50 protein-coding genes and 1 tRNA gene (2 of these 51 running past the window's edge) are annotated in these 57,671 nt (G+C 75.0%); 39 read left to right on the top strand and 12 right to left on the bottom strand.

Features of this window, described 5'->3' with window-relative positions:
• Nucleotides 1-360, top strand: the final stretch of a protein-coding gene (locus FN207_RS09960; protein WP_142458351.1) for a hypothetical protein. 366 nt of this gene lie to the left of the window's left edge; 360 of the gene's 726 nt are visible here — the last part of the coding sequence; its start codon lies beyond the left edge, outside the window; it ends in the stop codon at nucleotides 358-360.
• Between the two features lie 26 nt (nucleotides 361-386).
• Here the strand turns inward: FN207_RS09960 and ileS are convergent, their stop codons facing one another.
• Nucleotides 387-3,557 (bottom strand): isoleucine--tRNA ligase, encoded by a 3,171-nt coding sequence (gene ileS, locus FN207_RS09955; RefSeq protein WP_246065945.1) that lies wholly within the window; start codon nucleotides 3,555-3,557, stop codon nucleotides 387-389.
• 96 nt (nucleotides 3,558-3,653) lie between these two features.
• Here ileS and FN207_RS09950 point away from each other — a divergent pair, with 96 nt between their 5' ends.
• Complete coding sequence (locus FN207_RS09950) at nucleotides 3,654-5,165, top strand: potassium/proton antiporter (RefSeq protein WP_142458349.1); 1,512 nt, start codon at nucleotides 3,654-3,656, stop codon at nucleotides 5,163-5,165.
• 137 nt (nucleotides 5,166-5,302) lie between these two features.
• On the opposite strand, the gene mqo is transcribed toward FN207_RS09950, so the two are convergent.
• On the bottom strand, nucleotides 5,303-6,796 hold the full coding sequence (gene mqo / locus FN207_RS09945; RefSeq protein WP_142458348.1) for a malate dehydrogenase (quinone): 1,494 nt from the start codon (nucleotides 6,794-6,796) through the stop codon (nucleotides 5,303-5,305).
• Between the two features lie 124 nt (nucleotides 6,797-6,920).
• Between mqo and lspA the strand changes: the two genes are divergently transcribed.
• The 6 genes from lspA (at nucleotide 6,921) to FN207_RS09915 (ending at nucleotide 14,284) form a co-directional block, all read left to right on the top strand.
• Entirely contained in the window at nucleotides 6,921-7,631 is a 711-nt protein-coding gene (gene lspA / locus FN207_RS09940) for a signal peptidase II (protein WP_246065944.1), read from the top strand.
• Nucleotides 7,632-7,648: 17 nt separating this feature from the next.
• A complete protein-coding gene (locus tag FN207_RS09935) occupies nucleotides 7,649-8,584 on the top strand; it encodes an RluA family pseudouridine synthase (RefSeq protein WP_221888129.1) in 936 nt (311 codons plus the stop codon).
• Nucleotides 8,585-8,599: 15 nt separating this feature from the next.
• A complete protein-coding gene (locus FN207_RS09930) occupies nucleotides 8,600-9,406 on the top strand; it encodes a CPBP family intramembrane glutamic endopeptidase (protein WP_142458347.1) in 807 nt (268 codons plus the stop codon).
• Complete coding sequence (locus FN207_RS09925; RefSeq protein WP_142458346.1) at nucleotides 9,403-9,855, top strand: GNAT family N-acetyltransferase; 453 nt, start codon at nucleotides 9,403-9,405, stop codon at nucleotides 9,853-9,855. The genes FN207_RS09930 and FN207_RS09925 overlap by 4 nt, the downstream gene beginning before the upstream one ends.
• Before the next feature lie 215 nt (nucleotides 9,856-10,070).
• Nucleotides 10,071-13,631 carry a DNA polymerase III subunit alpha gene (gene dnaE, locus FN207_RS09920; protein ID WP_221888128.1) on the top strand — a complete coding sequence of 1,187 codons (3,561 nt, stop codon included), beginning with the start codon at nucleotides 10,071-10,073 and terminating at the stop codon, nucleotides 13,629-13,631.
• Nucleotides 13,632-13,666: 35 nt separating this feature from the next.
• Complete coding sequence (locus FN207_RS09915) at nucleotides 13,667-14,284, top strand: DUF2567 domain-containing protein (protein ID WP_142458345.1); 618 nt, start codon at nucleotides 13,667-13,669, stop codon at nucleotides 14,282-14,284.
• Here the strand turns inward: FN207_RS09915 and FN207_RS09910 are convergent.
• Nucleotides 14,271-15,116 (bottom strand): LON peptidase substrate-binding domain-containing protein, encoded by an 846-nt coding sequence (locus FN207_RS09910; RefSeq protein ID WP_142458344.1) that lies wholly within the window; start codon nucleotides 15,114-15,116, stop codon nucleotides 14,271-14,273. The genes FN207_RS09915 and FN207_RS09910 overlap by 14 nt on opposite strands.
• 109 nt (nucleotides 15,117-15,225) lie before the next feature.
• On the opposite strand from FN207_RS09910, the gene hisD reads away from it, so the two are divergent.
• Genes hisD through hisH form a run of 6 tightly spaced genes read left to right on the top strand, consistent with a single transcriptional unit; the run spans nucleotide 15,226 to nucleotide 19,702 of the window.
• Nucleotides 15,226-16,530, top strand: a complete 1,305-nt coding sequence (gene hisD, locus FN207_RS09905) for a histidinol dehydrogenase (protein ID WP_142458343.1) — start codon at nucleotides 15,226-15,228, stop codon at nucleotides 16,528-16,530.
• Entirely contained in the window at nucleotides 16,527-17,663 is a 1,137-nt protein-coding gene (locus tag FN207_RS09900) for a histidinol-phosphate transaminase (RefSeq protein WP_142458342.1), read from the top strand. Before hisD ends, FN207_RS09900 begins: the two co-directional genes overlap by 4 nt.
• A 4-nt stretch (nucleotides 17,664-17,667) precedes the next feature.
• On the top strand, nucleotides 17,668-18,264 hold the full coding sequence (gene hisB, locus FN207_RS09895) for an imidazoleglycerol-phosphate dehydratase HisB (RefSeq protein ID WP_110907782.1): 597 nt from the start codon (nucleotides 17,668-17,670) through the stop codon (nucleotides 18,262-18,264).
• A 4-nt stretch (nucleotides 18,265-18,268) separates the two neighbouring features.
• Nucleotides 18,269-18,445 carry a hypothetical protein gene (locus FN207_RS26230; RefSeq protein WP_185938272.1) on the top strand — a complete coding sequence of 59 codons (177 nt, stop codon included), beginning with the start codon at nucleotides 18,269-18,271 and terminating at the stop codon, nucleotides 18,443-18,445.
• Nucleotides 18,445-19,017 (top strand): nucleotidyltransferase family protein, encoded by a 573-nt coding sequence (locus FN207_RS09890; RefSeq protein WP_142458341.1) that lies wholly within the window; start codon nucleotides 18,445-18,447, stop codon nucleotides 19,015-19,017. The genes FN207_RS26230 and FN207_RS09890 overlap by 1 nt, the downstream gene beginning before the upstream one ends.
• A gap of 49 nt (nucleotides 19,018-19,066) precedes the next feature.
• Nucleotides 19,067-19,702 carry an imidazole glycerol phosphate synthase subunit HisH gene (gene hisH, locus FN207_RS09885; RefSeq protein WP_142458340.1) on the top strand — a complete coding sequence of 212 codons (636 nt, stop codon included), beginning with the start codon at nucleotides 19,067-19,069 and terminating at the stop codon, nucleotides 19,700-19,702.
• Nucleotides 19,703-19,765: 63 nt separating this feature from the next.
• On the opposite strand, the gene FN207_RS09880 is transcribed toward hisH, so the two are convergent.
• Nucleotides 19,766-20,800 (bottom strand): molybdopterin-dependent oxidoreductase, encoded by a 1,035-nt coding sequence (locus FN207_RS09880; RefSeq protein ID WP_142458339.1) that lies wholly within the window; start codon nucleotides 20,798-20,800, stop codon nucleotides 19,766-19,768.
• A 64-nt stretch (nucleotides 20,801-20,864) separates the two neighbouring features.
• Here FN207_RS09880 and FN207_RS09875 point away from each other — a divergent pair, with 64 nt between their 5' ends.
• Both FN207_RS09875 and FN207_RS09870 read left to right on the top strand, forming a co-directional pair.
• Nucleotides 20,865-23,225 carry a M20/M25/M40 family metallo-hydrolase gene (locus tag FN207_RS09875; protein ID WP_142458338.1) on the top strand — a complete coding sequence of 787 codons (2,361 nt, stop codon included), beginning with the start codon at nucleotides 20,865-20,867 and terminating at the stop codon, nucleotides 23,223-23,225.
• 80 nt (nucleotides 23,226-23,305) lie between these two features.
• Entirely contained in the window at nucleotides 23,306-24,793 is a 1,488-nt protein-coding gene (locus tag FN207_RS09870; protein WP_142458337.1) for an HNH endonuclease signature motif containing protein, read from the top strand.
• A gap of 12 nt (nucleotides 24,794-24,805) precedes the next feature.
• Here FN207_RS09870 and FN207_RS09865 read toward each other — a convergent pair whose 3' ends face one another.
• The gene (locus tag FN207_RS09865) at nucleotides 24,806-25,753 is read right to left on the bottom strand and encodes a helix-turn-helix transcriptional regulator (RefSeq protein ID WP_142458336.1); all 948 of its coding nucleotides are present in this window, start codon (nucleotides 25,751-25,753) and stop codon (nucleotides 24,806-24,808) included.
• 107 nt (nucleotides 25,754-25,860) lie between these two features.
• Between FN207_RS09865 and FN207_RS09860 the strand changes: the two genes are divergently transcribed.
• The gene (locus FN207_RS09860; RefSeq protein WP_142458335.1) at nucleotides 25,861-26,262 is read left to right on the top strand and encodes a VOC family protein; all 402 of its coding nucleotides are present in this window, start codon (nucleotides 25,861-25,863) and stop codon (nucleotides 26,260-26,262) included.
• A 3-nt stretch (nucleotides 26,263-26,265) separates the two neighbouring features.
• Here FN207_RS09860 and FN207_RS09855 read toward each other — a convergent pair whose 3' ends face one another.
• On the bottom strand, nucleotides 26,266-27,021 hold the full coding sequence (locus FN207_RS09855) for an SDR family NAD(P)-dependent oxidoreductase (RefSeq protein ID WP_142458334.1): 756 nt from the start codon (nucleotides 27,019-27,021) through the stop codon (nucleotides 26,266-26,268).
• 24 nt (nucleotides 27,022-27,045) lie between these two features.
• Nucleotides 27,046-27,645, bottom strand: a complete 600-nt coding sequence (locus FN207_RS09850) for a nitroreductase family protein (protein WP_142458333.1) — start codon at nucleotides 27,643-27,645, stop codon at nucleotides 27,046-27,048.
• A gap of 60 nt (nucleotides 27,646-27,705) precedes the next feature.
• Between FN207_RS09850 and priA the strand changes: the two genes are divergently transcribed.
• Genes priA through hisF form a run of 3 tightly spaced genes read left to right on the top strand, consistent with a single transcriptional unit; the run spans nucleotide 27,706 to nucleotide 29,614 of the window.
• On the top strand, nucleotides 27,706-28,440 hold the full coding sequence (gene priA, locus FN207_RS09845; protein WP_142458332.1) for a bifunctional 1-(5-phosphoribosyl)-5-((5-phosphoribosylamino)methylideneamino)imidazole-4-carboxamide isomerase/phosphoribosylanthranilate isomerase PriA: 735 nt from the start codon (nucleotides 27,706-27,708) through the stop codon (nucleotides 28,438-28,440).
• Entirely contained in the window at nucleotides 28,437-28,823 is a 387-nt protein-coding gene (locus FN207_RS09840) for a RidA family protein (RefSeq protein WP_142458331.1), read from the top strand. The genes priA and FN207_RS09840 overlap by 4 nt, the downstream gene beginning before the upstream one ends.
• A complete protein-coding gene (hisF, locus tag FN207_RS09835; protein WP_142458330.1) occupies nucleotides 28,820-29,614 on the top strand; it encodes an imidazole glycerol phosphate synthase subunit HisF in 795 nt (264 codons plus the stop codon). Before FN207_RS09840 ends, hisF begins: the two co-directional genes overlap by 4 nt.
• Nucleotides 29,615-29,676: 62 nt before the next feature.
• Here hisF and FN207_RS09830 read toward each other — a convergent pair whose 3' ends face one another.
• On the bottom strand, nucleotides 29,677-30,312 hold the full coding sequence (locus tag FN207_RS09830) for a TIGR03085 family metal-binding protein (protein WP_142458329.1): 636 nt from the start codon (nucleotides 30,310-30,312) through the stop codon (nucleotides 29,677-29,679).
• 114 nt (nucleotides 30,313-30,426) lie between these two features.
• Here FN207_RS09830 and FN207_RS09825 point away from each other — a divergent pair, with 114 nt between their 5' ends.
• The 17 genes from FN207_RS09825 to FN207_RS09745 all read left to right on the top strand — a co-directional run bounded on the left by FN207_RS09825 (nucleotide 30,427) and on the right by FN207_RS09745 (nucleotide 52,823).
• Nucleotides 30,427-32,202 (top strand): ABC transporter ATP-binding protein, encoded by a 1,776-nt coding sequence (locus FN207_RS09825; protein ID WP_142458328.1) that lies wholly within the window; start codon nucleotides 30,427-30,429, stop codon nucleotides 32,200-32,202.
• Nucleotides 32,199-34,010: an ABC transporter ATP-binding protein gene (locus FN207_RS09820; RefSeq protein ID WP_142458327.1), complete on the top strand. Its 1,812-nt coding sequence runs from the start codon at nucleotides 32,199-32,201 to the stop codon at nucleotides 34,008-34,010. Before FN207_RS09825 ends, FN207_RS09820 begins: the two co-directional genes overlap by 4 nt.
• A gap of 40 nt (nucleotides 34,011-34,050) precedes the next feature.
• Nucleotides 34,051-34,464: a hypothetical protein gene (locus FN207_RS09815; RefSeq protein ID WP_142458326.1), complete on the top strand. Its 414-nt coding sequence runs from the start codon at nucleotides 34,051-34,053 to the stop codon at nucleotides 34,462-34,464.
• 24 nt (nucleotides 34,465-34,488) lie between these two features.
• Nucleotides 34,489-35,022, top strand: a complete 534-nt coding sequence (locus FN207_RS09810; RefSeq protein ID WP_142458325.1) for a hypothetical protein — start codon at nucleotides 34,489-34,491, stop codon at nucleotides 35,020-35,022.
• 10 nt (nucleotides 35,023-35,032) lie between these two features.
• Nucleotides 35,033-36,685: an FAD-binding dehydrogenase gene (locus FN207_RS09805; protein ID WP_142458324.1), complete on the top strand. Its 1,653-nt coding sequence runs from the start codon at nucleotides 35,033-35,035 to the stop codon at nucleotides 36,683-36,685.
• Nucleotides 36,682-37,359: a hypothetical protein gene (locus FN207_RS09800; protein ID WP_142458323.1), complete on the top strand. Its 678-nt coding sequence runs from the start codon at nucleotides 36,682-36,684 to the stop codon at nucleotides 37,357-37,359. The genes FN207_RS09805 and FN207_RS09800 overlap by 4 nt, the downstream gene beginning before the upstream one ends.
• A gap of 56 nt (nucleotides 37,360-37,415) precedes the next feature.
• Nucleotides 37,416-37,790 carry a phosphoribosyl-AMP cyclohydrolase gene (hisI, locus tag FN207_RS09795; protein WP_142458322.1) on the top strand — a complete coding sequence of 125 codons (375 nt, stop codon included), beginning with the start codon at nucleotides 37,416-37,418 and terminating at the stop codon, nucleotides 37,788-37,790.
• On the top strand, nucleotides 37,777-39,312 hold the full coding sequence (locus tag FN207_RS09790; RefSeq protein ID WP_142458321.1) for an anthranilate synthase component I: 1,536 nt from the start codon (nucleotides 37,777-37,779) through the stop codon (nucleotides 39,310-39,312). Before hisI ends, FN207_RS09790 begins: the two co-directional genes overlap by 14 nt.
• The gene (locus FN207_RS09785) at nucleotides 39,309-39,938 is read left to right on the top strand and encodes a Trp biosynthesis-associated membrane protein (protein WP_142458320.1); all 630 of its coding nucleotides are present in this window, start codon (nucleotides 39,309-39,311) and stop codon (nucleotides 39,936-39,938) included. The genes FN207_RS09790 and FN207_RS09785 overlap by 4 nt, the downstream gene beginning before the upstream one ends.
• A 54-nt stretch (nucleotides 39,939-39,992) precedes the next feature.
• Entirely contained in the window at nucleotides 39,993-40,802 is an 810-nt protein-coding gene (gene trpC, locus FN207_RS09780; protein ID WP_142458319.1) for an indole-3-glycerol phosphate synthase TrpC, read from the top strand.
• Between the two features lie 43 nt (nucleotides 40,803-40,845).
• A complete protein-coding gene (trpB, locus tag FN207_RS09775; RefSeq protein WP_142458318.1) occupies nucleotides 40,846-42,222 on the top strand; it encodes a tryptophan synthase subunit beta in 1,377 nt (458 codons plus the stop codon).
• Complete coding sequence (gene trpA, locus FN207_RS09770; RefSeq protein WP_142458317.1) at nucleotides 42,219-43,022, top strand: tryptophan synthase subunit alpha; 804 nt, start codon at nucleotides 42,219-42,221, stop codon at nucleotides 43,020-43,022. Before trpB ends, trpA begins: the two co-directional genes overlap by 4 nt.
• Nucleotides 43,019-43,981: a prolipoprotein diacylglyceryl transferase gene (gene lgt / locus FN207_RS09765; RefSeq protein ID WP_142458316.1), complete on the top strand. Its 963-nt coding sequence runs from the start codon at nucleotides 43,019-43,021 to the stop codon at nucleotides 43,979-43,981. Before trpA ends, lgt begins: the two co-directional genes overlap by 4 nt.
• Before the next feature lie 321 nt (nucleotides 43,982-44,302).
• A complete protein-coding gene (gene gltB, locus FN207_RS09760) occupies nucleotides 44,303-48,952 on the top strand; it encodes a glutamate synthase large subunit (protein ID WP_281282136.1) in 4,650 nt (1,549 codons plus the stop codon).
• Nucleotides 48,945-50,432 carry a glutamate synthase subunit beta gene (locus FN207_RS09755; protein WP_142458315.1) on the top strand — a complete coding sequence of 496 codons (1,488 nt, stop codon included), beginning with the start codon at nucleotides 48,945-48,947 and terminating at the stop codon, nucleotides 50,430-50,432. The genes gltB and FN207_RS09755 overlap by 8 nt, the downstream gene beginning before the upstream one ends.
• 103 nt (nucleotides 50,433-50,535) lie before the next feature.
• Nucleotides 50,536-51,951: a pyruvate kinase gene (pyk, locus tag FN207_RS09750; protein WP_142458314.1), complete on the top strand. Its 1,416-nt coding sequence runs from the start codon at nucleotides 50,536-50,538 to the stop codon at nucleotides 51,949-51,951.
• Nucleotides 51,948-52,823 (top strand): acyl-CoA thioesterase, encoded by an 876-nt coding sequence (locus tag FN207_RS09745; RefSeq protein WP_246065942.1) that lies wholly within the window; start codon nucleotides 51,948-51,950, stop codon nucleotides 52,821-52,823. Before pyk ends, FN207_RS09745 begins: the two co-directional genes overlap by 4 nt.
• Here FN207_RS09745 and FN207_RS09740 read toward each other — a convergent pair.
• Nucleotides 52,801-54,447, bottom strand: coding sequence for an aminotransferase class V-fold PLP-dependent enzyme (locus FN207_RS09740; protein WP_246065941.1), 1,647 nt, complete (start codon nucleotides 54,445-54,447; stop codon nucleotides 52,801-52,803). The two genes, FN207_RS09745 and FN207_RS09740, sit on opposite strands and share 23 nt — an antisense overlap.
• A 279-nt stretch (nucleotides 54,448-54,726) precedes the next feature.
• A tRNA-Leu gene (locus FN207_RS09735) sits at nucleotides 54,727-54,800 on the bottom strand.
• Between the two features lie 79 nt (nucleotides 54,801-54,879).
• Between FN207_RS09735 and FN207_RS09730 the strand changes: the two genes are divergently transcribed.
• Both FN207_RS09730 and FN207_RS09725 read left to right on the top strand, forming a co-directional pair.
• On the top strand, nucleotides 54,880-55,494 hold the full coding sequence (locus FN207_RS09730) for an ANTAR domain-containing response regulator (protein WP_142458313.1): 615 nt from the start codon (nucleotides 54,880-54,882) through the stop codon (nucleotides 55,492-55,494).
• 150 nt (nucleotides 55,495-55,644) lie between these two features.
• Nucleotides 55,645-56,988, top strand: a complete 1,344-nt coding sequence (locus tag FN207_RS09725; RefSeq protein ID WP_142458312.1) for an ABC transporter substrate-binding protein — start codon at nucleotides 55,645-55,647, stop codon at nucleotides 56,986-56,988.
• 93 nt (nucleotides 56,989-57,081) lie between these two features.
• Here FN207_RS09725 and FN207_RS09720 read toward each other — a convergent pair whose 3' ends face one another.
• Nucleotides 57,082-57,501, bottom strand: a complete 420-nt coding sequence (locus tag FN207_RS09720) for a DUF7712 family protein (RefSeq protein ID WP_142458311.1) — start codon at nucleotides 57,499-57,501, stop codon at nucleotides 57,082-57,084.
• Between the two features lie 74 nt (nucleotides 57,502-57,575).
• Nucleotides 57,576-57,671 carry the end of an ABC transporter ATP-binding protein gene (locus tag FN207_RS09715; protein ID WP_199505191.1) on the bottom strand. It continues 762 nt past the right edge of the window, so 96 of the gene's 858 nt are visible here — the last part of the coding sequence; its start codon lies off the right edge, out of view — the gene reads right to left on this strand; it ends in the stop codon at nucleotides 57,576-57,578.

Raw genomic sequence — 57,671 nt, 5'->3', positions numbered from 1 at the left:
CGCCCGGAGCGCCGAGAGAGCCAGGCGCCCGCGCAGCCGCCGGTCGCCGCCGCCCGGCCGACGACGGCCGCGAGCGGGAACGGCAGCCCGGCGGCCGCGGCCGCGGACCAGGCCGACCCGCCGGAGGAGGACGTCGAGGTCACCGACCTGCTCAAGGTGATGGACCTGACCGACGAGGTGCTCGTGGTCGACGAGCACCCCCGCTACCACCTGGCCGACTGCCCCTGGCTGGCCGGCCGCGAGACGATCCCGCTACCGGTGAAGGAGGCGCGCACCGACGGGTTCACCCCGTGCGGACGCTGCGGCCCCGACCGGTTCCTCGCCGACGCCGAACGCGCCCGCAGGGCCCGCCGGACCTGAGCCGGCCTCCCCGCGGGGAGACCGGCTCAGGCGCGGGCGAGCCAGAAACGCGAGCCGGCCGGCCCCTCGACGCCGGGGCCCTCGCCCGCGCGGCCGGCGTGCACGGCGGTCGCCAGCACCTCGCCGGCCACCTGCTCGCCGGCCCCGGTGAGCGCCTCGGCCATGGTGCCCTCGGCGGTCCACCAGAGCTGGATCCGGTCGCTGACCGCCAGGCCCGCGTTCTTGCGGGCCTCCTGGACCAGGCGCACCGCCTCGCGGACGAGACCCGCGCGCTCCAGCTCCGGCGTCAGCGTGAGGTCCAGCGCGACGGTCAGCCCGCCGGCGCTGGCCACCGTCCAGCCCTCGCGCGGCGTCTCGGTGACCACCAGGTCGCCGTCCTCGAGCGGCACGGCCTGCCCGTCGACGTCGACCGACGCGGTGCCCGCCCGGTAGGCGGCCACCAGCGCGGCCGGGTCGGCCGCGGCGACGGCCTTGGCCACCGCCTGGACCTGCTTGCCCAGCCGGCGCCCGACGGCGCGGAAGTCGACCTTGACGCTGACGTCGACCAGGTCGCCGCCCACCGCCGCGAGCTCGGCCAGCTCGGCCACGTTGAGCTCGTCGGCGACCTCGGCCACCAGGTCGCGGCCCATCGAGGCCCAGCCCGGCGCGGCGACCAGCGCCCGCGCCAGCGGCTGCCGGGTGCGCACCTTCGCCGACGTGCGGGCCGCGCGGCCCAGCTCCACCAGCCGGCGCACCAGGTCGACCTGGGCCACCAGCTGCGGGTCGCGGGCGTCGGCGTCGACGGCCGGCCAGGAGGCCAGGTGCACCGAGTCGGGGGCGTCCTCGCCGAGGCCGGGCCGGACGACGCGGGTCCACACCTCCTCGGTGACGAACGGCGTGAACGGCGCCATGAGCCGGGTCAGGCCGTCGAGCACCTCGTGCAGCGTGCCCAGCGCCGAGGGGTCGCCGTCCCAGAAGCGACGGCGGGAGCGGCGCACGTACCAGTTGGACAGGTCGTCGACGAACTGCGCGAGCAGCCGGCCGGCGCCCTGGGTGTCGAACGCCTCGAGCGCGTCGGTGACGCCCTCGGTGACCGCGGCCAGCTGCGCGAGCGCCCAGCGGTCCAGCAGCGGCCGCTCCGCGCGCGGCGGGACGGGGGACGCTCCGTCGCCACCCGGCCCACCCCAGCCGTTGGTCTCGGCGTAGAGCGTGAGGAAGCTGGCGGTGTTCCAGTAGGTCAGCAGGACCTTGCGGACCACCTCGGACAGCGTCTCGTGGCCCACCCGGCGCGCCGACCACGGCGAACCGCCGGCGAGCATGAACCAGCGGACGGCGTCGGCGCCGTGCCGGTCCATCAGCGGGATCGGCTCGAGGATGTTGCCGAGGTGCTTGCTCATCTTGCGGCCGTCCTCGGCGAGGATGTGGCCGAGGCAGAGCACGTCCTCGTAGGCGTTCCGCCCGAACACGACCGTGCCCACGGCCATGAGCGAGTAGAACCAGCCGCGGGTCTGGTCGATGGCCTCGCAGATGAACTGCGCCGGGTAGGCGGCCTCGAACTGCTCCCTGTTCCGGTGGGGGGCGCCCCACTGGGCGAAGGGCATCGAGCCGGAGTCGTACCAGGCGTCGATCACCTGCGGCACCCGCCGGTAGGTGCCCTCCTCGCCGGGGCGGGTGAAGGTCACCTCGTCGATGAACGGCCGGTGCGGGTCGAGGCCGGTGTGGTCCTCCCCGGTCAGCTCCGACAGCTCGGCCAGCGACCCGACGACCACCATGCGCGAGGGGTCGGCGTCGTTGCGCCAGATCGGCAGCGGCGTGCCCCAGTACCGGTCCCGCGACAGCGCCCAGTCGACGTTGTTGTTCAGCCAGTCGCCGTAGCGGCCCCACTGGATGGTCTCGGGGTGCCAGCGGGTCTTCTCGTTCTCGGCGAGCAGCTGGTCCTTGACCGCGCTGGTGCGGATGTACCAGGACGGCTGCGCGTAGTACATGAGCGGCGTGTGGCAGCGCCAGCAGTGCGGATAGCTGTGCTCGTAGCGCTGCTCGCGCCACAGCACCCCGCGCGCCTGCAGGTCGACGACGAGCTCGTCGTCGGCGGCCTTGAAGAACCGCCCGCCGACCAGCGGGACCTCGGGCAGGAAGTGCCCGGAGGCGTCGATCGGGTTGACGACGGGCAGGCCGTAGGCGCGGCAGACGGCGAGGTCGTCGGCGCCGAAGGCGGGGGACTGGTGCACCAGCCCGGTGCCGTCGTCGGTGGTGACGTAGTCGGCCAGGACGACGTAGTGGGTGTCCTCCCCCTCGGGGAAGTCGACCAGCTCGAACGGGCGGCGGTAGTGCGTGCGCTCCCAGTCGCGGCCGGTGGTGCGGGCCAGCACCTCGACGTCGTCGAGGTCGCCGAAGACCGCACCGAGCAGGGGCTCGGCGACGACGAGGGTGGCCGGGTGGGCGGGGTCCTTGGTGGATCGCGCGACGACGTAGGTCACGTCGGGGTTGACGGCGACGGCGGTGTTGGACGGCAGCGTCCACGGCGTCGTCGTCCAGACCAGCAGGTCGGCCTTCCCGGCCCACTCGCCGTCGGTGACGGGCAGCCGGACGTAGACGGAGGGGTCGGTGATCGACTCGTAGCCCTGGGCGACCTCGTGGTCGGACAGGCCGGTGCCGCAGCGCGGGCAGTAGGGGGCCACGCGGTGGTCCTCGACGAGCAGGCCCTTGTCGAAGACCTGCTTGAGCGACCACCACACGCTCTCGACGTAGGAGGGGTCCATCGTCCAGTAGGCGGTGGACATGTCGACCCAGTAGCCCATGCGGCGGGTGAGGTCGCTGAACGCGTCGACGTGCCGCATGACCGACTCGCGGCAGCGGGCGTTGAACTCGGCGATGCCGTAGCGCTCGATGTCGGGCTTGCCGGCGAAGCCGAGCTCCTGCTCGACGGCGATCTCGACCGGCAGGCCGTGGCAGTCCCAGCCGGCGCGGCGGGGCACGTGCCAGCCCTGCATGGTCTTGAAGCGGGGGAAGACGTCCTTGAAGGCGCGCGCCTCGATGTGGTGGGTGCCCGGGCGGCCGTTGGCGGTGGGCGGGCCCTCGTAGAAGACCCACTGCGGCCGGCCCTGCGAGGCCTCCAGCGACCGCGCGAAGACGTCGGCGTCCTCCCAGCGCCGCAGCACGTCCTGTTCGAGCGCGGGCAGGTCGACCTGGGGCGGCAGCGCACGGAACGGAGAGCTCACGCCTCCATTGTCCCCGAGCCGTCGACCGCCTTCGCGTGCAGGCGCAACGGGCCCGACACGGGCGTACGGGAGACTGATCACCATGGGGCGGCGGCGGTGAACACCACGGTCACCGTGGGACTCGCCGTCGGGGCGCTGGTCGTGCTCGTCGCCGCCCTGGCGCTGCGGCTCGCCGACCGCCTGGGCCTGCCCAGCCTGCTGCTCTACCTCGCCCTCGGAGTGGCGCTGGGGGAGAGCGGCCTGGGCGTCGAGTTCGAGGACGTCGCGCTCACCCAGACCCTGGGGATCGCCGCCCTCGTCGTCATCCTCGCCGAGGGCGGGCTGACGACGCGGTGGGCCGACGTCCGCCGCGCGGTGGGCCCGGCGCTGTCGTTGTCGACGGTCGGCGTCGTGGTCAGCGTGACGACGACGGCGGCGGTCGGCGTCTGGCTGCTGGGCCTGACGTGGCCCTTCGCGCTGCTGCTGGGCGCCGTCGTCAGCTCCACCGACGCCGCCGCGGTGTTCGCCACGCTGCGCCGGCTGCCGCTGCCGCGCCGGATGGTCGCCGCGCTGGAGGTGGAGAGCGGCCTCAACGACGCGCCGGTCATCCTGCTGGTGGCCGCCCTGTCGGAGACCCTCACCGGCGGGGAGTCGGAGGCGTGGTGGGTCACCGCGGTCGTCGTCGTGGCCGAGCTCGCCGGCGGCGCGGTGATCGGGCTGGCGCTCGGCGCGGGCGGCGCCTGGCTGCTGCGCCGCTCGGCGCTGCCGCTGTCGGGCTTCTACCCGCTGGCCACGCTGGCGCTGTGCGTGCTCGCGTACGCCTCGGCGTCGCTGGCGCACACGTCGGGCTTCGTCGCGGTCTACCTGTGCGGGCTGGTGTTGGGCAACGCCTCGCTGCCGCACCGGGCGGTGACGATCGGCTTCGCCGAGGGCATGGCCTCCCTCGCCCAGATCGGGTTGTTCGTGCTCCTGGGCCTGCTCGTCTCGCCGGGCCGGCTGCCCACCGCGATCGGCCCGGCGTTGCTGATCGGCCTGGCGCTGCTGCTGGTGGCGCGGCCGCTGTCGGTGGTGGCCAGCCTGGCCTGGTTCCGGATGCCGTGGCCGCAGCAGGCGTTCGTCTCGTGGGCGGGGCTGCGGGGCGCGGTGCCGATCGTGCTGGCCACCATCCCGCTCACCGCCGGGGTGCCCGACGCCCCGCTGGTGTTCGACACGGTCTTCGTGCTGGTCGTCGTCTTCACCCTCGTGCAGGGCTCGTCGCTGCCGTGGATGGCCCGCCGTCTGGGCATCGCCGCGCCGCTGACCCCGCGGGAGATCGAGGTGGAGTCCGCGCCGCTGGAGGAGCTCGACGCCGAGCTCATGCAGATGCGGGTGCCCGAGGGCTCCCGGCTGCACGGCGTCTACCTGCCCGAGCTGCGGCTGCCCGAGGACGCCGCGGTGGTGCTCATCGTCCGCGACGGGCGCTCGTTCGTGCCCGACGAGACCACCCGGCTGATGCGCGGGGACCAGGCGCTGCTGGTCTCGGCCCGCCGGTCGCGCCGGGAGGCCGAGCGGCGGCTGCGGGCGGTCAGCCGCGCCGGCCGGCTGGCCAGCTGGCGCGGCGAGGAGGGCGCGGCCACCGAGTCCGACTGACCCGCTCGACGACGACTGCGGGGAAGTCGTCGTCCGGGAGGCGCCGCAGGCGACGACTTCCCCGCAGTTGCGCGGGCCTCCGACGCGAGAGGCCCCCTCGCCGGAGCGGAGGGGGCCTCTCGGTGGTGCCGGAGGAGTCAGCCGTTGAGCTCGAGGGTCTGCATCGTCTCCGCGCGGACGGCGGCCAGCAGGGCCGGGTCGCTGGAGAGGTCGCGGCCGTAGGAGGGGATGGCCTCCTCGAGTGCCGACCGGCGGGCGGCGACGCGGTCGGGGAAGGCCTTCTCGATCAGCGTGAGCATCGCCGAGACCGCCGTCGAGGCGCCGGGCGAGGCGCCGAGCAGGCCGGCGATCGAGCGGTCGGAGCCGACGATGAGCTCGGTGCCGAACTGCAGCACGCCCTTGCCGCTCTTCGGGTCCTGCTTGATGACCTGCACCCGCTGTCCGGCGGTGATCATCTCCCAGTCGCCCTGCTCGGCCAGCGGCACGAACTCGATGAGGGTGCGGTGCCGGGCCTTGCGGCTCTGCAGCAGCTCGGTGACCAGGTACTTGGTCAGCGCCATCTCGGTGCGCGCCACGCCCAGCATCGAGCCGAGGTTGTTGGGCTTGACCGACAGCGGCAGGTCGAACATCGAGCCGGCCTTGAGGAACTTCGGCGAGAAGCCGGCGTAGGGACCGAACAGCAGGGAGTACTCGCCGTCGACCAGGCGCAGGTCCAGGTGTGGCACCGACATGGGCGGCGCGCCGACGGCGGCCTGCCCGTAGACCTTGGCCTGGTGCCGGCTGACCAGCTCGGGGGAGCGGGTGCGGAGGAACAGCCCGCTGACCGGGAACCCGCCGAACCCGCGGATCTCGGGGATCGCGGCCTTCTGCAGCAGCGGCAGCGCGCCGCCACCGGCGCCGACGAAGACGAAGCGGGCGCGCACCGTGCGCTGCTCGCCGTCCCGCCTGTCGGTGACGGTGGCCTTCCAACGGCCGTCGTCGAGCTTCTCCAGGCCGGTCACCCGCTGGCCGGTGTGCACCTGCACCCCGCGGGCCTCGCCCTGCTCGAGCAGCAGCCGGGTCAGGGCGCCGAAGTTGACGTCGGTCCCGGCGACCGAGCGGGTCGCGGCGACGACCTGCGCCGGGTCGCGGCCGTCCATGACCAGCGGGGTCCACTGCGCCAGCTCGGCGGGGTCGTCGGTGTACTCCAGCCCGGAGAACAGCGGCTCGGCCGACAGCGCCGCGTGGCGGTTGCGCATGTACGTGCGCCCGCCCTCGCCGGTCACGAAGCTGACGTGCGGCACCGGGGAGATGAACTCCTTCGGCGAGCCGGTCAGCCCGGTGCGCACCAGGTGCGACCAGAACTGCCGCGAGACCTGGAACTGCTCGTTGATGGTGCGGGCCTTGGTGGTCTCGACCCGGCCGTCGGGCCCGGACGGCGTGTAGTTGAGCTCGCAGAGCGCCGCGTGGCCGGTGCCGGCGTTGTTCCAGGCGTCGGAGCTCTCGCCGGCGACCTCGGTCGCGGACTCGAAGACGGTGATGCTCCAGTCGGGAGCGACGACACCCAGCAGCGACGCCAGCGTCGCGCTCATGATGCCCCCGCCGACGAGGACCACATCGGGGTCGGTTGCTGAACCGAGGTCGGTGGACACGACTGCCTTCCTGCCGGGTGGACGTGCGCCATCTCCGACGATCGGCCGAACGGCGCCCGTACACGCGCCCGGCGGGGTGTGAGATTCGTCTACCCACGGGTGACGTGCCTCACCATCGGCGCGGGTGTACGGCCGCGCGGCGGCCCGGAGGGGGCGGCGGCCGAGGCTATCGTCGCCTGCGTCGGCCGCCTCCCGCGGCCGCCCGGAGCAGGAGGAGCCCCCGCTGGACGAGCAGCCCGAGGTCGCCGGAGACGACGGGGCAGGGACCGGTGCGGCCACCGGTGCCGGTGCCGCCGCGGCGCCGTCCCGCCGGCCGCGCACCCGGCTGCTGCTCGCGCTCGCGGTGCTGGTGTTCCTCGCCGACCTCGGCACCAAGCTGCTCGTCGTCGCCACGATCGACCGGGGCGAGAACCTCCGGCTGCTCGGCGGGCTGGTCTACCTCACGCACGCGCGCAACACCGGCGCGGCGTTCTCCTTCGCCGAGGGCTTCACCGTCGTCTTCACGCTGATCGCCGTCGTCGTGGTGGCGGTCATCGTCCGCAGCGCGCGGCGGTTGTTCTCCACCGGCTGGGCGGTCGCGCTGGGCCTGGTGCTCGGCGGCGCCCTGGGCAACCTCGTCGACCGGGTGTTCCGCGACCCCGGGTTCCTGCGCGGCGGCGTCGTCGACTTCGTGTCGGTGTTCGCGCCCAACGGCGAGGTCTACCCGATCTTCAACGTGGCCGACTCGGCGATCGTCTGCGGCGGGCTGCTCGGCGTCGTCCTCGCCCTGCGCGGCGTCGAGTTCGACGGCAGCCGCGCCCGCGACCGCGGCGACGACGCGGTCTCCCGCGGCTGACCTGTCACGATGGGGGCGTGAGCGCTCCCGGCCTGCACCGCGCCCTCCCGGTGCCCGACGGCCTCGAGGGCCAGCGGGTCGACCAGGCCCTGACGCGGCTGTTCGGCCTCTCGCGCGCGGTCGCCGCCGAGCTCGCCGACGCCGACAAGGTGTGGGTCGACGGCCGCGTGCGCGGCAAGGGCGACCGGCTCAGCGGCGGCAGCTGGCTGGAGGTCGAGCTGCCCCCGCCCCCGGTCGAGGCCCCGCCGCCGGAGCCGGTGCCCGGGCTCACCGTCGTCCACGACGACGACGACGTGGTGGTCGTCGACAAGCCGGTCGGGGTCGCCGCGCACCCCAGCCCCGGCTGGGAGGGCCCGACCGTCGTCGGCGGCCTGGCCGCGGCCGGCTACCGGATCTCCACCTCCGGCGCGCCGGAGCGGCAGGGCGTGGTGCACCGCCTCGACGCCGCGACGACGGGGCTGATGGTCGTGGCGAAGAGCGAGCGGGCCTACAGCCTGCTCAAGGCGGCGTTCAAGGAGCGGACCGTCGACAAGGGCTACCACGCGCTGGTGCAGGGCCACCCCGACCCCTCGCGCGGCACCATCGACGCCCCGATCGACCGGCACCCCCGGCACGACTGGCGGTTCGCCGTCGTCTCGGGCGGGCGCCCCTCGGTCACCCACTACGAGGTGATCGAGGCCTTCGCGGCGGCCAGCCTGGTCGACATCCACCTCGAGACCGGCCGCACCCACCAGATCCGGGTGCACTTCTCCGCGCTGCGCCACCCCTGCGTCGGTGACACCACCTACGGCGCCGACCCCACGCTGGCCGCCCGCCTCGGGGTGTCCCGGCAGTGGCTGCACGCCGTCCGGCTCGGCTTCGCCCACCCCGCCGACGGCCACTGGGTGGAGTTCACCAGCGCCTACCCGGCCGACCTCGCCGGGGCGCTGGCGATCCTGCGCGCCGAGTCCTGACCCCGCCGCAGCTCCGTGACCGGCCTGCCCGCCTCCCTCGCCGACTACGGCCCCGCCGCGCTGTCGGCCGTCGTCGTCGGGGTCTACCTAGTGCTCGGCGAGCCGGTGGTCGGGCGCGTGCTGCACCGCCGCTTCGAGGGTCGGCTGCGGACGGACCCGGCCGCCCGGCGCTCCTTCTACCTGCGGCTGCTCGTCCTCGAGTGGGGCCTGGCGCTGCTCGCCCTCGTCATCTGGCTGGCCGCGCCGGGTGTGGACGCCGCCGCCGTCGGGCTGGCCTGGCCCACCGGGTGGCCCGGGCCGGTCACCGGCGTCGCCGCGGTGCTGGTCCTGGTCCTCGCCCTGGCGTCGGTGCGCGCGCTGCGCAGCGGGGCGCTGGCCCGCGCGGCCACGCTGCCGCAGCCGGGGGAGGGGCGGCACGCCGAGCCGCCGGTGCACGCCACCCTGGCGCTGCTGCCGCGCAGCCGCTCCGAGCGGCGGCTGTTCACCGTCGTGGGGGTGACCGCGGGGGTGTGCGAGGAGTGGCTCTACCGCGGCTTCCTCCTCGCCGTGGTGGCCGCCGTCGTCGGCGACCTGCCCGAGGTCGCGCTCGTCGCCGTCGCGGCCGTGGCGTTCGGGCTGGCGCACGCCTACCAGGGCGTCTCCGGGATCGTGCTCACCGGCGTCCTCGGCGGGGTGTTCGCGGCGCTGTACCTGGAGACGGGGTCGCTGCTGCTGCCGGTCCTGCTGCACGCCGCCGTCGACCTGCGGTTCCTGCTCGTCCCGTCCTCGGCGCTGCCGGAGGTGCTGCACGCCCCGCGCGCGCCCGGCGGAGCGCCCGCGTGAGCACCGCGACCGCCGCCGTCGCCACGGCCGCCGACTGGGCCGAGGTGGCCGCGCTGCGCACCCGGGTCTTCGTGGAGGAGCAGGGCGTGCCGCCGGAGGTCGAGCGGGACGCCGCCGACGCCACGGCCGTCCACGCGGTCAGCCGGGACGCCGCCGGCCGGGTCGTGGCCACCGGCCGGCTGCTCGAGCGCGACGGGCGGGCGGTGGTCGGGCGCATGGCCGTCGACGCCGCCGCCCGCGGCCACGGCCACGGGGCGGCGGTGCTCGCCGAGCTGCACCGGCAGGCCCTCGCCCGGGGCCTGACCGAGGTGGAGCTGCACGCGCAGGTCACCGCCCGCGGCTTCTACGAGCGGGCCGGCTACACCGCCGTCGGCGGCGAGTACGAGGAGGCCGGGATCGCGCACGTGACGATGCGCCTACTCCTGGCCGACGGCGCACGGGGGACGTGACGGCCGCCTCGTCCCGGGCCGAGACACGACCTGTCAGACCCTCGGCGTAGAACGTCCCCGGTGCGAGGATCGGGGGTACCGGCCCGGGCCCGCGTCGGTCGCCCGGGCGCAACGGTCCCCGAGCCCGCACCGCACCGCCCGGTCTTCCCCGCCGGTCGCCCGCCGGAGCACCCGACGGCCGGGCCAGCACGACCCGTGAGGAGCACCGCACCGCAGTGAGCAGCCCGACAGACTCGTTCGTGCACCTGCACGTCCACACCGAGTACTCGATGCTCGACGGGGCGGCGAAGCTCCCCGAGGTCACGAAGGCCGCCGCCGCGCAGGGCATGCCGGCCCTGGCGATGACCGACCACGGCAACGTCTTCGGCGCCTACGACTTCTACAAGCAGGCCAAGTCCGCCGGCGTGAAGCCGATCATCGGCATGGAGGGCTACTACACGCCCGGCTCCCGGTTCGACCGCGCGCCCTTCGACTTCGGCGACAAGCTGATCGACGAGGAGGGCGACGGCGGGTCCAACCGCGGCAAGGCCGCCTACACCCACATGACCCTGCTGGCGCGCACCACCGAGGGGATGCACAACCTCTTCCGCATCTCCTCGCTGGCCAGCCTCGAGGGCCAGTACCGCAAGCCGCGCTTCGACCGCGACCTGCTCGAGCGCTACGGCAAGGGCCTCATCGCGACGACGGGGTGCCCGTCCGGCGAGGTCAACATGTGGCTGCGCGCGGGCAAGGTGGAGAAGGCCCGCCAGGCCGCCGCGGACTTCCAGGACATCTTCGGCAAGGAGAACTTCTACGCCGAGCTGATGGACCACGGGCTGTCGATCGAGAAGGCGACCCGCCCGGCGCTGATGGAGATCGCGAAGGACCTCGGCATCCCGCTGCTGGCGACCAACGACCTGCACTACACGCACAAGGAGGACGCCGAGGCCCACGACGCCCTGCTGTGCATCCAGACCGGCTCGCGCCTCAACGAGACCAACCGCTTCAAGTTCAACGGCGACGGCTACTACCTCAAGAGCGCCGCGGAGATGCGCGCGCTGTTCCCCGGTGACCTCGCCTCGGCCTGCGACAACACGCTGCTGATCGCCGAGCAGTGCGAGGTGTCCTTCACCGAGGGCGCCGACCTCATGCCGCGCTTCCCCCTGCCGCCGGGCGAGGACGAGACCTCCTGGTTCGTCAAGGAGGTCGAGCGCGGCCTGCACAAGCGCTACCCCAACGGCATCCCCGACCACGTGCGCAAGCAGGCCGACTACGAGGTCGGGATCATCACCCAGATGGGCTTCCCGGGGTACTTCCTCGTGGTCGCCGACTTCATCAACTGGGCCAAGGACAACGGCATCCGCGTCGGGCCGGGCCGTGGCTCGGCCGCCGGCTCGCTGGCCGCCTACGCCATGGGCATCACCGACCTCGACCCGCTGGCGCACGGGCTGATCTTCGAGCGGTTCCTCAACCCCGAGCGCGTCTCGATGCCCGACGTCGACATCGACTTCGACGACCGCCGCCGCGGCGAGGTCATCCAGTACGTCTCGCAGAAGTACGGCGAGGAGCGGGTCAGCCAGATCGTCACCTACGGCACCATCAAGGCCAAGGCCGCGATCAAGGACGCCGCCCGGGTGCTCGACCGGCCCTACTCGGTGGGCGACGAGCTGACCAAGCTCATGCCGCCGGACGTGATGGGCAAGGGCATCCCGCTGGCCGGCGTCTTCGACCCGGCCCACCCGCGCTACAAGGAGGCCGCGGAGTTCCGCGCCCGCTACGAGTCCGACCCGGGCGCGGCCGAGGTGGTCGACCAGGCCCGCAAGCTCGAGGGCCTGAAGCGCCAGTGGGGCGTGCACGCCGCCGGCGTCATCATCGGCCGCTACCCGCTGATCGACTCGATCCCGATCATGCGGCGCGAGGCCGACGGCGCGATCATCACGCAGTTCGACTACCCGACCTGCGAGACGCTCGGCCTGCTGAAGATGGACTTCCTGGGCCTGCGCAACCTCACGGTCATCGACGACGCGCTGCGCAACATCGTCGCGAACGGCAAGGAGCCGATCGACCTCGACGAGATCAGCAAGGACCTCACCGACCCGGCCACCTACGCGCTGCTCGCCCGCGGCGACACCCTCGGCGTCTTCCAGTTCGACGGCGGCCCGATGCGCTCGCTGCTGCGGCTCATGCGGCCGGACAACTTCGAGGACATCTCCGCCGTCGGCGCGCTCTACCGGCCGGGCCCGATGGGTGCGAACTCGCACACCAACTACGCGCTGCGCAAGAACGGCCAGCAGGAGATCACGCCGATCCACCCCGAGCTGGCCGAGCCGCTCGAGGAGATCCTCGGCGGCACCTACGGCCTGATCGTGTACCAGGAGCAGGTCATGGCGATCGCGCAGAAGGTCGCCGGGTACTCCCTCGGCAAGGCCGACCTGCTGCGCCGCGCCATGGGCAAGAAGAAGAAGTCGGTCCTCGACGCGGAGTTCGTCGGCTTCGAGGCCGGCATGAAGGAGCGCGGCTACTCCGACGCCGCGATCAAGACGCTGTGGGACATCCTCGTCCCGTTCGCCGACTACGCGTTCAACAAGGCGCACTCGGCCGCCTACGGGCTGGTCTCGTACTGGACGGCCTACCTCAAGGCCAACTACCCGGCCGAGTACATGGCCGGGCTGCTCACCAGCGTCGGCGACGACAAGGACCGCCGGCCGGTCTACCTCGCCGAGTGCCGGCGGATGGGCATCAAGGTGCTCCCGCCGGACGTCAACGAGTCCTCCTGGGACTTCACCGCCGTCGGCGCCGACATCCGCTTCGGCCTGGCGTCGGTGCGCAACGTGGGGCACAACGTCGTCGACTCGATCGTCCGGGCGCGCGAGGAGAAGGGCGCGTTCAAGGACTTCGCCGACTTCATGCGCAAGATCGACACGGTCGCCTGCAACAAGAAGGTGATCGAGTCCCTCGCCAAGGCCGGCGCGTTCGACTCGATGGGCCACTCCCGGCAGGGCATCGCCGCCGTGCACGCCCAGGCCGTCGACTCCGCGATGGCGCTCAAGCGCAAGGAGGCCGAGGGGCAGTTCGACCTGTTCGGCAGCTTCGGCGCCGACGCCGGCGACGACGACCCCTTCGGCGGCGCGCTCGACATCGTCATCCCGACGGCGGACTGGTCGAAGTCCGAGCGGCTGGTCTTCGAGCGCGACATGCTCGGCCTCTACGTCTCCGACCACCCGCTGCACGGCGTCGAGCACGTGCTGGCCGCCAACGCCGACACCCCGATCGCGGAGATCAACGCCGGCGGGGTCGAGGACGGCGCGAACGTCACGATCGCGGGGATCCTCACCGCCGTCTCGCCGCGCACCAACAAGCAGGGCGCGCCGTGGGCGATCGCGACGCTGGAGGACCTCGAGTCCGGCATCGAGGTGCTGTTCTTCCCCAAGACGTGGGCGGAGGTCTCGGAGAAGGTCGTCCGCGACCAGATCGTCGTGGTCAAGGGCCGGATCAGCCGGCGCGACGACCAGCCCTCGCTGTTCGGGTCCGAGGTCACCGTGCCCGAGCTCACCGAGGGGCCGCGCGGCCCGGTGCTGGTGCAGATGGCGGCGGCCCGGTGCACCCCGCCGGTGGTCGAGCGGCTGCGCGAGGTGCTGGGCAGCCACCCGGGCACCACCGAGGTGCACCTGAAGCTGGTCAACAACGGCCGGGAGACCGTGCTGCGGCTCGACCAGGGCCTCCGCGTGCGGCCGAGCACCGCGCTGATGGGGGACATCAAGGCGTTGCTCGGGCCCACCAGCGTCGCCCTCCTGTGAGCGACGACCCGGGGAGTCGGGGTTCACTGGGGTCCGTGAGCAGCCCCGCCCCGCTCCCCGACGGCCCGTACGCCCCGATGGTGGGCGCGCCGGCGCCCGCCGCGGTGGCGCCGGCGCGGCCGGTGGCCCGCGCGGTCCTCGCCGAGGTGCGGCGGGACCTGCGCGGGGCCGCGGTCTGGGCGCTCGGTCTCGCCCTGGCCGGGATCCCGGCGGGCCTGCTGTGGGTGTGGCTCGCCCCGCGCGCCCGCTTCGAGGTGGTCGAGGGCGGCGCGGTCCCGGTGGGCAACCCGTCGGCCGAGCTCCTGGTCGCCGACGACTCGGTGCTCGTCCTCGTCCTCGCCGGCCTCGGCCTGCTCGCCGGGGGCATCGCCTGGGCCATGCGCCGCCGGCGGGGCGTGGCCACCCTCGTGGGCACCGCCGTCGGCACCGCGCTGGCCGCCGTCCTCGCCTGGCAGATGGGGGAGCTGCTCGCCCCCGGGCCGAGCGCGGCCGAACTCGGCGACGTCGGCGCCCGGGTGACCACCGGCCTGGACCTCTCCAGCCTCCCCGCGCTGGCGGTCGCGCCGTTCGCCGCGCTGCTGGTCTACGTGGTCGCCGCGCTGTTCGCCAGCGCCGACGACCTCGGCCGCCGCGACGGCGTCAGTTCAGGCTGAGCGGCCCGGCGAACTCCTGCAGCGGTGCCGGGACGGCCCGCACCGTCTCCAGCAGGGTCAGCTCCCGGCGCAGCATCCGCGTCTCGGTGCGCAGCCGGCGGCGGGTCGCGGACTCGGCCAGCAGCGCCTGCCGGTCCTCGGTGGTCAGCAGCGCCGCCGACGCCACCAGGTAGGACAGCGCCCGCGGGTCGCCGGCCACCGCGTCGAGCAGTGCCCGCGCGCCGCTGAGCTCCTCCGCCTCGCCGGCCGCAGCGGCGTCCTCGCGGCCGGTCTGCAGCCCGGCGACGGCGGTGACGTAGCGGGTGAACAGCCGGCCCACGCCGCGCTCGAGCAGGCTCAGCGACCCGCGCGCGGCCTCGGCGAGCAGCCCCTCGTCCGGTCCGCCGGCCGCGGGCGTGCCCAGCACCTGCTCCTGGTCGCCGGCGGCCTCCTCGGCGGCCTCCTCGTCGGCCAGCCACTCGACCTCGGCGCGCAGGTAGGGCGGCGCGCTGCCGGCGGCCTCGCCTGCGGCGTCCCCGACCACGACGTCGAGCAGCCGGAAGCGCTCCCCGCCCACGGTGACGATCCGGAACCCGCCGTCGGGCCGGGGCCGGACCACCTGCAGGCGCGCGGTGCAGCCGACGTCGTAGAGCGCCTCGGCCGGCGCGACCTGCTCGACCTCCCAGCCCTGGCGGATGGCGACCACGCCGAAGAACCGCTGGTCGCCGTCCTCGGGTTCGGCCAGCAGGTCCTGCACCAGCACCCGGTAGCGGGGCTCGAACACCTGCAGCGGCAGCACGATCCCGGGGAACAGCGGCGACCCGAGCGGGAACAGCGGGATGAGGTCGCCCACGGCCGGAGCCTACGGCGCCCGGGACCCCCGGCGCTGTGACAGCCGGCGACCCGGCCCCTACTACCCTCGGGAGGTCGTCCCTCCCTCGCCCGCACCCCGGAGGCCCCCCGTGCTCGCCCGCATCGACCTGCGCGGTTCCGCGCTGCCGGGGGTCCGTGACCTGGCCGGCCTGCTGCCGCGCGCCGCCACCGACATCGACTCGGTCCTGGCCACCGTCCGGCCGCTGTGCGAGGACGTGCGCGTCCGCGGCGCCCAGGCGGTCCGCGAGATCACCGCCCGCCTCGACGGCGTCGACGCCGAGGACTTCGCCGTCCCGCCGCAGGCGATCCGGGCCGCGCTCGACGGCCTCGACCCCACCGTGCGCGCCGCGCTCGAGGAGTCGATCGCCCGGGTGCGCCGGGTGCACGCCGACCAGGCCCGCACCGACGTGACCACCCAGGTCGTCCGCGGCGGCACGGTCACCGAGCGCTGGGTACCGGTGCGCCGCGTCGGGCTGTACGTGCCCGGCGGCCTGGCCCCGCTGCTGTCCAGCGTGGTGATGAACGTGGTCCCGGCGCAGATCGCCGGCGTGACGTCGATCGCCGTCGCCTCCCCGCCGCAGCGCGACCACGGCGGGCTGCCCGACCCCGGCGTCCTGGCGGCGTGCGCGCTGCTCGGCATCGACGAGGTGTACGCCGTCGGCGGGGCGCAGGCGATCGCCGTCTTCGGCTACGGCGCGGGCTCCTGCGAGCCGGTCGACCTGGTCACCGGCCCGGGCAACGTCTACGTCACCGCCGCCAAGCGGCTGCTGCGCGGGCTCATCGGCATCGACTCCGAGGCCGGCCCGACCGAGGTCGCGATCCTCGCCGACGACACCGCGGACCCGGTGCACGTCGCCGCGGACCTGATCAGCCAGGCCGAGCACGACCCGCTGGCCGGCGCGGTGCTGGTGACCACCAGCGAAGCGCTGGCCGACGCCGTCCTCGACCTCGTGCCCGGTCAGGTCGCGGCCACCAAGCACTCCGACCGCATCCTCACCGCCCTCGACGGCAGCCAGTCGGGGATCGTGCTGGTCGACGACCTCGACGCCGGCCTCGCGGTGGTCGACGCCTACGCCGCCGAGCACCTGGAGATCCAGACCCGGGACGCGCGCGAGGTGGCGATGCGGGTGCGCAACGCCGGCGCGGTGTTCGTCGGCGCCTGGTCGCCGGTGTCCCTCGGCGACTACATCGCCGGCTCCAACCACGTGCTGCCCACCGGCGGCTGCGCGCGGCACTCGTCGGGGCTGTCGGTGCAGACGTTCCTGCGCGGCATCCACGTCGTCGAGTACGACGAGCAGGCCCTCGCCGAGGTGGCCGGGCACGTCGACGCCCTCGCCCACGCCGAGGACCTGCCCGCGCACGCGGCCGCCGTCCGGCTCCGGCAGAAGCCGTGACACCCACTCCGACGACGGGGCTGGAGGCGCTCCCGCTGCGCCCGGAGCTGCGCGGCCGCACGCCCTACGGCGCCCCGCAGCTGCAGGTCGCGCACCGCCTCAACACCAACGAGAACCCGCACCCGCTGCCCGCCGAGCTGCTCGCCACCCTCGGCGAGGCGCTGGGCCACGCGGCGCTGGAGCTCAACCGCTACCCCGACCGCGACGCCGTGGCGCTGCGCGCCGACCTGGCGACCTACCTGTCCCGCGGCGGCGAGCGGATCGAGCCGGCGCAGGTGTGGGCGGCCAACGGGTCCAACGAGGTGCTGCAGCAGGTCCTGCAGGCCTTCGGCGGGGCCGGGCGGACGGCGCTGGGCTTCACGCCGTCGTACTCGATGCACCCGATCATCTCCGCGGGCACGGGGACGGCGTGGGTGGACGGGCACCGGCGGGCGGACTTCACCCTCGACCCCGCGGCGGCGGTCGCGCAGGTGCGCGAGGTCCGTCCCGACCTCGTCTTCGTGACCAGCCCGAACAACCCCACCGGCACCGCCGTCGCGCTGCAGACGGTCACCGAGCTCTACGAGGCCACGTCGTACGGCCACGGGCGTGCGGGCGTGCTCGTCGTCGACGAGGCCTACGCGGAGTTCGCACGCACCGGGACGCCGTCGGCGCTGACCCTGCTGCCGGGTCGGCCGCGGCTGCTGGTCAGCCGCACGATGAGCAAGGCGTTCGGCATGGCGGGCCTGCGGCTGGGCTACCTCGCCGCCGACCCCGCCGTCGTCGACGCGCTGCAGCTCGTCCGGCTGCCCTACCACCTGTCCTCGCTCACCCAGGCCGCCGCCCGCGCCGCGCTCGCGCACACCGACGCGCTGCTGGCCACCGTCGACGCGGTCAAGGAGCAGCGCGACCGGATCGTCGCCACGCTGCCCTCGCTCGGGCTGACCAGCGTGCCCAGCGACGCCAACTTCGTCCTGTTCGGCCGGTTCGCCGACGCCTCCGCCGCCTGGAAGGCGCTGCTCGAGCACGACGTCCTCGTCCGCGACGTCGGCATCTCCGGCTGGCTGCGGGTCACCGCCGGCACGCCCGCCGAGACCGACGCCTTCCTCACCGCGCTGGGTGAGGTCGCCCCCGACCACCGCCTGGGAGACTGACGCCATGAGCCGCACTGCACGCGTCGAGCGGGCCACCAGCGAGACCAAGCTCGTCGTGGAGCTCGACCTCGACGGCACCGGGACGAGCTCGATCAGCACCGGCGTCGGCTTCTACGACCACATGCTCACCGCGCTGTCCAAGCACAGCGGCATCGACCTCACCGTGCGGGCCGACGGCGACCTGCACATCGACGCGCACCACACCGTCGAGGACGTCGCGATCGCGCTGGGCCAGGCCTTCGCCGAGGCGCTCGGGGACAAGCGCGGCATCACCCGCTACGGCGACGCCACGATCCCCATGGACGAGGTGCTCGTGCAGGCCGCCGTCGACCTGTCCGGCCGGCCGTACTTCGTGCACGCCGAGCCCGAGACGATGACGCCGATGATCGGGCCGGACTACCCGACGTCGCTGACCAAGCACGTGCTCGAGTCCTTCGCCTTCAACGCGCGGATCACCCTGCACGTGCGGGTGCTCTACGCCGGCCGCGACGCCCACCACATCGTCGAGGGCCAGTTCAAGGCGCTCGCGCGGGCGCTGCGCACCGCGGTGGCGATCGACCCGCGGGTGGCCGACGTCCCCTCGACCAAGGGCGCGCTGTAACCGCATGGACTTCGGCGTCGGTCTGATGGTCCTGGGCGGGTTCCTGCTCGGCGGGGCGTGGAGCATCTGGCGGGCCGACCACGACACGGAGGGCCGCACCGGCGCGCAGGTGCTGTTCGCGGGGATCCTGCTGGTGGCGGCGCTGCTGGCGACGGCGTCGGGCGTGCTGCGCGTCATCTGATGCCGGAGGAGGAGTTCCTCCGGCTGGTCCTCGCCGACCCGACGGTGGCCGCGGTGCTCGAGCGGACCCCGGCGCTCGGCGTCGGGGACTGGTGGGTGACGGCCGGGCTGCTCTTCCAGACGGCGTGGAACGCCCTCACCGGCCGCCCGCCGGGCACCGGCATCCGCGACGCCGATCTGTTCTACCTCGACGCCGATCCCTCCTGGGCGGCCGAGGACGCGCGGCCCTCCTGCAGGGTCCCGACGCGAGCTTGCGAGCGGTGGGGGGGCAGGAGGGTCCTTACTCAGGCGCGGGTGCACCTCTGGTACGGCGGACACTTCGGCACCGCGGCGCCCCCGCCGTTCCGCGACTGCGCCCAGGCGATCGACGCCTTCGCCGCCGTCTGCTGCGCGGTGGGGGTGACGGTCGAGGACGGCCGGCCGCGGCTGTACGCGCCGTACGGGGTCGACGACCTGCTCGGCCTCGTGGTGCGGCCCAATCCGCGCAGCCCGGCCCCGCGCGCGGTGTACGAGGCCAAGGCCGCCCGCTGGCGGTCGGTGTGGCCGGAGCTCACCGTCCTGCCGTGGGCCTGAGCGGGAACACGCGCCGGGGGTCGATGCGCTGCGACGTACCGTGGCAGCCGTGAAGAAGGTGGTCGTCCTCGACTACGGGTCGGGCAACCTGCGCTCCGCCGAGCGGGCGCTGACCCGGGTGGGCGCCGACGTGACCGTGACCGCCGACCGGCAGGCCGCGCTCGACGCCGACGGGCTCGTCGTCCCCGGCGTCGGCGCCTTCGCCCACTGCATGCAGGAGCTGCGCGCCGTCGACGGCCCGCGCACCATCGGCCGCCGCCTGGCCGGCGGCCGCCCGGTGCTCGGCATCTGCGTGGGCATGCAGGTGCTCTTCGAGCGCGGCGTCGAGCACGGCCACGACGCCGAGGGCTGCGGCGAGTGGCCCGGCACGGTCGAGCAGCTCGAGGCGCCGGTCCTCCCGCACATGGGCTGGAACACCGTCACCGCGCCGCAGGACACGGTGCTCTTCGACGGGCTGGCCGACGAGCGCTTCTACTTCGTCCACTCCTACGGCGTCCGGGAGTTCCCGCTCGGCCAGGACGGCCGGCCCGGCCCGCTGGCCCCGCCGAAGGTGACCTGGGCCGAGCACGGCGACCGGTTCGTGGCCGGCGTGGAGAACGGCGCGCTGTCGGCGACACAGTTCCACCCGGAGAAGAGCGGCGACGCCGGCGCCCAGCTGCTCACCAACTGGCTCGCCACCCTCTGAGAGCGGCCCCCTGCAGGGCCCCGCCGCGAGCGTGCGAGTGGTGGGGGGCAGGGGGTCCTTCGTCTACTGGAGGGGGACCGGCGGCTGCAGCCACCACGGCGCGTCGACGACCTCCACCCGCCGCACCCACTTCACCCACCAGTAGCCGCGGCGGCCCGGGGCCACCAGCCGCGCCGGCGCCCCGTGCCCGGCCGACAGCGGCCGGCCCGCGCAGTGGGTGGCCAGCAGCAGCGCCCCCGCGTCGGCCAGCGGCAGCCGCCGCCGGTAGCCGGTGACGCTGACGACGTCGACGGCGCCGCCGTCGGGGGGGTCGAGCCCGGCCAGCAGCCGGTCGAGCCGCACGCCGCGCCACTCCTGGACGGCGAACCAGCCGCCGGTGCAGTCGAGGACGGCCTCGACGGCGTCGCCGCGGTCGAGGTCTGCCCGCCGCAGCCTCGTGGTGCGCCCGCCGGCGACGAGGTCGACGGCGCCGTCCCCGTCGGCCGGAACCGCGTCGGTGAACCACTGGGTGACCGGCATGGCGTCGGGGTCGCCGCTGCCGCGCTCGTGCGAGCCGGTGCCGCGCCGCCGCGCGCCCGGCGCCCCGGTGAGCCTCAGCCCACCCTCGGTGGCACCCCACAGCGCGGCCGCGCCGACGGCGAGCCCGCCGGTCTGGAGCAGCGCCCGGCGCGAGGCGTCGCTGCGCCGGGGCCGCTGCCGGCTGCCGACGGCGTGCACGACCACCAGCGCGGCCGTGCCGACGCCGGCGGCCACGTGCACCTGCAGCACGCCGACCCCGGCCACCGTGGTCCCGGCGACGCTGTGCAGCACCCCGGTGGCGACGGTCAGCGCGAGCAGGACCACGAGGGCCCACGCGGCGGTCGGGTCGCGCCGGCCGCGGGTCCGCGACCACGAGCGCCGGACGACGACGGCCTTCCACGGGACGAGCAGCAGCAGCCCGAGACCGGCCGCGCCGTGGACGGCGGCCACCACCCGGGAGGGCAGCGGCGTCCCGACGCCGAAGGCGAGCACCCCCGATGCCCCCGCGACCAGCAGCAGCGCGAGCAGGCCGAGGTTGGTCCGCCGCCCGGCACGACGGGGGAGCGCTACGGCGGGCATCCCCGGAGTGTGCGCTCCGCGCACCTAGGGTGACGCGGTCCCGCACCCGGTCGAGGAGGACCCGTTGCCCCCGTCGAGCACCGCCGCTCCGGCCCGCGAGCGGCGCGGAGGGCCGTCGGCGGCGCGCCCGCCCGCCCCCGCGCTCCGGAACCGCGGACGCTTCCTCGGGTCGCTGGCCGTCCTGGCCCTCCTGGCCGCGCTGACGGTGTGGAGCCTGCTGGCACTGGCGCCTCCGGCACCGGCCGCGGTGGACGCGCCGGCGACGTCGTTCAGCGCCGGCCGCGCGTTCGCGCACGTCGAGGAGATCGCCGCGGAGGTGCACGTCACGGGCAGTGCGGAGCACGACCGCGTCGTCGACGGGCTCGTGGCGACGCTGGGCGGCCTGGGGCTCGACACCCGCGTGCAGAACGCCGTCGGCGCCTGGCAGTCCGGGCCGGGGGCGGCGGAGATGGCGCGGGTGCGCAACGTCGTCGCGGTGCTGCCGGGCACCGACAGCACCGGGCGGCTGTTCCTGGTGGCGCACTCGGACTCGGTGGAGACCGGGCCGGGGGCGAGTGACGACGCCGCCGGCGTGGCCACGCTCCTGGAGACCGTCCGGGCGCTGACCGCGGGGGAGCCGCTGCGCAACGACGTCGTCGTGGTGCTCACCGACGCCGAGGAGGCCTGCCTGTGCGGCGCCGAGGCGTTCGCCGAGAGCCACCCGCTCGCCGGCGAGGGCGGCGTCGTGCTCAACCTCGAGGCCCGCGGCACCACCGGCCCGCCGATCACGTTCGAGACGTCGCTCGGCAACGCCGGGCTGGCCGAGCGCTACGCCGCCGCCGTGCCGCACCCCGTGGCGACCAGCTTCGCCGTCGAGGTCTACCGGACGCTGCCGAACGACACCGACTTCTCCGTCCTGCTCGCCGACGGCTTCACCGGCCTGAACACCGCCTTCATCGACGGCAACGCGGCGTACCACACCCCGCAGGACACGCCCTCGCGGCTGGACCGGGGGACCCTGCAGGCGCTGGGTGACAACACCCTGGCGCTCACCCGCGAGCTGGGCGACGCCGACCTGACCGACCTCGCCCGGCCCGGCGACGGCGACGCCACCTACTTCCCGCTGCCGACCGGGCTGGTGCGCTACCCGGGGTCGCTGGTGTGGCCGCTGGCCGGGGCGGCGGTGCTCGGCGTCGTCGTCCTCGCGGCCGTGGACCGGCGCCGCGGGTCGTCGCTGCCGCGGACGCTGCTCGGGACGCTCGCCGCGCTGGTGCCGCTGGCGCTCGCGCCGCTGGCCGTCGTCGGGCTGTGGCGGCTGCTGGTGCTCGTCCGGCCCACGTACGCCTCGATGATCGACCCGTGGCGGCCGGGCTGGTTCCGGCTGGCGGCGGTCGCGCTGGTCGCCCTCGTGGTGCTGGCCTGGTACGCGCTGCTGCGCCGCCGACTCGGCGCGGCCGCGCTGCGGACCGGGGCGCTGGTGCTGCTCGCCGTCCTCGCGGTCGTCCTCGCCGCGCTCGCGCCCGGCGGGTCCTACCTGGCCGCACTGCCGGCGCTGGCCGGGGTCCTCGCGGGGCTGCTGCCGCGGCCGGTGCACCTGCTCGGGGCGCTGGTGGCGGGGGCGGTCGCGGTCGTCGTCCTGGCGCCGACCGTGGCGCTGTTCTTCCCCGCGCTCGGGCTGGCCGGCGGGGCCGCGCCCGCGGTGGTCGCGACGATGCTGGCGCTGGCTCTCCTGCCCGCCCTGGAGGGGCTGTTCCCGGCCGGGCCGGGCCGACTGCGGGCGCTCGCGGTGCCCGGCGTCGCCGTCGTCCTGGTCGTGCTGCTGACGGCGGTCGGGCTGGCCGTGGACCGCTTCGACCAGCAGCACCCGGTGCCCAGCCAGCTCGTGTACGCGCTGGAGGCCGACACCGGCGAGGCGTGGTGGGCCAGCACCGAGGAGCAGCCGGGGGAGTACACCGCGCGCTACGTCGGCACCCCGCGGACCCTGCCGCACGACTACCCCTACCTCGCCGGGCGGGCGGTGGCGGCCGGTCCCGCGGAGGTCGCCGGGCTGCCGCCGTCGACGGTCGAGGTGCTCGACGACCGGTCCTCCGGCGGGCAGCGGACGGTCACCGTGCGGGTCACGCCGCAGCGCGACGTCCGGCTGGTGGTGCTGGACCTGACCGCATCCGGCGGCACGGTCGGCGCGGCCCGGGTGCAGGCGCGCGACGTGCCCGCCGACGCGCTGGGGGAGGACCGGCTGTGGGTGACCTTCCACGGGCCGCCGGCCGAGGGTGTGGAGGCGACGTTCACCGTGGACGGCGGTGGTCCGCTGTCCCTGCGGGTGGTCGACGGCAGCGACGGGCTGACCCGCCTGCCCGGCTTCGAGCCGCGCCCGCCCGGGGTGGACGCGGCCGGCACGCACAGCTCCGACCTCGTCGTCGTGGGATCGACGACGGACCTCGGCTAGGCCGACGCGGATCTGTGGACGAGGCGGTGACCTGGGGATTCGACTCGTGGGCACCGCGCCGATCCACTACTCTCGTACACGTGTTCGAGTGTGCGGGGGTCTCCGCTGACGGAGCGGTCCGGCTCCTCGGCTGCTTCGCCGACGACGGCACGCCGGTGTCCCGGGACGTGCTGCTCGCGGCTCTCGACGAGCTGCCGTCCACCGACGAGTTCATGGCCGCGGCCTGCCCGCCGGGCAGCCCCGAGCGGACGGAGCTGCCCGACCGCTGGCTCGTCCGGCTGCTGCAGCTGGGCGAGCGCCGCGCCGCCGCACTGGCCGCCGACCGCGCCGAGCTGATCGGCCTGCTGGCTGAGCAGCGTCCCGCTGACCAGGAACCGGCCGTGCCGGAGGTGATGAACGTCAGCGAGTGGCTGCCGTGCGAGCTCGCCCTGGTCCACCCGTACGGGGAGCGCCGCACCGCCCGGTTGGTCCGGACGTCCCTGGCACTGACCACCCGCTTTCCCGCCACGCTGGGCGCGCTGCGCCGCGGCGAGATCGACGAGGCACGCGCCGACGCCATCGTCGACCTGCTTGAGCCGCTGGACGCTGACCTGGCCGCCCGTGTGGAGGCCGACGTGCTGCCCCGGGCGGGTGGTCGGACACCCGGTGGCCTGCGCGATGCCCTCCGCCGCCGGATCGACCGGCTCGACCCGGCGGCGCGCGAGCGGCGGCACCAGCAGGCCCGGGCCGACGCCGACGTCCGCTGGTGGGCGACGGAGGACGGCATGGGCCGGCTGATGGCCGACCTGCCGCTGCCCGAGGCGGCCGCGTGCGGAGCGGCGATCGACGCCTGGGCGTGGCAACTGCGCAACGGGGGCGACGCGCGGCCGATCGGGCAGCTGCGCGCCGAGGTCCTCCGCGACCTCGTGCTGCGCCCCTGGGAGCGGCGCCCGGTGGTCGACATCTCGCTCGTCGTGCACGCGCAGCTGTCGACCCTGGCCGGTGGGGACCAGCCGGCCGACGTGGACGGCCACTCGATCAGCGCTGCGCAGTGCCGGGCGCTGCTGGCCGAGGCCGACGCGCTGAGCCTGAGCCGGCCCGACGGCGGGACCCTGGAGTTCGCCCTCCACGACACGGCCGGGGACCTGGTGGCCGTGGGCAGCCGGCGGGCGGTCGAGCGCGGCGCCCGGGGTCCCGGGCTCCGGCGGCCACCGGACACCCGGCACTACCGCCCGCGTGCGGGTCAGCGGCGGTTCACCGCGGTCCGGGACCGCCGGTGCCGCCATCCGCACTGCACCCGCCGGGTCGGCCGCACCGACCTCGACCACTGCGTCCCCTGGCCGCGCGGCGCCACGTCCTGCGACAACCTCTGCTGCCTGTGCCGCCGGCACCACCGGCTGAAGACCCACGCTCGCGGCTGGCGCTTCCGGATGCTGCCCGGCGGCCGGCTCGAGGTGACCACACCCTCGGGTGTCACCCGGGTCACCGATCCACCGCGCGTGGTCGACGAACCGCCGGTCCGGACCGGCGCGCCACCGCACGACGGAGTCGGGACGGACCCGCCGAGCGCGGCCGACTGCCCGTTCTGACGGCGCGCGGCCTCACCTGGAGCCGTGGCGCGCGACCAGCTCGGCGCCCAGGGCCGCCAGCTCGGCGCGGACGGCGGGGGCGTCCAGCACCTCCAGCGCGCCGCCGAACCCGGCCAGCTGCTCGGCCACCGACCGCGCCGTGTGGGCGGCCACCCGCAGCCGCACGCGCCCGTCGGCGTCCGGGTCGCCCGCCACCGCGCAGTGCCGGCCGAACCGGTCGCGCAGCACCGGCACCAGCCGCCCGGGCGCCAGCACGGTCGCCGCCACCAGCGACCGGGAGCGCTCCATCTCGCCGACCACCTCGTCCCACACCCCGGGCAGGTCGAGGTCGGCGGGCCGCTCGAAGACCTCGCCGGTCACCGCGGGCGCGCCCATCCGGTCGAGGCGGAACGTGCGCCGCCCCGCCGCCGTCCCGGCGACCAGGTACCAGGTCCCGTCCTTGTCCACGAGCCCCCACGGCTCCGCGCGACGCCGGCCCGTCACACCCCCGCGGCCGGCGTAGTCGAACTCCACCACCCGCCGCGCGACGACGGCGTCGAGCAGCAGCGCCACCTCCGGCCGCTCGCGCTCCCGCTCGCCCCAGCCCGCCGGGTCGACGACGACGGCCTCCGCCGCGGCCGCGGCCTCCGCGCGGAAGGTCCCCGGCAGCGCCCGCAGCAGCTTGCGCAGCGCACCCCGCGCGTCCGGGCCGGCCGAGGCCGCCGGGCCCAGCAGCAGGAACAGCGCCCGGGCCTCCGGCGCGGACAGGCCGGTCAGGTCGGTGCGCGCGCCACCCACCAGCTGCCACCCGCCGCCCCGGCCCGCCTGCGGGTACACCGGCACGCCCGCCGCCGAGAGCGCCTCGAGGTCCCGCCGGGCGGTGGCCACCGAGACCTCCAGCTCGCCGGCGGCCTGGGCGGCCGTGACCCGGCCCCGGGTCTGCAGCAGCAGGAGGAGGGCGACCAGCCGGTCGGCGCGCATGCCGCCGAGGATGCCGCGGAAAGTGCTCAGGAGGTGAGCACTTCGCCCGGCAGTGTCGTCCTCGAGCGGACCGCAGCCGGCGGACCGCCCGACGGAGGGACCCACCCGTGCTCCGAGGCCTGGCCACCGTGACCCTGCTCGCCGACGACGTCCCCGCGGCCGCCCGCTGGTACGCCGGCGTCCTCGACGCCGAGCCGTACTTCACCCGCCCCGTCGAGGGACCGGCCGCCTACGTCGAGTTCCGCATCGGCGACGACGAGGACGAGCTCGGCATCATGGACGCCCGCTACGCCACCTGGGCGAGCGGGCAGCCGGCCGGCGTGGTCGTCAACTGGCACGTCGACGACCTGCCCGCCGCCGTCGAGCGGCTCGAGACCGCCGGCGCCACCGTCGTCCAGCCGGCCACCGTGCGCGGCGAGGGCTGGACCACCGCCGTCCTCGCCGACCCCTTCGGCAACCTGCTCGGCGTCATGACCAACCCGCACTGGGCCGCCGCCCACGGCGGCTGACCCTCAGCTGCGCAGGTAGGAGGCCCCGTTCACGTCGACGATCGTCCCGGTGCTGAACCGGGCCTCCGGCGAGGCCAACCACACCACCGCCGAGGCCACCTCCTCCGGCCGCGCGACCCGCCCGTACGGCGACTGCGCGCGGACGGCGTCCCCGCCGGGCCCGTCGAGCACCTCGCGCGCCATCTCGGTCTGCACGAAACCCGGCGCCACGCAGGTCACCGAGATCCCCAGCGGCGCCAGCGCGAGCGCCATCGACTGCGCGAACGCGTTCATGCCGGCCTTCGAGGCGCCGTAGGCCGGGTTCTGCGGCTCCCCGCGGAAGGCGCCGCGGCTCGACACGTTCACCACGGCCCCGCCGGCGGCCTGCAGGTGCGGCACGGCGCGGAAGGTCGCGTGGGCCGCGCCGAGCAGGTTCACCGCCAGCGTCTGGGACCAGACGGCCTGCCACTCCTCGTACGACGTCGACAGCGGCGGAGAGGCCACGAAGACGCCGGCGTTGTTGACCAGCACGTCGAGCCCGCCGAGCGCGTCGGCGGCGGAGTCGACCATCGCGCCCACCGACCCGGCGTCGGCCATGTCGGCCTGCACCAGCGCGTGGCCGGACCCGGGCAGCTCGGCGAGCACGGCCTCGGCGCGCTCCCGGGAGGTGCCCCAGTGGACGGCCACCCGGTCGCCGCGGTCGGCGAAGGCGCGGGCGATCGCGCGGCCGATGCCGCGGGACCCACCGGTGACGAGGACGGCGCGCGAGGAGGGAGCCACGGGCGGGCAGTCAACCAGCCGCGCTCACCAGCGCCCGCGGTGGACGACCTCGTCCAGCCCCCGCCGCCCGCGCTTCAGCGACGGCGAGCGCCGGTCGCCGTCGCCGGGGTAGCCCACCGACACGACGCCGACCGGCCGGTGCGACGGCGGGATCCCGAAGGCCGTCCGGAACGGCTCCACCCGCTCGGCGGGGATGCCGAACAGGCAGGCGCCCAGCCCCTCGTCGACGGCGGTCAGCAGCACCATCAGCGCGGCCATCCCGGCGTCGACGTCCCAGTAGGGGACCGGCCAGCGCGCCTCGTCGCGGTCGGTCCAGCCCTTGTCCGGCTCGGCGTAGCGGTCGAGGTAGGCATCCTTCGACGACAGCGGCACCACCAGCAGCGGCGCCCGCCGCATCCGGGTCAGCCACGCGTCGGGGGCGCCCTCGCCGGCGGTCACCGACCAGAACAAGTCGCGGTCGGCGGCCGACTCGAGCACCAGGAACGCCCAGCCCTGGGTGAACCCGGCCGACGGCGCCCGGATCGCGTGCTCGAGCAGCCGCTCGCGCACCTCCGCCGGCACCGGCCGGTCGGGGTCGTAGTCGCGCACCATGCGGCGCCTGCGGACGACGTCGGCGAACTCCACGTCCCGCAGCCTGCCCCGGGTGCCGGAGCGCACAGGAGGCCGGTCCCTACGCTGGTCGCCGTGCCGACCCTCCAGCTGCTCCCCGCCGTCGACGTCGCCGACGGCCAGGCCGTCCGCCTCGTGCAGGGGGAGGCCGGCAGCGAGACCTCCTACGGCGACCCCCTCGACGCCGCCCTGCAGTGGCTGCGCGACGGCGCCGAGTGGGTGCACCTGGTCGACCTCGACGCCGCCTTCGGGCGCGGCAGCAACCGCGAGCTGCTGGCCCGCGTCGTGGGCGAGCTCGACGTCGACGTGGAGCTCTCCGGCGGCATCCGCGACGACGAGTCGCTGGCCGCCGCGCTTTCCACCGGCTGCCGCCGCGTGAACCTGGGCACCGCCGCGCTGGAGTCGCCCGAGTGGTGCGCCCGCGCCATCGCCGAGCACGGCGACCGCATCGCCGTCGGCCTCGACGTGCGCGGCACCCGGCTGGCCGCGCGCGGCTGGACCCGCGAGGGCGGGGAGCTCTACGAGACCCTCGCCCGCCTCGACGCCGAGGGCTGCGCCCGCTACGTCGTCACCGACATCACCAAGGACGGCACGCTGCGCGGCCCCAACCTCGACCTGCTGCGCGAGGTCTGCGCCGCCACCCCCCGGCCGGTCGTCGCCTCCGGCGGGGTCAGCTCGCTCGACGACATCCGCGCGCTCGCCGGGCTGACCGCGGTCGGCGTCGAGGGCGCCATCGTCGGCAAGGCGCTCTACGCCGGCGCCTTCACGCTGCCCGAGGCGCTGCAGGTGACCCGCGAGGCGTCGTCGTGACCGTGCGGCGCATCGGCTCCGGCGGGCCGTGGGAGGACGTCGTCGGCTACAGCCGCGTCGTCGTCGCCGGGGACGCCGCGTGGGTCAGCGGGTGCACCGCCACCGTCGACGGCGCCGTCGTGCACCCCGGCGACATGGCCGCGCAGGCCCGCGTCGCCTTCGGGGTGCTGGTCGAGGCGCTGGCCTCCGCCGGCTTCACCCCCGCCGACGTCGTCCGCACCCGCATGTACGTCACCGACACGTCCCGCTGGGAGGAGGTGGGCCGCGTGCACGGCGAGGTCTTCGGCGCCGTCCGGCCGGCCACCGCGATGATCGGCGTGGCCGCCCTGCTGCACCCCGACATGCTGGTCGAGGTCGAGGCGGACGCGGTGAGGCAGCCGTGAGCCTCGCCGTCCGCGTCATCCCGTGCCTCGACGTCGACGCCGGCCGGGTGGTCAAGGGCGTCAACTTCGTCGACCTGCGCGACGCCGGCGACCCGGTGGAGATGGCCCGCGTCTACGACGCCGAGGGCGCCGACGAGCTGACCTTCCTCGACATCACCGCCAGTTCCGGTGACCGCGAGACCACCTACGACGTCGTCCGGCGCACCGCCGAGAGCGTCTTCATCCCGCTCACCGTCGGCGGCGGCGTGCGCAGCCCCGACGACGTCGACCGGCTGCTGCGGGCGGGCGCGGACAAGGTCGCGGTCAACACCGCCGCCGTCGCCCGGCCCGAGCTGATCAGCGAGATCGCCGACCGCTTCGGCAACCAGGTGCTCGTGCTCTCCCTCGACGCCCGCCGCGTGCGCGACGGCGCGGTCACCGACTCCGGCTTCGAGATCACCACGCACGGCGGGCGCCGAGGCACCGGCCGCGACGCCGTCGAGTGGGTGGTGCAGGCCGCGCAGCTCGGCGTGGGGGAGGTGCTGCTCAACTCCATGGACGCCGACGGCACCCGAGCCGGCTTCGACACCGAGCTCATCCGCGCGGTGCGCCGGGAGGTGAGCGTGCCGGTCATCGCCAGCGGGGGAGCGGGCGCGGTGGAGCACTTCCCGCCCGCGGTCGAGGCCGGCGCCGACGCCGTGCTCGCCGCCAGCGTCTTCCACTTCGGCACCCTGCGGATCGGCGACGTCAAGGCCGCGCTCGCGGAGGCCGGCGCCCCGGTCCGGCACGAGCGGGACACGCCCCTCGGTTGAGGACCAGGCCGTGCACTTCCGCGGAAGTGCACGGGGCATCTCCGCGGAAGTGCACGGCCGGACTACTCGGCCGGGGCGCCGCCCCGCACGGCCACCTGCGCGACGTCGCGCCCGGTCGCCCACAGCAGGACCTCCAGCGGCTCGCCCTCCACCGTGGTCGGGGCGCTGCCCCCGCGGATCCGCCTGCCCGGCCCCGGGACGTCGCTGCGCTGCAGCACCAGGCCCCCGGGGTGGCGCGGGGCCGCCATGCGGGCGAACAGCTGCGCGGCGCTCCACAGCCGGTCGGCGTCGGGCAGCGGCAGGGCGCGCGGCGCCCACCCCGGCTGGGCGCGCCGCACGTCCTCGTGGTGGATGGCGAACTCCGGGCCGTCGACCAGCTGCGCGACCGGCCACCCGCCCGGCAGCCACGCCGGCGGGCCCGTCCGGACACGGGACACCAGCTCCGGGTAGGGCGTCGACGTCCGGAGCCGGTCCTCGACCCGCTCGGCGTGCGCGTGCAGCGCGGCCCCGACCGGCGTGCGCTCCAGCGCGTAGCCGGGCATCGCGTCGGGACGGCGGTCGCGCGTGACCAGGTGCGCGGCCAGGTGCGCCGTCGTCCACCCCTCGCAGCACGTCGGCGCGTCCGGGCCGAGGTCGTCGAGCAGGTCGGCGAGGGCCGCGCGCTCGCGGGCGGCGAGCGGGCGGGAAGCATCGGTCACCGCGGCGGGTTACCGATCGTGACCACTGCCGAAACCGCAGGACCGGTGTCGGCAGTGCCGGTTAGCCTGACTAACGACGCGGAGATCCCGCCGTCGCCACCCCCGAGGAGACCCGTGCCCCGCGCCCGAGACGCCGTCGTCCGGCGGGGCCTGCGCCACGTGCTGCTGTCCATCCGCGAGCAGCCAGGCATGTTCACCCTCGCCGTGCTGGCCAGCAGCGTCTACGCCGCCATGACGGTGCTCTCGGCCTTCGTGATCGGCGGCATCACCGACCGGGTGATCCTCCCGGCCTTCGCCGAGGGCGACACGACCGCGGGCGCGCTGGCCCTCACCGTCGCGGTGATCCTGGGCGTCGCCGTGCTCAAGATCCTCGGCATCCTCGGCCGCCGGCTGTTCGCCGGGATCATGGCCTACCGGCTGCAGGCCGACTACCGCCGCCGCGTGACCGGGCAGTACCTGCGGCTGCCCCTGGCCTGGCACCAGCGCCACCCGACCGGGCAGCTGCTGTCCAACGCCAACTCCGACGTCGAGGCCGCCTGGTACTTCGTCTCACCGCTCCCCTTCGCCTGCGGGACGCTCGTGATGATCGCCATCACCGCCGTCGCGCTCGTACTCACCGACCCGGTGGTCGCGTTGGTCGGCCTGGTCGTCTTCCCGCTGGTGTTCGTCGTCAACGCCGTCTACTCGCAGGTGATGAGCCCGCGCATGCAGCGCGCCCAGCAGCTGCGCGCCGAGGTCAGCGAGATCGCCCACGAGAGCTTCGACGCCGGTCTGGTGGTCAAGACCCTGGGCCGCGAGGACGTCGAGAGCGCCCGGTTCACCGAGCGGGCGCAGGAGCTGCGCGACGGGCTGGTCGCCGTCGGCCGGGTGCGCGGGCTGTTCGACCCGCTGATGGAGGCGCTGCCCAACCTCGGCACGCTCGCCGTGCTGCTGGTCGGGGCCGGCCGGGTCGCCTCCGGGGACACCGACGCCGGCGACCTGGTCAGCATCGCCTATCTGTTCACCCTGCTCGCGCTGCCCATCCGCGCGATCGGCTGGGTGCTCGCCGACCTCCCGCGCGCGCTGGCCGGCTTCGACCGGGTCACCCCCGTCCTCGACGCCACCGGGGAGACCCCGCACGGCCAGGAGGCCGCGGCCGGCGGCGACGGCGGCGCCAGCCTGGGCCTGCGCGCGGTCGACCACGTCTTCGACGGCGCCTCGCAGCCGGTGCTCTCCGGCGTCACCTTCGACGTCGTCGCCGGCAGCACGGTCGCCGTCGTGGGCCCGACCGGCTCGGGCAAGTCGACGCTGGCCGGGCTGCTCGTGCGGCTGGTCGACCCCGCCGCCGGCCAGGTCCTGCTCGACGGCGTCGACGTGCGCCGGCTGCGCGAGGGCGAGGTCAGCGGCCAGGCCGCGTTCGTCCCGCAGGGCACCTTCCTCTTCGACGACACCGTGCGCGGCAACGTCACCCTCGGCGGCGACTTCAGCGACGACGAGGTCCACGAGGCGCTGCGGGTGGCCGCCGCCGACGACTTCGTCGACCGGCTGCCCGAGGGTCTCGACACCCGCGTCGGCGAGCGCGGCGCCACCCTGTCCGGTGGCCAGCGGCAGCGGCTGGCGCTGGCCCGCGCGGTCATCCGGCGGCCCCGGCTGCTCGTCCTCGACGACGCCACCAGCGCCGTCGACCCCTCCGTCGAGGCGCGCATCCTCGACGCGCTGCGCTCGGCCGACCGGCCCTCGACCGTGGTCGTCGTCGCCTACCGGCAGGCCACCATCGCGCTGGCCGACGAGGTGGTCTGGCTGGAGAACGGCCGGGTGACCGCCCGCGGCACCCACGAGCAGCTGCTGGCCACCGTGCCCGGCTACGCCGCGCTGGTGCGCGCGTACTCGCAGGCGGAGGTGGCGGCATGAGCGGGTCGCAGCGGGAGGGCGCGTTCGCGACGCTCCGCCGCGGGCTGCGCACCATGCCCGAGTTCCGCCGCGGGCTGCCGGCCACCTTCGCCCTCGCGCTCCTCGCCACGGCCGGCCGGGTGGTCGTGCCGATCGCCGTCCAGCAGGTCATCGACCGCGGCCTGCTCGCCCCCGGCGGCCCCGACCTCGGCCTGGTCCGCACGCTGGTGCTCGTCTGCGCCGTCGTCGTCCTGCTCACCGGCGTCGCGGTCTACCGGATGAACGTCCGGCTGTTCCGCACCACCGAGACCGCGCTGGCCGGGCTGCGCTCGCGGGCGTTCCGGCACGTGCACGACCTGTCGGTCCTGCACCAGCAGGGCGAGCGCCGCGGCTCGCTCGTCTCCCGCGTCACCAGCGACGTCGACCAGCTGTCGACCTTCATGCAGTGGGGCGGCGTCCTCGGCGTGGTCAGCCTCGGCCAGCTGGTCGTGGCCACGGTCGTCATGGCGGTCTACTCCTGGCAGCTGACCCTGCTGGTGCTCGTCTGCTTCGTCCCGCTGGCCATCGCCGTCCGCTGGTTCGCCAAGCGGCTGGCAGTCGCCTACGGCGTGGTCCGCGAGCGGGTCGGCGACGTCCTGGCCGCCGTCTCGGAGTCCGTCGTCGGCGCCCCCACGGTGCGCGCCTACGGCATCCGCGAGCGGACGGCGGCCCGCCTCGACCGCGCCATCGGCCGGCACTACCGCGCCCAGGTCGACGCGCAGAAGGTCACCGCCGCGGTGTTCGTCAGCGGCGAGTTCGTGGCCGCCGTCGCCAACGCCGCCGTCGTGGTGGTCGGCGTCTGGCTCGGCCTGGCCGGTCAGGTCACCGCCGGCACGCTGGTGGCCTTCCTGTTCCTCGTCACGCTGTTCGTCGCGCCGGTGCAGACCGCCAGCGAGGTGCTCAACGAGGGGCAGAACGCCATCGCCGGCTTCCGCCGGGTGCTCGACGTCCTCGACACCGAGCCCGACGTCCGCGACCCCGCCGCCACCGGCTCGGCCCTCGAGCTGCCCGCCGGGCCGCTCGGCATCCGGCTCGAGCACGTCACCTTCCGCTATGCGCCGGGGACCCGCCCGGCCCTCGACGACGTCGACCTGACGCTGGTCCCGCGGCGCCGCTACGCCGTCGTGGGGGAGACCGGCTCGGGCAAGACGACGTTCGCCAAGCTGGTCACCCGGCTCATGGACCCGACCGAGGGGCGCGTGCTGCTCGGGTCGGAGGCGTCGGGCTGGGTGCCCCTGACCGACGTGGCCTTCTCCTCGCTGCGCCGGCGGGTGGGCATGGTGCCGCAGGACGGGTTCCTGTTCGACGCCACCGTCGCCGACAACGTCCGCTACGGCCGCCCCGGGCTCACCGACGCGCAGGTGACCGCCGCGCTGGAGGAGCTGGGTCTCGGCGACTGGCTGGCCGGCCTCCCCGACGGCGTCGCGACGGCGGTCGGCCAGCGCGGCGACTCCCTGTCGGCGGGGGAGCGACAGCTGGTCGCCATCGCCCGCGCGCACGTGGCCGCCCCCGACCTGCTCGTCCTCGACGAGGCGACCAGCGCCGTCGACCCGGCCACCGAGCGGCGGCTGACCCTCGCGCTCGACCGGCTCACCGAGGGCCGCACCACGCTGACCATCGCCCACCGGCTGTCCACCGCCGAGCGGGCCGACGAGGTCCTCGTCGTCGACGCCGGCCGGGTCGTGCAGCGCGGGACGCACGCCGACCTGGTCGACGTCGTCGGCCCCTACGCGCGCCTGCACACCTCCTGGCGCCGCTCCTCGTCCGGGCTGCCCGAGCGCGTTGCCTGACTGCGTGGCCTGAGCGGGTGCCGGCCCTAGGCTCCGCGATGTGACCGCGTCGTCCACGAGCCCCTCCCGCATGCCCGGCACGGCGATCGCCGCCGCTGGGATCGGCGCCCTCGGCGTGCTGCCGCTGACCCTGGTCACCGTGCTGCCGTTCCTGCTCGGTGGGGTGCAGTCCGACGACATCCGGGACTGGTGGGTCTACGCGCTGCTCCTGCTGCCCGTGCTCCAGGTGTTCGGCGTCGTCTGGCTGGTCTCCCGCCGCGGCCGGTGGCCGCTGGTCGCGGGCGCCGTGGCCTCGCTGGTGTTCGCCCTCCTCGTCATCGGGACGGCGGTCTCGGTCGGCTCGGACGTGGGCGCCACGCCGGTCATCGTGGCGGTCTGCCCCCTGGTCGCGGCCGTCCTCGCGTTCCACCCCCGGGTGACGGCCTGGCTGGCCGGGCGGCGCCGGGCGGGCTGACGTCCCCGCTCTACGCTGCGCGGCATGCCGTCGTCCCCGTCCCGCCGGACGACGACCCGCCGCTCGCCCCGGGCGGCGGCCGCGCCGTCGTCGGCGGTCCGGCGTCTCGCCCCGCTCCCGCCTCCGCGGGGCCGCCCGCTCACCGCGCCGTTCGCCGCCGTCTTCGGCCTGCTCGTCGCCGCCGAGGACCTCTACCTCGGCTGGCTGCTGTGGGACGGCCTCCCTCCGGGCTGGGGCCGGTACCTGGCGGCGTCGGCGGCACTGGCGCTGCTCGCGGTCGCCGGCGCGGCGCTGGTCTGGCTCGGCCGGGGCCGCGGCTGGCTGGTGCTCGCCGTCGCCGCGGCGCTGCCGCTGCTCCTGCTGCTCGGCGTGGCCGCGCTCTTCGGGGCGCTCGGCGACGACTCCTCGGTGGGCTGGGCGCTGCTGCTGCTCGTCGGCCCGGTCGGCTGCCTGACCCTGGCGGTCCGCCGCCCGATCCGGGAGTGGACGCGTCCCGGCCGGGCGACACCGCGGCCGGTGCCGTCCGCTCGTCCCCGCGGGGACGGGCGCGCCCGCTAGCGTGCCCGCCGTGAGCGACACAGACGTCGTGGTGGTGGGATCCGGCCTCGCCGGCCTGGTGGCGACCGCCGAGCTGGCCGACGCCGGCAAGCGGGTGGTGCTGCTGGAGCAGGAGCCGGAGGCGACCTTCGGCGGGCAGGCGTGGTGGTCCTTCGGGGGGCTGTTCCTCGTGAACTCGCCCGAGCAGCGCCGCCTGCGGGTGCGCGACTCCCTCGAGCTGGCCCGGCAGGACTGGTTCGGCACCGCCGCCTTCGACCGCCCCGAGGACCACTGGCCGCGGCAGTGGGCCGAGGCCTACCTGCAGTTCGCGGCGGGGGAGAAGCGGGCCTGGCTGCGCGAGCAGGGCATCGGGTTCTTCCCCGTCGTCGGCTGGGCCGAGCGCGGCGGCTACACCGCCAACGGCCACGGCAACTCGGTGCCCCGCTTCCACATCGTCTGGGGCACCGGCCCCGGCATCGTCGAGCCCTTCGCCCGCCGCGTGCGGGCCGCCGTCGACGCCGGCCTGGTCGAGCTGCGCTTCCGCCACCGGGTGACCTCGCTCGTCGTCACCGACGGGACGGTCACCGGCGTGCGCGGGGAGGTGCTCGAGCCCAGCGGCGCCGCCCGTGGCGAGGCCAGCTCGCGCACCGCCGTCGGCGACTTCGAGCTCGCCGCGCAGGCCGTCGTCGTCACCTCCGGCGGCATCGGCGGCAACCACGACCTCGTGCGACGCAACTGGCCGGAACGGCTCGGCCCCGCGCCGCAGCGGCTGCTCTCCGGCGTGCCCGCGCACGTCGACGGGCTCATGCTGCAGGCCACCGAGGACGCCGGCGCGCACCTGATCAACCGCGACCGCATGTGGCACTACACCGAGGGCATCACCAACCACTCCCCGGTGTGGGCGCGGCACGGCATCCGGATCCTCCCCGGCCCCTCCTCGCTGTGGCTCGACGCCACCGGGAAGCGGCTGCCGGTCCCGCTGTTCCCCGGCTTCGACACCCTCGGCACGCTCGCCCACATCGGGCAGACCGGGTACGAGCACACCTGGTTCGTGACGACGAAGAAGATCGTCGAGAAGGAGTTCGCGCTCTCCGGCTCCGAGCAGAACCCCGACCTCACCGGCAAGGACCTCAAGCTCCTGCTCAACCGGGTCAGGTCCGGCGTCTCGGCCCCCGTCCAGGCGTTCCTGGACCGCGGCGAGGACTTCGTGACGGCGACGACGCTGCCCGAGCTCGTCGCCGGGATGAACCGGGTCACCGGTGGCACCCCCGAGATCACGCTCGAGACGGTGGAGCACGAGGTGGTCGCCCGCGACCGCGAGGTCGGGCACCCCTTCACCAAGGACCTGCAGCTCACCGCGATCCGCGGCGCCCGCAGCTACCTCGGCGACAAGCTCATCCGGGTCGCCCCGCCGCACCGGCTGCTCGACCCCGCGGCCGGCCCGCTCATCGCCGTGCGGCTCAACCTGCTCACCCGCAAGACGCTCGGCGGCCTGGAGACCGACCTGTCGGGGCGGGTGCTGCGCGCCGACGGCAACCCGTTCCCCGGCCTGTACGCCGCCGGCGAGGCGTCCGGCTTCGGCGGCGGCGGCATGCACGGCTACCGGTCGCTGGAGGGCACCTTCCTCGGCGGCTGCCTGTTCTCCGGGCGGGTCGCCGGGCGGGCCCTGGCGGCCGCGCTGTGACCGCACCGGGCAGCCCGTGGGCGGACCCGGCCACCACGACCGAGCCGGTCGCCTACGGCGGACCGCCGCCCACGGCCCCCTACGCCGCGCCGGCCCCGGGCCCTTACGGCGGGGGTCCGTACGGGCCCTATGGCGGGGGCTGGCCGGCGCCGCCCGGGTACTGGCCGGCCTACGGCCCGCCGGTGCCCGCCCGCCCGCGCCGTCCCGGGCAGCTCGTCGCCTCCGCGGTGCTCGCCTTCGTCCAGGCCGGCCTGGTCGCCCTGACGTCGGCGTACGTGCTGCTCCTGGCGAGCACGCTGGGCGTCGTCTCCTCCGGGTTCGGCGGCGACCCCCGGGCCGACGCCCTGGTCACCGAGGGCACCGTCGTCACGATCGTGCAGATGCTGTCGGTCGTCGCGCTGGTGGTCGGCGGCATCCTGGTGCTCAACCGGCGCAGCCGCTCGTCCTGGCTGACCCTGCTCGTCGCCCTGGCCGTCCAGCTCGTCCTCGCCGTCTACTGGCTGGTGCGGCTGTCCACGCTCGACGCCCTCACCGAGGACGTCCTCCCCTCCGCCGGGCTGCTCGTGGCCGCGGTGCTGTTCTACGTCGCGGCACCGGCCGTGGCGCTGGGCCTGCTGCTCGTCGGGCCGGTCCGGCGGTGGGCCGACGGCACCGACCCCGTCCCCGCCCGCTGAGCGCCGCGCGGGGCCGCTGACCCGGCGGTCCGCCGCGGCGGGGGAGAATCACCGGCATGTCCGCCGTGCCCGCCGTCGACTCCGCCCTCGACCCCGCCGTCGCCGCGCTCCTGCGCCGCGACCCCGCCGGGCTGGTCGCCGCCGTCGTCCAGCAGCACGACACCGGTGAGGTGCTCATGGTCGCCTGGATGGACGACGAGGCGCTGCACCGCACCCTGAGCACCGGCCGGGCCACCTACTGGTCGCGCAGCCGGCGCGAGTACTGGGTGAAGGGCGAGACCTCCGGGCACCGCCAGTGGGTCCGCGACGTGCGCCTGGACTGTGACGGCGACGCCCTGCTGGTGCTCGTCGACCAGGAGGGCCCGGCCTGCCACACCGGCGAGCGCAGCTGCTTCTCCCGTGATCTGGAGGTCACCCGTGCGACTCGGTGAGACGAGCCCGTCCCGGGAGGAGTTCGCCGCCCTCGAGCGGGCCGGGCGTGGCGGTGCGATCGTGCCGGTCACCCGGCGGCTGCTGGCCGACGGCGAGACCGCGGTGGGCATCTACCGCAAGCTGGCCGGCAACCGGCCGGGCACGGTGCTGCTCGAGTCCGCCGAACAGGGCAAGCGCTGGTCGCGCTACAGCTTCGTGGGCGTGCGCAGCGCGGGAGTGCTCAGCGAGCGCGAGGGCCGGACGCTGTGGCTCGGCGACGACCTGCCCGGCCTCACCGACGACCTGCCCCCCGACCCGCTGGCCGCCGTCCGCACACTCGCCCGCCGGCTGCGCTCGCCGCGCCGGGCCGACCTGCCCCGGCTGACCGGCGGGCTGGTCGGCTACCTCGGGTACGACGTCGTCCGGCGGCTGGAGCGCCTGCCGAGCACCGCCACCGACGACCTCGGCATGCCCGAGCTGTCGATGCTGCTGGTCACCGACCTCGCCGTCCTCGACCACACCGACGGCACGGTGCTGCTCATCGCCAACGCCCTGAGCGGCACCCACGACGGCACCGCCGACCCGGACGCCGCCTGGGACGACGCCGTCGCCCGCCTCGACGCCATGACCGCGGACCTGACCAAGGCGGTCCCGCCGGGCGTGGCCACGTTCACGCCCGCCGAGCCGCCGCCGGTGCGCAGCACGATGCCGCCGGGCGGCTTCGAGGCCGGGGTCGAGACGATCCGCGAGCACATCCGCGCCGGCGACGCGTTCCAGGTCGTGCTGGCCCAGCGGTTCGAGACCGACACCGACGTCGACGCCCTCGACCTCTACCGGGTGCTGCGCGCCACCAACCCCTCGCCGTACATGTACCTGCTGCGCTTCGCCGGCCGGGAGACGCCCTTCGACGTCGTCGGCTCCTCGCCGGAGGCGCTGGTGACCGTCACCGGCACCGGCGCGGTGGTGCACCCGCCGGCCGGCACGCGCCCGCGCGGGGCGACCGAGGAGGAGGACCTGCGGCTGGCCGAGGGCCTGCTCGCCGACCCCAAGGAGCGCGCCGAGCACGTCATGCTCGTCGACCTGGCGCGCAACGACCTGGGCCGGGTCTGCGTGCCGGGCACCGTCGAGGTGCCCGACTTCATGCGCACCGAGCTGTACAGCCACGTCATGCACCTGGTCTCCACCGTCTCCGGTGAGGTGGCGCCGGGCCGCGACGCGCTCGACGTCTTCGACGCGACCTTCCCCGCCGGCACCGTCTCCGGCGCCCCGAAGCCGCGGGCGATGGAGATCATCGAGTCCCTGGAGCCGACCCGGCGGGCGCTGTACGCCGGCACCGTCGGCTACCTCGACGCCAGCGGCGACATGGACATGGCCATCGCCATCCGCACCGCCGTCCTGCACCAGGGCCGGGCCTACGTGCAGGCCGGCGCCGGTGTCGTCGCCGACAGCGACCCCGCCACCGAGGAGGCCGAGACCCGGCACAAGGCGCGGGCGGTGCTGTCGGCCATCGCGACGGCGGAGGGCATGCGGGAGGTGCGGTGACGCAGGGCCGGCGGGAGCTCGGCGCCGCGGTCGCCGGGTGCGCGGTCGCCGGCGGGCTGGCCCTGTCGGCCGGCGGGCAGGTCTGGGCGACCGTCACGGTCACCCGGACGCCGCCGCTGCCGCCGGTCACCGAGACGCTGACCGGGTCGGCCGTCGCGCCGCTGGTGACGGCCTCCGGCCTGCTGCTCCTGGCCGCCGCGGTCGCCGTCCTCGCCGTGCGCGGCGCCGGGCGGATCGCGGTCGGGGTGCTGGTGGCCCTCGCCGGGGCCGCGCTGGGCTGGTCGGCCCTGCGCGTCCTGGTCTCCGGCCCGGACACCGTGACGGCGGGACCGGGGGAGCGGCGCACCGCCGAGCTCGCCGCGGCCTGGCCGGTGCTGGTCGTGGTCGCCGCGCTCGTCGCGCTGGCCGCCGGACTCCTGGTCGTCGTCCGCGGCCGCCGCTGGCCGGGCATGGGGCGCCGCTACGAGCGGACCCCCGGCGCGGCCGCGGCCCCGGCGCGGGCCCGCACCGACGAGGACCGCGCGCTCGACGCCTGGCGCGCCCTCGACCGCGGCGACGACCCGACCGACGACGGCACCCCCGGGGAGCCCGACCCGGCGACCGACCGGGGAGGCCGCCGCGGCTAGGGTGGACGCACCGTCCGGCCGGGCACGGCCGACCCCCAGCAGCGAGGAGGCGGAGTGACCGTCCTCGACGACATCGTCGCCGGCGTCCGCGAGGACGTCGCGGCGCGCGAGGCGGCCACCCCGCTGGCCGAGGTGAAGGCCGCCGCCCTCGACGCCCGGCCCGCCCTCGACGGGCTCGCCGCCCTGCGCGAGCCCGGTGTCGGCGTCATCGCCGAGGTCAAGCGTCGCAGCCCGAGCAAGGGTGCGCTCGCCGACATCCCCGACCCCGCCGTCCTCGCCGCGCAGTACGCCGCCGGCGGCGCCCGCGTGATCAGCGTCCTCACCGAGCGGCGCCGCTTCGGCGGCTCGCACGCCGACCTCGCCGCCGTCCGTGCCGCCGTCCGCGTGCCGGTGCTGTGCAAGGACTTCGTGGTCAGCAGCTACCAGGTGCACGAGGCCCGCGCCCACGGTGCCGACGTCGTCCTGCTCATCGTCGCCGCGCTCGAGCAGAACGCGCTGCTCGGCCTGCTCGAGCGGGTCGAGTCGCTCGGGATGACCGCGCTGGTCGAGGTGCACACCGAGGCCGAGGCCGACCGCGCGCTGTCGGCCGGCGCGTCGGTGATCGGTGTCAACGCCCGCGACCTCACCACCCTCGACGTCGACCTCGGCACGTTCGAGCGGATCGCCCCCGGGCTGCCCTCGGGCATCGTCAAGGTCGCCGAGTCCGGCGTCCGCGGCCCGCGCGAGCTCATCGGCTACGCCGCCGCCGGGGCCGACGCCGTCCTGGTCGGCGAGGGCCTGGTCACCGCCGGCGACCCGCGCCAGGCGGTCGCCGACCTGGTCACCGCCGGGTCGCACCCCGCCGTACCGCGCACCACCCGCTGACCCCCTCCACCACCAGGAGGCCGCGGCGCGCGACACTGGGCGCATGACGACCAGTGCCGTGCACCCGCCCGAGGAACGACTCGAGCCGGCCCGCCCGACCTGGCCCGACGCCACCGGCCACTTCGGCGTCTTCGGTGGCCGCTTCGTCCCCGAGGCGCTGATCGCCGCGCTCGACGAGCTGACCGAGGCCTACGAGGCCATGCGCGTCGACCCTGCGTTCCTCGCCGAGTTCGCCGCCCTGCAGCGCGACTACACCGGCCGGCCCAGCCCGGTCACCGAGGTGCCGCGCTTCGCCGAGCACTGCGGCGGCGCCCGCGTGCTGCTCAAGCGCGAGGACCTCAACCACACCGGCTCACACAAGATCAACAACGTGCTGGGCCAGGCGCTGCTCACCAAGCGGATCGGCAAGCAGCGGGTCATCGCCGAGACCGGCGCCGGGCAGCACGGCGTCGCCACCGCCACCGCGGCGGCGCTCATGGGGCTGTCCTGCACCGTCTACATGGGCGAGGAGGACACCCGCCGGCAGGCGCTCAACGTGGCCCGCATGCGGCTGCTCGGCGCCGAGGTCATCCCGGTGACCACCGGCTCGCGCACCCTCAAGGACGCCATCAACGAGGCATTCCGCGACTGGGTGACCAACGTCGAGACCACGAACTACGTCTTCGGCACCGTCGCCGGCCCGCACCCGTTCCCGGCGATGGTCCGCGACTTCCAGCGCGTCATCGGAGACGAGGCGCGCGGCCAGGTGCTCGAGCGCGAGGGCCGGCTGCCCGACGCCGTGCTCGCCTGCGTCGGCGGCGGCTCCAACGCGATCGGCATCTTCACCGCCTTCGTGCCCGACGACGGCGTGCGCCTGGTGGGCCTGGAGGCCGGCGGCGACGGCGTCGGCACCGGCCGGCACGCCGCGACGATCACCGGGGGAGCGCCCGGCGTGCTGCACGGCGCCCGCTCCTACCTGCTGCAGGACGACAACGGCCAGACCATCGAGTCGCACTCGATCAGCGCCGGCCTGGACTACCCGGGCGTCGGCCCCGAGCACTCCTACCTGCACGACATCGGCCGGGCCGAGTACCGCCCGGTCACCGACGCCGAGGCCATGGAGGCCTTCGCGCTGCTGTGCCGCACCGAGGGGATCATCCCGGCGATCGAGTCCGCGCACGCGCTGGCCGGCGCGATGCGGCTGGGGCAGGAGCTGGTGGCCCAGGGGGACGGTGGGCGGGGAGGGGAACCGCCCCTGTTGCTGGTGAACCTCTCCGGCCGCGGCGACAAGGACGTCGAGACCGCGTCGCGCTGGTTCGGCCTGGGCGACCGGGAGCACGTCGAGCCCGGCGCCGGCATGGACACCGACCAGCAGCCCACCGACGGCGCCGTCACCTCCGGCGACGCGGTGCGCGGCCAGGACGCCGGGAGCCAGGCATGAGCCCGCTCGCCCACCGCATCGGCGCCGCCCGCGCCGAGGGCCGCGCCGCGCTCGTCGGCTACCTGCCGGTCGGGTACCCCGACGTCAACACGTCCATCGCCGCGATGACCGCGATGGTCGAGGGCGGCGCCGACGTCGTGGAGATCGGCGTCCCGTACTCCGACCCGGGCATGGACGGCCCGGTGATCCAGCAGGCGGTGGAGCCGGCCGTCCGCGCCGGGGTCGGCCTGCGCGACGTGCTGCGCGCGGTCGAGGCGGTGGCCGCGGCCGGTGCGGTACCGGCGGTCATGAGCTACTGGAACCCCATCGAGCGCTACGGCGTCGAGCGGTTCGCCGCCGACCTGGCGGCGGCAGGGGGCGCGGGGGCGATCACGCCCGACCTCATCCCCGACGAGGCCGGCGAGTGGCTGGCGGCGTCGGAGGAGCACGGTCTGGACCGGGTGTTCCTCGTCGCGCCGTCGTCCACCGACGCGCGGCTGGCCAGCACCACCGCCGCCTGCCGCGGCTTCGTCTACGCCGCCTCGACCATGGGCGTCACCGGCACCCGCGCCACCGTGAGCGACGCCGCCGAGCGCCTCGTCGTCCGCACCCGCGCGGTCGCCGGGGACCTCCCGGTCTGCGTGGGGCTCGGCGTCTCCGACGGCGACCAGGCCGCCGAGGTGGCCGCCTTCGCCGACGGCGTCATCGTCGGGACGGCCTACGTCCGCCGGATGCTCGACGGCACCGGAGCCGACGGCGTCCGGGCGCTGTCGGAGGAACTGGCCGCGGGCGTCCGCCGCCGGGCCGGGGTGCCCTCGTGAGCGTCCTCGCCGCCATCCCCAGCCCCGCGCAGGGGGTCTGGGAGCTCGGCCCGTTCCCGCTGCGCGCCTACGCGCTGTGCATCATCGCCGGCATCGTCGCGGCCTGCTGGATCACCGAGAAGCGCTGGGTGGCCCGCGGCGGGCGGCCCGGCGAGGTGCTCGACATCGCCGTCTGGGCGGTGCCGTTCGGGATCATCGGCGGCCGGATCTACCACGTGATCACCACGCCGCAGCCCTACTTCGGGGAGAACGGCGACCCGCTGCGGGCGTTCGCGATCTGGGAGGGCGGCCTGGGCATCTGGGGCGCCATCGCCCTGGGCGGCGTCGGCGCCTGGATCGCCTGCCGGCGCCGCGGCATCCCGCTGCCGGCCTTCGGCGACGCCATCGCCCCCGGCCTGCTGGTGGCCCAGGCCATCGGCCGGCTGGGCAACTGGTTCAACCAGGAGCTCTTCGGCCGGCCGACGACGCTGCCGTGGGCCCTGGAGATCGACCCGGTCCACCGTCCCGACGGCTTCGCGGCGTTCGCCACCTTCCACCCCACGTTCCTCTACGAGCTGCTGTGGAACCTGGCCGCGGCCGCCGTCGTCGTGTGGGCCGACCGCCGGTTCCGGCTCTCCCACGGCCGCGCCTTCGCCCTCTACGTGGCGCTGTACTGCGCCGGCCGGCTGTGGATCGAGCTGCTGCGCATCGACGCGGCCAACCGCATCCTCGGCGTCCGCCTCAACGTGTTCACCTGCATCGTGGTGGGCCTGCTCGCGGTGGCGTACATGGTCTGGCAGCGGGGTCGCCCCCGCGAGGTCATCGACCGTGCGGGCACCGCGGACGACGACGCCCGGCGTGACGACGACGACACCGCCGACGTGGTCGGCGACGCTGCCGACGAGGCGCCGACCAGCACCGATGCCGATGGCCCGGCGCGGGTGCGTGACCGGTCTCACGACACGCCGGGACCGGCCTGACGGGACGCGCCGCACCTGGGGTTTCGGCGTGGGAACCCGGTGTTACGGCTGTGTACCCTCCTGTCCAGACACCCCAGTGATCCTGGGTGGTCACCGCGTCGGAACCGGGCCAGCGCTGCCCCGCGGACGACGACCCCGTGGCACCACCCGCGGGGCCGCGAGCTCCAGCCGGTCCGGGCACACCGTGTCCCGCCGGATGCCGGCTCACCGCAGTCCCGCGCTGCACCTCTGCCGCTCCGCCCCCCTTGACCACCGGCCGGGCCCTGCGCCCCCACGTCGTCCTCCGTGAGGGCGGCGTGCCAGCCGACGACGGGAGTGATCATGTCCGGGTCCCACACCCCCGCCCCCCAGGCCGTGCCCTTCTCGGCCACCCCGCCGGCCGCCGGTCTCTACGACCCGGCCAACGACTCGGACGCCTGCGGTGTCGCCTTCGTGGCCGACGCCCGCGGCCGCCGCTCGCGCGCGATCGTCGCGGCCGGCCTGACCGCGCTGCACAACCTCGACCACCGCGGGGCCGCCGGCTCCGAACCCAACTCCGGGGACGGCGCCGGGATCCTGACCCAGGTGCCCGACGCGCTGCTGCGCGCCAGCGTCGACTTCGACCTGCCGCCGGTGGGGGAGTACTCCGTCGGCATCGCCTTCTTCCCCGTCGACGCCGACGAGCGGGCCGCCCGCTACGCCGACGTCGAGCGGATCGCCGCCGAGGAGGGCCTGACCGTCCTCGGCTGGCGCGACGTGCCGGTCGACCCCGACGGCGCCGACCTCGGCCCCACCGCCCGCGCGGTCATGCCGCACTTCGGGCAGCTGTTCGTCGCCGAGACGATGGGCGCCCGCGCCGACGCCGCGGCCTTCGGCGGCCCGCGCGAGGTCAACGGCGTCACCCGCCTGGAGCGGCGCTCGTTCGTGCTGCGCAAGCGCGCCGAGCGGGAGGCCCGCGACGCCGGCAGCTCGCTCTACGTCGTCTCGCTGTCCTCGCGCACCATCACCTACAAGGGCATGCTGACCACCGACCAGCTGCCCGCGTTCTTCCCCGACCTGCGCGACGAGCGCTACGAGTCGGCGATCGCGCTGGTGCACAGCCGGTTCTCCACAAACACCTTCCCGAGCTGGCCGCTGGCCCACCCGTTCCGGTTCATCGCCCACAACGGCGAGATCAACACGATCAAGGGCAACCGCAACCGGATGCGCGCCCGCGAGGCCAAGCTCGAGACCGACCTGTTCGACGGTCCCGCCGGCCCGGCCGGCGAGCTCGGCCTGGACCGGATCTTCCCGGTCACCGCCAGCGACTTCAGCGACTCGGCGACCTTCGACGAGGTGCTCGAGCTGCTGCACCTGTCGGGCCGCTCCCTGCCGCACGCGGTGCTGATGATGATCCCGGAGGCGTGGGAGAACCACGACGAGATGGACCCGGCCCGCCGGGCCTTCTACCGGTTCCACGCCTCGATCATGGAGCCCTGGGACGGGCCGGCCTGCGTCGCGTTCACCGACGGCACGCTCATCGGCGCCGTGCTCGACCGCAACGGCCTGCGCCCGGGCCGCTGGTGGCGCACCAAGGACGACCTGGTCGTGCTCGCCAGTGAGGCCGGCGTCCTCGACATCCCGGCCGGCGACGTCGTCGCCAAGGGCCGCCTGCAGCCGGGCCGGATGTTCCTCGTCGACACCGCGTCGGGGCAGATCGTCTCCGACGAGGAGGTCAAGGGCGCGCTGGCCACCCAGCAGCCCTACGAGGACTGGCTGCACGCCGGCCTGGTGCACCTGCCCTCGCTGCCCGAGCGCCGCCGCGCGCGGCCCAGCCACGAGTCGGTCGTGCGCCGGCAGATGCTCTTCGGCTACACCGAGGAGGACCTGCGCGTCCTGCTCACCCCGATGGCCTCCAGCGGCGCCGAGCCGATCGGCTCCATGGGCACCGACACCCCGATCGCGGCGCTGTCGGACCGGTCGCGGCAGCTCTACGACTACTTCCAGCAGCTGTTCGCCCAGGTGACCAACCCGCCGCTGGACGCCATCCGCGAGGAGCTGGTGACCAGCCTCGGGCGCACCTTCGGCCCGGAGCAGAACCTGCTCTCGGCCACCCCGGCGTCCTGCCGGCAGGTGTTCCTGCCCTTCCCGGTCATCGACAACGACGAGCTGGCCAAGATCCTGCACATCGACGACGACGGCGACCTGCCCGGTTTCGCCGCCGTCCGGATCACCGGCCACTACGACGTCACCGGTGGCGGCCCGGCGCTGGTGCAGGCCGTCGAGGACCTGCGGACCAAGGTCAGCAAGGCCATCGCCGCCGGCGCGCGGGTCATCGTGCTCTCCGACCGCGACTGCGACGAGAAGCGCGCCCCGATCCCGTCGCTGCTCATGACCGCCGCCGTCCACCATCACCTGGTACGCGAGCGGACCCGCATGGAGGTCGGCCTCGTCGTCGAGTCCGGCGACTGCCGCGAGGTGCACCACGTCGCGCTGCTGCTCGGCTACGGCGCGGCCGCGGTCAACCCCTACCTGGCCTTCGAGTCCATCGAGGACCTCATCCGCGACGGCGTCCTCACCGGCGTGCAGCCCGCGCAGGCCGTGCGCAACGTCGTCAAGGCGCTCGGCAAGGGCGTCCTCAAGGTCATGAGCAAGATGGGCATCAGCACCGTCGGCTCGTACACGATGGCGCAGATCTTCGAGGCCGTCGGCCTGTCCCAGGACGTCGTCGACGAGTACTTCACCGGCACCTCCTGTCCGCTCGGCGGCGTCGGCATGGACGTCCTCGCCGAGGAGGTCGCCATGCGGCACCGGCGCGCCTACCCGGAGAACCCCACCGAGCGGGCGCACCGCCGGCTGGAGACCGGCGGGGAGTACCAGTGGCGCCGCGAGGGCGAGGTGCACCTGTTCAACCCCGAGACGGTGTTCCTCCTCCAGCACTCCACCCGCTCCCGGCAGTACGAGGTCTTCGAGCGCTACACCCGCACCGTCGACGAGATGTCGGAGGAGGCCGCGACGCTGCGCGGGCTGTTCCGCATCAGGACCGGCGAGCGGCCCCCGGTACCGATCGAGGAGGTCGAGCCGGTCAGCGAGATCGTCAAGCGCTTCCAGACCGGCGCGATGAGCTACGGCTCCATCTCGCAGGAGGCGCACGAGACCCTCGCCATCGCGATGAACCGCCTCGGCGGGCGGTCCAACACCGGTGAGGGCGGCGAGGACCCCGACCGGTACGTGCCCGACCCCAACGGTGACCTGCGCCGCTCGGCGATCAAGCAGGTGGCCAGCGGCCGCTTCGGCGTCACCAGCGAGTACCTGGTCAACGCCGACGACATCCAGATCAAGATGGCGCAGGGCGCCAAGCCCGGCGAGGGCGGCCAGCTGCCCGGCGGCAAGGTCTACCCGTGGGTGGCCCGCACCCGGCACTCGACGCCGGGCGTCGGCCTGATCAGCCCGCCGCCGCACCACGACATCTACTCGATCGAGGACCTCAAGCAGCTGATCCACGACCTGAAGAACGCCAACAACGAGGCGCGGGTCAACGTCAAGCTGGTCGCCGAGGTCGGCGTCGGGACGGTCGCGGCCGGCGTCAGCAAGGCGCACGCCGACGTCGTGCTCATCTCCGGGCACGACGGCGGCACCGGTGCCGCGCCGCTGACCTCGCTCAAGCACGCCGGCTCCCCCTGGGAGCTGGGCCTCGCCGAGACGCAGCAGACGCTGCTGGCCAACGGGCTGCGCGACCGGATCGTGGTCCAGGTCGACGGTCAGATGAAGACCGGCCGCGACGTGATCGTCGCGATGCTGCTCGGCGCCGAGGAGTACGGCTTCGCCACCGCTCCGCTGGTCGTCTCCGGCTGCATCATGATGCGGGTCTGCCACCTCGACACCTGCCCGGTCGGCGTGGCCACGCAGAACCCGGAGCTGCGCAAGCGGTTCACCGGCCGGCCGGAGTTCGTCGTCACCTTCTTCGAGTTCCTCGCCGAGCAGGTGCGGCAGTACCTGGCGGAGCTGGGCTTCCGCTCGGTCGAGGAGGCCATCGGCCACGTCGAGCTGCTCGACACCCGCCAGGCGGTCGACCACTGGAAGGCCCGCGGGCTGGACCTGTCGAAGATGCTCGCGCTGCCGGAGCTGCCCGAGGGCACCCCGCGCCGCGCGGTGCGCACGCAGGACCACGGCCTCGACGTCGCCCTGGACCAGACGCTCATCCAGCTGTGCGAGGGCGCGCTGCTCGACGCGCGGCCGGTCACCCTCGAGCTGCCGGTGCGCAACGTCAACCGCACCGTCGGCACGATGCTGGGCTCGATGGTCACCCGCCGCTTCGGCGGCGAGGGCCTGCCCGACGGCACGATCGACCTGACCTTCACCGGGTCGGCCGGGCAGTCCTTCGGCGCCTTCGTCCCGCGCGGAATGACCATGCGGCTGCTCGGCGACGCCAACGACTACGTCGGCAAGGGCCTCTCCGGCGGGCGGATCGTCGTCCGCCCGGCGCGGGAGGCGACCTTCGCCGCCGAGGACAACGTCATCGCCGGCAACGTCATCGGCTACGGCGCCACCAGCGGGGAGATCTTCCTGCGGGGGCGGGTCGGCGAGCGGTTCTGCGTCCGCAACTCCGGGGCGCTCGCCGTCGTCGAGGGCGTCGGTGACCACGCGCTGGAGTACATGACCGGCGGCCGCGCCGTCATCCTCGGGCCCACGGGCCGCAACGTCGCGGCCGGCATGTCCGGCGGCGTCGGGTACGTCCTCGACCTCGCCCGGCACCGGGTCAACCCCGAGATGGTCGACGTCGAGTCGCTGGACGGGGAGTCCGCGCAGTGGCTGCGGGACGTGCTCGTGCGCTACGCCGCCGAGACCGAGTCGCCGGTGGCCACCGCGCTGCTGGCCGACTGGGGTCGCTGGTCCGAGCAGTTCAGCGTGATCATGCCGCGCGACTACCGTCGCGCCCTGGAGGCGCGGCGCGCCGCCGAGGCCGCCGGCACCGATGTCGATCGAGCAGTGATGGAGGCCGCACGTGGCTGACTCCACGGGGTTCCTGAAGTACGAGCGGGCCATGCCGCCGCGGCGGCCGGTCGACGTCCGGATCCTGGACTGGAAGGACGTCTACCTCACCCGGCAGAACGGTGAGGACGGCGTCTACCCGGTCGCCGCGCTGCGCCAGCAGGCCGCGCGGTGCATGGACTGTGGCATCCCCTTCTGCCACCACGGCTGCCCGCTGGGCAACCTGATCCCGGAGTGGAACGACCTGGCCCGCCGCGACGACTGGCGCGACGCCATCGAGCGGCTGCACGCGACCAACAACTTCCCGGAGTTCACCGGGAAGCTGTGCCCGGCGCCGTGCGAGGGCGCCTGCGTGCTGAACCTGCAGGACTCCCCGGTCACGATCAAGCAGATCGAGTGGGAGATCATCGACCAGGCCTTCGAGCACGGTTACGTCGAGCCGCAGACCCCGGCCGAGCGCACGGGCAGGAAGGTCGCCGTCGTCGGGTCCGGCCCCGCGGGCCTGGCCGCCGCCCAGCAGCTCACCCGCGCCGGGCACGACGTGACCGTCTTCGAGCGGGCCGACAGGGTCGGCGGGCTGCTCCGCTACGGCATCCCCGAGTTCAAGATGGAGAAGGCCGTCCTCGACCGGCGGCTGGACCAGATGCGCGCCGAGGGCACCCGCTTCGTCACCGGCGTCGAGGTCGGCGGCTCCGGCGAGGCCGACCTGTCGGCCGAGCAGCTGCGCGGCGAGTACGACGCCGTCGTCATCGCCGCGGGCTCGACCATCGGCCGCGACCTGCCTGCCCCCGGACGGGAACTCGAGGGCATCCACCTGGCCATGGAGTTCCTGCCCTTCGGCAACCGGCAGGCGCTCGGCGAGCTCGACGACCCGCCGATCACCGCCCGCGGCAAGGACGTCGTCATCATCGGCGGCGGCGACACCGGCGCGGACTGCCTGGGCACCTCGCACCGCCAGGGCGCCCGCTCGGTCACCCAGCTGGAGATCATGCCGGCGCCGCCGGACAAGCGGTCCGAGGGCAACCCCTGGCCGACCTACCCGATGATCATGCGGGTCTCCTCGGCCCACGAGGAGGGCGGGGAGCGGCTGTACTCGGTCAACACCGAGCGCTTCCTCGGCGACGACGAGGGCCGCGTGCGCGCCCTGGTCATCCACGAGGTCGAGCGGGTCGACGGCCGGTTCCAGAAGATCGAGGGCACCGAGCGCGAGCTCCCCGCCCAGCTGGTCCTGCTGGCCATGGGCTTCACCGGCGTGCAGCGCGAGGGCCTGGTCGAGGCGCTCGGCGTCGAGGTCGACGGGCGCGGCAACGTCGCCCGCGACGACGAGTGGATGACCACCGTGCCCGGCGTGTTCGTCGCCGGGGACGCCGGCCGCGGCCAGTCGCTGATCGTGTGGGCCATCGCCGAGGGCCGCGCGGCCGCCGGCGCCGTCGACACGTACCTGACCGGCAGCTCCATGCTGCCGCGCCCGGTCACCCCGACGGCGGTCGCCCTGCGGTAACACGGCGGTCCTCCTCCGTCCGGCCGGGGGCCGGGTCCCGCGACACCCGCGGGACCCGGCCCCTGTCCGTACCGGAAGAGGGCAGCCCACTAGCGTTCTTCCCATGTCCCGCCGCGCGAAGATCGTCTGCACCCTGGGTCCGGCCACCAGCTCGCTCGAGCAGATCACGGCCCTGGTCGAGTCGGGGATGGACGTCGCCCGGCTCAACTTCAGCCACGGGTCGCACGCCGACCACGAGGCCGCCTACGTCAACGTGCGCCAGGCCTCCGACAAGACCGGGCACGCCGTCGCCGTCCTGGCCGACCTGCAGGGCCCCAAGATCCGCCTCGGCACCTTCGCCGACGGCCCCGTCCACTGGGCCACCGGCAGCCGGGTCTGCATCACCGTCGAGGACGTGCCGGGCACTGCCGAGCGCGTGTCCACCACCTACAAGGGCCTGGCCAGCGACGCCCGCGTGGGCGACCGCCTCCTCGTCGACGACGGCAAGCTCGCGCTCTCCGTCGTCGCCGTCGAGGGCCCCGACGTCTTCTGTTTGGTCGTCGAGGGCGGCGAGGTCTCCAACAACAAGGGCCTGTCGCTGCCCGGCGTGGCCGTCAGCGTCCCCGCTCTGTCGGAGAAGGACGAGGAGGACCTGCGCTTCGCCCTGCACCTGTCGGTCGACTTCATCGCGCTGTCGTTCGTCCGCTCGCCGGCCGACGTCGAGCTGGTGCGCGACATCATGCGGCAGGAGGACGTCTTCCTCCCGGTCATCGCCAAGCTGGAGAAGCCCGAGGCGGTCGCCAACCTGGAGGCCATCGTGGAGGCCTTCGACGGCGTCATGGTGGCCCGCGGTGACCTCGGCGTGGAGCTGCCGCTGGAGCAGGTCCCCCTGGTGCAGAAGCGCGCCGTGCAGGCCGCCCGCGAGCGCAACAAGCCGGTCATCGTGGCCACCCAGATGCTCGAGTCGATGATCACCAACTCCCGGCCCACCCGCGCCGAGGCCTCCGACGTCGCCAACGCCGTCCTCGACGGCGCGGACGCGGTGATGCTGTCGGGCGAGACCTCGGTCGGCCGCTTCCCGATCGCGGCGGTGCGCACGATGGAGCGGATCATCGACGCCGTCGAGAGCGACGACGTCCGGGTGCCGGACCTGGTGCGCCGCTCCCGCTCCCGCTCGGGCGCGATCGTGCGCGCGGCCAAGGACATCGGCGAGGCGCTCGAGGTCAAGGCGCTGTGCACCTTCACGCAGACCGGCGAGACCGCCCGCCGCCTGGCCGCGCTGCACCCGCGCCAGCCGCTGCTGGCCTTCACCGTCGACGGCCGGGTGCGCAGCCTGCTGGCGCTGTCCTGGGGCGTGGAGACGTTCCTGGTGCCCTCGGTGGAGCACACCGACGACATGGTCGAGCAGGTGGACTTCTCGCTGCTGTCGATCGGCCGGCTCAAGGTGGGCGACCGCGTCGTCGTCGTCGCCGGCAGCCCGCCGAACACGGTGGGCTCGACCAACCTGATCCGGGTGCACGAAGTCGGCACGGACTCGTGACCGCGGGGGAGACCCAGGCCGCCGCCCTCATGGGCGTCCTGGACCTCGAGGAGCGCTCGCCGGGCGTCTTCGTCGGGCAGACCCCCACGACGAGGCTGCAGCGCATCTTCGGCGGGCAGGTGGCCGGGCAGGCGCTCGTGGCGGCCACCCGGACGGTGCCCGACGGCCGCGGCGTGCACTCCCTGCACTCGTACTTCCTGCGGCCCGGCGACCCGAACGAGGAACTGCGCTACACCGTCGAGCGCATCCGCGACGGCCGGTCCTTCTCCACTCGCCGGGTCATCGCGTGTCAGCAGCGCCGCGGCGAGGACGTCGCCGTCTTCGCGCTGACGGCGGACTACCACGCCGGCGAGCCGGCCCACGTGGCGCACTCCCGGCCCATGCCGGAGGTGCCCGGGCCCGAGGAGCTGCGCACCCTGGCCGACCACGCCGCCGGCCACGGCGAGCTGGCCGCCCCGGCGCTGGAGATCAGCCGGGCGGTGGAGCAGCGGCCGCTGGTGAACCCCTTCGCCCCCGAGCCCAAGTCCCCGCCGCACACGCAGTCGCACGCGTGGTTCCGGGTGGCCGGGAGGCTCCCCGACGACGCCGGGGTGCACGCCGCGGCACTCACGTTCGTCAGCGACCTGACGCTGCTGTCGGCCGGGCTGGCCCGGGTCGGCGGCGGGTGGGGCGGGCGCTACGTCGGCGCCAGCCTCGACCACGCCATCTGGTTCCACGCGCCGGTCCGCGCCGACGAGTGGTTCCTCTACGAGACCGACAGCCCGGCCGCCTCCGAGGGCCGCGCACTGTGCTTCGGCAGCATCTGGACCGCTGACGGCCGGCACGTGGCCACGGTGGCCCAGGAGGGGCTCATCCGGTCACTGGGGGAGTAGCCGGCACCGCCTCGGCGTCGGTCCCGGCGTCGGTCCCGGCGGGCTCGGCCTGCTCGGCGGCCTCCTGCTCCTGCGCGTGGCGCCGCGCAGCCTCCTCCTCGGCCGCCCGGCGCTCGGCCTCCTTGCGCTCGGCCTCGGCCCGGGCCCGCTCGGCGGCCTGCTCGGCGAAGTCGGCCGCCAGCCAGTCGTGGCCCTCGCACAGCAGCGCCCACGCCCGCTCGACGTGCGCCAGCGTCGTCGTCGGCGCGCCGATCGCCACCCGCAGCACCACCGAGCCGCGCACGGTGGTGTGGGTCAGGTAGACCTCGCCGCCGTCGTTGAGCCGCTCGAGCAGCGTCATGGTGGCGACGTCGGCGTCCACGTCGGCCGGCCACCGCGGCTTCAGGCACACCAGCGACAGCGGGTGCGGGGTGGCGACGTCGAAACGGTCGTCGGCGTCGGCCCAGCCGGCCAGCTCCGCGGCCAGCGCGACCCCGGAGCGGACGTGCGCGCGCAGCCCCTCGGCGCCGTACCAGCGCAGCACCGCCCACAGCTTGAGCGCGCGGAAGCGGCGCCCGAGCTCGACCTGCCAGTCGCGGTAGTCGACGACCGCCCCGGCGTCGGTGGCGGCGTTGCGCAGGTACTCGGGGAGGATCGCCAGGGCCCCGGTCAGCGCCGCGCGGTCGGCGACCCAGAACAACGTGGCGTCGAAGCCGGTGAGCAGCCACTTGTGCGCGTCGGTGGTGTAGCTGTCGGCCTCCTCGACGCCGGCCTGCAGGGCCCGCAGCTCCGGGGCGACGGCGCTCACCCCCGCGTAGGCGGCGTCCACGTGCAGCCAGGCGCCGTACCGCCGGCAGATCGGCCCGATCTCGGCCAGGGGGTCGATCGCGGTGGTCGACGTCGTCCCGACCGTGGCGCACACGAGCACCGGCCGGTACCCGCGGGCGGTGTCGCGCTCCAGCCGGGCCGCCAGAGCGGCCGGGCGCATGGCGAGGTCGCCGTCGACCTCGACGATCCGGACGGCGTCGGTGCCCAGGCCGGCGATGCGGACCGCCTTCTCCATGGACGAGTGCGTCTCCGACGAGACGTAGACCGTGTACTCCTCCGGCAGCACGCCGTTCCGCACGGTGGCCCCGCCGCTGGCCCGGTGCAGGGCCGCGAGCAGGGCGACCAGGTTCGCCCCCGAGCTGGAGTCCTGCACGACCCCGCCGCCAGTGCCGGTGGAGCGGAAGGCCGCGGGCAGCCCGAGCAGCTCGGCCAGCCAGTCCATGACGTGCTGCTCGAGCTCGGTGGCCGCCGGGCTGGTCACCCAGGACATGCCCTGGACGCCGAGGCCGGCCGAGAGGAGGTCGCCGAGGACCGACGGGCCGGAGGTGTTGGCGGGGAAGTAGGCGAGGAAGCCCGGGTGCTGCCAGTGCGTGACGCCGGGCAGCACGACCCGGTCGAGGTCGGCGAGGACGGCGGAGAAGGGCTCGGCCTGCTCGGGCGCCGACGGCGGCAGCGCGGCGCGGACGTCACCGGGGGAGACCCGCGAGCGGACGGGGAAGGACTCGATCCGCGACCAGTAGTCGGCGATCCAGTCGACCACCTCGTGACCGTGCTGCCGGAACTGCTCGGGCGTCATGTGGGGCACGGGCTCGCTCACGCCGATCACCGTATGCGGTGGCGACCGGACCCCGACGCGGCGACTCGGGACGGCGATCGGGTGAGCGGCCCTGCGAGGCGGTCCGAGGAGTGGGGGCCGGAGGTCTCCGCGACGAGGGCCGGTAAGGGCTCAGCGCAGGTCGGGGACGGCACCTGGCCGCGGTGTCGTCCGACGAGTGGGGGCCCGGAGGGTCCCCCGAGGAGGACTCGGCCGCAGGGCTCCGCCCGGCCGGGGACGGCACGTGGCCGCGGTGCGATCCGGAGGATCGCGATGTCGGAGTGCCCCCGGTGCGACTCGAACGCACACTGCGCGGGTTTTGAATCCGCTCCCTCTGCCGATTGGGGTACGGGGGCCCGGCGCCGCGACCGAGGTCACGGCCCGGCCAGCCTAACCGGGCGGCCGCTCCCAGCCGTCGTCGCTAGGCTCCACCGCGTGAGCAGCGAGCCGACCCGGGTCCTCATCGCCGAGGACGAGGCACTGATCCGCCTCGACCTCAAGGAGATGCTGGAGGAGGAGGGGTACGTCGTCGTCGCCGAGGCGGGCGACGGGCAGACCGCCGTCGACCGCGCGCGCGAGCTGACGCCCGACCTGGTCATCCTCGACATCCAGATGCCGGTCCTCGACGGGCTGGCCGCCGCCGAGCAGATCGCCTCGGACCGGATCGCCCCGGTCATCGTGCTCACCGCCTTCAGCCAGCGCGAGCTGGTCGAGCGGGCCCGCGACGCCGGCGCCATGGCCTACCTGGTCAAGCCGTTCTCCAAGAACGACCTCGTGCCGGCCATCGAGGTCGCCCGCGCCCGCTTCACCGAGATGGCCGCGCTCGACGGCGAGGTCCGGACGCTCGAGGAGCGCCTCGAGGCCCGCAAGGTCGTCGAGAAGGCCAAGGGCCGGCTCATGGCCGACCAGGGGATGACCGAGGCCGAGGCGTTCCGCTGGATCCAGCGCACCGCCATGAACGAGCGGACGTCGATGAAGGCCCTCGCCGAGAGGATCCTGGCCACGGACGGGGCTCCCGCGGACGGTGCACCCTCCCGGGGGAACGCGTAACAGGACCGGAACAGTCGAGGTCACGACCCCATCACGGTCTAACTCGACCCGCATCCATCCCCGCACCCAGCAGTTACGTTCTGCGGACTGACGGGGCCCCGGCACGCCCGGGGCCCGCCGGACCGACGTACGACAACTGGGAGTTGCTGGATGCGCACGCGTACCTACGCCCGCAGCATCGCCGTCACCTCCGCCGCGCTCGTCGCTCTCACCGCCTGCGGTGGCGGCGACGACAGCGGCAGTGGCTCGGGCGGCGACGCTGCCTCGGGCGGCGGCGAGAAGCAGGTCAACATCTACGGCACCGACGGCAACATGGGCTCCACCCTCGGCGACGACTTCGAGGAGGAGGGCGCCCTCGCCGGGATGAGCGGCACCACGCCCCTCACCGAGCTGGCGGGTGACTTCCGTGACCAGCTGCTGCAGGTCGACCCCAACCTGGGGAACACCTTCAACTACGCCGGCGAGACCTACGACGCCGTCGTGATCACCGCGCTGGCCGCGCAGCTCGCCGGCACCAACGACGCCAACGTCTTCAAGGCCTACGTCAACGGTGTCACCACCGGCGGCGAGAAGTGCGACACCTTCCAGGCCTGCCTCGACATCGTCAACGCCGGGGGCAACCCCGACTACGACGGCCGCAGCGGCCCGCTGGCCTTCGTCGACGCCGGTGAGCCGGCCGCGGCGAGCTTCGGCATCCTGCAGTTCGGTGACGACAACGTCATCGACGACGGGCAGACGGAGTTCGTGCTCGCGGGCGACGAGGCCAACGCCACCACCGACGAGGGCCCGGCGCCCGCGGCCCCCGGCACCACCAGCCCGGAGCCGCTGGTCATCGGCACGCTGCTGCCGCTGACCGGTGACCTCGCCTTCCTCGGCCCCCCCGAGGTGGCCGGCGCCAAGCTCGCCGTCCAGGACATCAACACCGCCGGGGGTGTCCTCGGTCAGGACGTCCGCCTCGAGGAGGGTGACTCGGGCGACGCCACGACCGACACCGCCACGCAGACCGTCGACCGCCTCCTGCAGGCCGGCGTCAACGCGATCGTCGGTGCCGCGTCCTCGGGCGTGAGCCTCAACGTCATCGACCGGATCACCGGTGCCGGTGTCATGCAGATCAGCCCGGCCAACACGTCGGACCAGTTCACGACCTACAACGACAACGGTCTGTACTTCCGCACGGCCCCGCCGGACGTCCTGCAGGCCCGCGCCCTCGCCGACCTGATCGCCGAGGACGGCAACAACACCATCGGCATCCTCGCCCGCAACGACCCGTACGGCACCGGGCTGGCCGAGAACACCGTCGAGAACCTCCTCGCCGGTGGTCTCTCCGAGGACCAGGTCGTGAGCATCACCTACGACCCGAACGCCGCGAACTTCGACTCCGAGGTCCAGCGCATGGTGGAGCTCAACCCCGACGGCATCGTCGTCATCGGGTTCGAGGAGTCCTCGCGGATCATCCAGGGTCTGAACGAGAACGGCATCGGCTCGCAGCGCTGAGCTCGCGAGGCGCCGTGACAGAACGGCGTTGATGTAGGCACCACCCCGGCAGCGGCCCGGTACCCCTCACGGGGTGCCGGGCCGCTGTCGTGCTCAGCGCCGCAGGACCTGGCCCTCCGGAGCCCAGTCGGCCGGGCGGCCCCGGTGGTTGGAGAACTCGACGGCCCACCGCCACCAGCTCCGGTCGGGCGCGTGTTCCCAGCGCAGCAGCACGCCGACCTCACCGCCGGGCAGCAGCACCGGCAGGCCGACGTGGCTCTCGTCCGGCCACACCTCCGTGCGGCGCAGGCCGCCGCCGGCCAGCTCGAGCAGGGTGACGGGGGAGTAGTCGCCGTCGCGGTCGGCCTCCCCGCGGGCCACGACGGTGTCGTCGTCGGCGGTGACGCGCACGGTCAGGCGCGCGGGGGCGGCGTGCACGAGCACGCGGGAGAAGCCGCCGGCCGTCAGTGCCCGGCAGAAGTCCAGGCCGTTCATCCCGCCGTCGGTGGCCCGCAGGTCCCAGGTCCAGTTCACGACCCGGGGGTACCCACGACAGAGGCCGGCGCCCCCGGGGGGACGCCGGCCTCGGTCAGGCGGTGCTCAGGCGGTCACTGGGCCTTGGCGAGGGTCCCCAGGTACAGCTCGATGACCTTCGGGTCGGTCATGAGCGACCGGCCGGTGTCGGTGTAGGCGTTGCGGCCCTG

It is taken from the genome of Geodermatophilus aquaeductus, assembly GCF_900182545.1.
Classification (GTDB): domain Bacteria; phylum Actinomycetota; class Actinomycetes; order Mycobacteriales; family Geodermatophilaceae; genus Geodermatophilus; species Geodermatophilus aquaeductus.
This window is presented reverse-complemented; position numbering and strand designations above follow the sequence as displayed.

Bases quoted from the DNA above. Each gene is read 5' to 3' on its own strand.
- hisB (WP_110907782.1), top strand. From the start codon at position 17,668: ATGAGCCGCACTGCACGCGTCGAGCGGGCCACCAGCGAGACCAAGCTC.
- FN207_RS26230 (WP_185938272.1), top strand. From the start codon at position 18,269: ATGGACTTCGGCGTCGGTCTGATGGTCCTGGGCGGGTTCCTGCTCGGC.
- FN207_RS09890 (WP_142458341.1), top strand. From the start codon at position 18,445: ATGCCGGAGGAGGAGTTCCTCCGGCTGGTCCTCGCCGACCCGACGGTG.
- FN207_RS09880 (WP_142458339.1), bottom strand. From the start codon at position 20,800: ATGCCCGCCGTAGCGCTCCCCCGTCGTGCCGGGCGGCGGACCAACCTC.
- FN207_RS09865 (WP_142458336.1), bottom strand. From the start codon at position 25,753: ATGCGCGCCGACCGGCTGGTCGCCCTCCTCCTGCTGCTGCAGACCCGG.
- FN207_RS09820 (WP_142458327.1), top strand. From the start codon at position 32,199: ATGAGCGGGTCGCAGCGGGAGGGCGCGTTCGCGACGCTCCGCCGCGGG.
- FN207_RS09810 (WP_142458325.1), top strand. From the start codon at position 34,489: ATGCCGTCGTCCCCGTCCCGCCGGACGACGACCCGCCGCTCGCCCCGG.
- hisI (WP_142458322.1), top strand. From the start codon at position 37,416: ATGTCCGCCGTGCCCGCCGTCGACTCCGCCCTCGACCCCGCCGTCGCC.
- trpB (WP_142458318.1), top strand. From the start codon at position 40,846: ATGACGACCAGTGCCGTGCACCCGCCCGAGGAACGACTCGAGCCGGCC.
- trpA (WP_142458317.1), top strand. From the start codon at position 42,219: ATGAGCCCGCTCGCCCACCGCATCGGCGCCGCCCGCGCCGAGGGCCGC.
- gltB (WP_281282136.1), top strand. From the start codon at position 44,303: ATGTCCGGGTCCCACACCCCCGCCCCCCAGGCCGTGCCCTTCTCGGCC.
- pyk (WP_142458314.1), top strand. From the start codon at position 50,536: ATGTCCCGCCGCGCGAAGATCGTCTGCACCCTGGGTCCGGCCACCAGC.
- FN207_RS09725 (WP_142458312.1), top strand. From the start codon at position 55,645: ATGCGCACGCGTACCTACGCCCGCAGCATCGCCGTCACCTCCGCCGCG.